The 57,671-nt window shown below is 39.6% G+C and carries 54 protein-coding genes and 1 pseudogene (1 of these 55 running past the window's edge); 5 read left to right on the forward strand and 50 right to left on the reverse strand.

Annotation, left to right across the window (positions count from 1 at the left end):
* A partial coding sequence (locus EO114_RS02905; protein WP_164723750.1) for a Fic family protein occupies positions 1 to 883 on the forward strand: 883 nt, incomplete at its 5' end.
* Between the two features lie 177 nt (positions 884 to 1,060).
* On the opposite strand, the gene EO114_RS02910 is transcribed toward EO114_RS02905, so the two are convergent.
* The 4 genes from EO114_RS02910 to EO114_RS02930 form a co-directional block, all read right to left on the reverse strand.
* The gene (locus EO114_RS02910; protein ID WP_127061433.1) at positions 1,061 to 2,272 is read right to left on the reverse strand and encodes an ISL3 family transposase; all 1,212 of its coding nucleotides are present in this window, start codon (positions 2,270 to 2,272) and stop codon (positions 1,061 to 1,063) included.
* A gap of 206 nt (positions 2,273 to 2,478) precedes the next feature.
* Complete coding sequence (gene cooS / locus EO114_RS02915; RefSeq protein WP_127061436.1) at positions 2,479 to 4,623, reverse strand: anaerobic carbon-monoxide dehydrogenase catalytic subunit; 2,145 nt, start codon at positions 4,621 to 4,623, stop codon at positions 2,479 to 2,481.
* 1,094 nt (positions 4,624 to 5,717) lie between these two features.
* A complete protein-coding gene (locus EO114_RS02925) occupies positions 5,718 to 6,434 on the reverse strand; it encodes a DUF4198 domain-containing protein (protein ID WP_127061438.1) in 717 nt (238 codons plus the stop codon).
* A 150-nt stretch (positions 6,435 to 6,584) separates the two neighbouring features.
* On the reverse strand, positions 6,585 to 7,202 hold the full coding sequence (locus EO114_RS02930) for a site-2 protease family protein (RefSeq protein ID WP_127061440.1): 618 nt from the start codon (positions 7,200 to 7,202) through the stop codon (positions 6,585 to 6,587).
* A gap of 174 nt (positions 7,203 to 7,376) precedes the next feature.
* On the opposite strand from EO114_RS02930, the gene EO114_RS02935 reads away from it, so the two are divergent.
* Together EO114_RS02935 and EO114_RS02940 are read left to right on the forward strand one after the other, a co-directional pair.
* Positions 7,377 to 8,273 (forward strand): helix-turn-helix domain-containing protein, encoded by an 897-nt coding sequence (locus EO114_RS02935; RefSeq protein WP_164723751.1) that lies wholly within the window; start codon positions 7,377 to 7,379, stop codon positions 8,271 to 8,273.
* A gap of 71 nt (positions 8,274 to 8,344) precedes the next feature.
* On the forward strand, positions 8,345 to 9,280 hold the full coding sequence (locus EO114_RS02940) for a hypothetical protein (RefSeq protein WP_062401631.1): 936 nt from the start codon (positions 8,345 to 8,347) through the stop codon (positions 9,278 to 9,280).
* Positions 9,281 to 9,430: 150 nt separating this feature from the next.
* On the opposite strand, the gene EO114_RS02945 is transcribed toward EO114_RS02940, so the two are convergent.
* From EO114_RS02945 to yedE, 16 genes are all read right to left on the reverse strand, one after another.
* On the reverse strand, positions 9,431 to 9,772 hold the full coding sequence (locus EO114_RS02945; protein ID WP_126940393.1) for a hypothetical protein: 342 nt from the start codon (positions 9,770 to 9,772) through the stop codon (positions 9,431 to 9,433).
* Positions 9,772 to 11,118: a phosphoglucosamine mutase gene (gene glmM / locus EO114_RS02950; RefSeq protein WP_127061444.1), complete on the reverse strand. Its 1,347-nt coding sequence runs from the start codon at positions 11,116 to 11,118 to the stop codon at positions 9,772 to 9,774. The genes EO114_RS02945 and glmM overlap by 1 nt, the downstream gene beginning before the upstream one ends.
* Positions 11,111 to 12,724 (reverse strand): NAD(P)/FAD-dependent oxidoreductase, encoded by a 1,614-nt coding sequence (locus EO114_RS02955; protein ID WP_127061446.1) that lies wholly within the window; start codon positions 12,722 to 12,724, stop codon positions 11,111 to 11,113. The genes glmM and EO114_RS02955 overlap by 8 nt, the downstream gene beginning before the upstream one ends.
* A 9-nt stretch (positions 12,725 to 12,733) precedes the next feature.
* Positions 12,734 to 13,663, reverse strand: a complete 930-nt coding sequence (locus tag EO114_RS02960) for a YbbR-like domain-containing protein (protein ID WP_009353358.1) — start codon at positions 13,661 to 13,663, stop codon at positions 12,734 to 12,736.
* A complete protein-coding gene (cdaA, locus tag EO114_RS02965; RefSeq protein WP_009353264.1) occupies positions 13,660 to 14,487 on the reverse strand; it encodes a diadenylate cyclase CdaA in 828 nt (275 codons plus the stop codon). The genes EO114_RS02960 and cdaA overlap by 4 nt, the downstream gene beginning before the upstream one ends.
* Before the next feature lie 102 nt (positions 14,488 to 14,589).
* Positions 14,590 to 14,904, reverse strand: a complete 315-nt coding sequence (locus tag EO114_RS02970; protein ID WP_127061448.1) for an XdhC family protein — start codon at positions 14,902 to 14,904, stop codon at positions 14,590 to 14,592.
* A complete protein-coding gene (locus tag EO114_RS02975) occupies positions 14,894 to 15,619 on the reverse strand; it encodes an XdhC family protein (RefSeq protein ID WP_127061450.1) in 726 nt (241 codons plus the stop codon). The genes EO114_RS02970 and EO114_RS02975 overlap by 11 nt, the downstream gene beginning before the upstream one ends.
* Positions 15,620 to 15,623: 4 nt before the next feature.
* On the reverse strand, positions 15,624 to 16,427 hold the full coding sequence (yqeB, locus tag EO114_RS02980) for a selenium-dependent molybdenum cofactor biosynthesis protein YqeB (RefSeq protein ID WP_127061452.1): 804 nt from the start codon (positions 16,425 to 16,427) through the stop codon (positions 15,624 to 15,626).
* A complete protein-coding gene (locus EO114_RS02985; RefSeq protein ID WP_127061454.1) occupies positions 16,402 to 17,055 on the reverse strand; it encodes an NTP transferase domain-containing protein in 654 nt (217 codons plus the stop codon). The genes yqeB and EO114_RS02985 overlap by 26 nt, the downstream gene beginning before the upstream one ends.
* Positions 17,046 to 17,801, reverse strand: a complete 756-nt coding sequence (gene yqeC, locus EO114_RS02990; RefSeq protein WP_127061456.1) for a selenium cofactor biosynthesis protein YqeC — start codon at positions 17,799 to 17,801, stop codon at positions 17,046 to 17,048. Before yqeC ends, EO114_RS02985 begins: the two co-directional genes overlap by 10 nt.
* Before the next feature lie 26 nt (positions 17,802 to 17,827).
* Positions 17,828 to 20,110, reverse strand: a complete 2,283-nt coding sequence (locus tag EO114_RS02995) for a xanthine dehydrogenase family protein molybdopterin-binding subunit (protein WP_127061458.1) — start codon at positions 20,108 to 20,110, stop codon at positions 17,828 to 17,830.
* Positions 20,107 to 20,562: a (2Fe-2S)-binding protein gene (locus EO114_RS03000; RefSeq protein ID WP_009353384.1), complete on the reverse strand. Its 456-nt coding sequence runs from the start codon at positions 20,560 to 20,562 to the stop codon at positions 20,107 to 20,109. The genes EO114_RS02995 and EO114_RS03000 overlap by 4 nt, the downstream gene beginning before the upstream one ends.
* Positions 20,553 to 21,341, reverse strand: a complete 789-nt coding sequence (locus EO114_RS03005) for a xanthine dehydrogenase family protein subunit M (protein ID WP_009353291.1) — start codon at positions 21,339 to 21,341, stop codon at positions 20,553 to 20,555. Before EO114_RS03005 ends, EO114_RS03000 begins: the two co-directional genes overlap by 10 nt.
* A gap of 253 nt (positions 21,342 to 21,594) precedes the next feature.
* The gene (locus EO114_RS03010) at positions 21,595 to 21,843 is read right to left on the reverse strand and encodes a DUF3343 domain-containing protein (RefSeq protein ID WP_062401597.1); all 249 of its coding nucleotides are present in this window, start codon (positions 21,841 to 21,843) and stop codon (positions 21,595 to 21,597) included.
* A gap of 1 nt (position 21,844) precedes the next feature.
* Complete coding sequence (locus EO114_RS03015) at positions 21,845 to 22,048, reverse strand: sulfurtransferase TusA family protein (protein ID WP_062401594.1); 204 nt, start codon at positions 22,046 to 22,048, stop codon at positions 21,845 to 21,847.
* A gap of 18 nt (positions 22,049 to 22,066) precedes the next feature.
* The gene (gene yedE, locus EO114_RS03020) at positions 22,067 to 23,119 is read right to left on the reverse strand and encodes a YedE family putative selenium transporter (RefSeq protein WP_127061461.1); all 1,053 of its coding nucleotides are present in this window, start codon (positions 23,117 to 23,119) and stop codon (positions 22,067 to 22,069) included.
* 119 nt (positions 23,120 to 23,238) lie between these two features.
* Between yedE and EO114_RS03025 the strand changes: the two genes are divergently transcribed.
* A complete protein-coding gene (locus EO114_RS03025) occupies positions 23,239 to 24,399 on the forward strand; it encodes an aminotransferase class V-fold PLP-dependent enzyme (protein ID WP_127061463.1) in 1,161 nt (386 codons plus the stop codon).
* Positions 24,400 to 24,535: 136 nt separating this feature from the next.
* Here EO114_RS03025 and EO114_RS03030 read toward each other — a convergent pair whose 3' ends face one another.
* From EO114_RS03030 to modA, 25 genes and pseudogenes are all read right to left on the reverse strand, one after another.
* Complete coding sequence (locus tag EO114_RS03030; RefSeq protein WP_009353298.1) at positions 24,536 to 25,936, reverse strand: nucleobase:cation symporter-2 family protein; 1,401 nt, start codon at positions 25,934 to 25,936, stop codon at positions 24,536 to 24,538.
* Between the two features lie 151 nt (positions 25,937 to 26,087).
* Positions 26,088 to 28,637: a selenium-dependent xanthine dehydrogenase gene (xdh, locus tag EO114_RS03035; protein WP_127061465.1), complete on the reverse strand. Its 2,550-nt coding sequence runs from the start codon at positions 28,635 to 28,637 to the stop codon at positions 26,088 to 26,090.
* 18 nt (positions 28,638 to 28,655) lie between these two features.
* A complete protein-coding gene (hydA, locus tag EO114_RS03040; protein WP_240629054.1) occupies positions 28,656 to 29,957 on the reverse strand; it encodes a dihydropyrimidinase in 1,302 nt (433 codons plus the stop codon).
* Positions 29,958 to 29,988: 31 nt separating this feature from the next.
* Positions 29,989 to 31,689 carry a hypothetical protein gene (locus EO114_RS03045; RefSeq protein ID WP_062401580.1) on the reverse strand — a complete coding sequence of 567 codons (1,701 nt, stop codon included), beginning with the start codon at positions 31,687 to 31,689 and terminating at the stop codon, positions 29,989 to 29,991.
* 26 nt (positions 31,690 to 31,715) lie between these two features.
* The gene (ssnA, locus tag EO114_RS03050) at positions 31,716 to 33,044 is read right to left on the reverse strand and encodes a putative aminohydrolase SsnA (protein WP_127061471.1); all 1,329 of its coding nucleotides are present in this window, start codon (positions 33,042 to 33,044) and stop codon (positions 31,716 to 31,718) included.
* Between the two features lie 47 nt (positions 33,045 to 33,091).
* Positions 33,092 to 34,027 carry a carbamate kinase gene (gene arcC, locus EO114_RS03055; RefSeq protein ID WP_009353343.1) on the reverse strand — a complete coding sequence of 312 codons (936 nt, stop codon included), beginning with the start codon at positions 34,025 to 34,027 and terminating at the stop codon, positions 33,092 to 33,094.
* A gap of 86 nt (positions 34,028 to 34,113) precedes the next feature.
* Entirely contained in the window at positions 34,114 to 35,307 is a 1,194-nt protein-coding gene (gene ygeW, locus EO114_RS03060; RefSeq protein WP_062401575.1) for a knotted carbamoyltransferase YgeW, read from the reverse strand.
* Positions 35,308 to 35,353: 46 nt separating this feature from the next.
* Positions 35,354 to 36,661 (reverse strand): YgeY family selenium metabolism-linked hydrolase, encoded by a 1,308-nt coding sequence (locus EO114_RS03065; protein ID WP_062401573.1) that lies wholly within the window; start codon positions 36,659 to 36,661, stop codon positions 35,354 to 35,356.
* Between the two features lie 76 nt (positions 36,662 to 36,737).
* On the reverse strand, positions 36,738 to 37,946 hold the full coding sequence (dpaL, locus tag EO114_RS03070; protein WP_127061474.1) for a diaminopropionate ammonia-lyase: 1,209 nt from the start codon (positions 37,944 to 37,946) through the stop codon (positions 36,738 to 36,740).
* A complete protein-coding gene (locus EO114_RS03075; RefSeq protein WP_126940411.1) occupies positions 37,924 to 38,592 on the reverse strand; it encodes a helix-turn-helix transcriptional regulator in 669 nt (222 codons plus the stop codon). The genes dpaL and EO114_RS03075 overlap by 23 nt, the downstream gene beginning before the upstream one ends.
* Before the next feature lie 209 nt (positions 38,593 to 38,801).
* The gene (locus EO114_RS03080) at positions 38,802 to 39,989 is read right to left on the reverse strand and encodes an NADP-dependent malic enzyme (RefSeq protein WP_009353334.1); all 1,188 of its coding nucleotides are present in this window, start codon (positions 39,987 to 39,989) and stop codon (positions 38,802 to 38,804) included.
* Positions 39,990 to 40,000: 11 nt separating this feature from the next.
* Positions 40,001 to 40,789 (reverse strand): adenosylmethionine decarboxylase, encoded by a 789-nt coding sequence (gene speD / locus EO114_RS03085; RefSeq protein ID WP_009353328.1) that lies wholly within the window; start codon positions 40,787 to 40,789, stop codon positions 40,001 to 40,003.
* Between the two features lie 98 nt (positions 40,790 to 40,887).
* On the reverse strand, positions 40,888 to 41,508 hold the full coding sequence (locus tag EO114_RS07970; RefSeq protein WP_231723404.1) for an XTP/dITP diphosphatase: 621 nt from the start codon (positions 41,506 to 41,508) through the stop codon (positions 40,888 to 40,890).
* A pseudogene (rph, locus tag EO114_RS07975) lies at positions 41,500 to 42,225 on the reverse strand (ribonuclease PH); the annotation flags it as partial. The gene EO114_RS07970 and the pseudogene rph, both read right to left, overlap by 9 nt.
* Before the next feature lie 691 nt (positions 42,226 to 42,916).
* Positions 42,917 to 43,684, reverse strand: a complete 768-nt coding sequence (locus EO114_RS03095; protein WP_127061476.1) for an amino acid ABC transporter ATP-binding protein — start codon at positions 43,682 to 43,684, stop codon at positions 42,917 to 42,919.
* Positions 43,685 to 43,693: 9 nt separating this feature from the next.
* Positions 43,694 to 44,353, reverse strand: coding sequence for an amino acid ABC transporter permease (locus EO114_RS03100; protein ID WP_206168662.1), 660 nt, complete (start codon positions 44,351 to 44,353; stop codon positions 43,694 to 43,696).
* Positions 44,354 to 44,355: 2 nt separating this feature from the next.
* A complete protein-coding gene (locus EO114_RS03105) occupies positions 44,356 to 45,177 on the reverse strand; it encodes an amino acid ABC transporter substrate-binding protein (protein ID WP_127061479.1) in 822 nt (273 codons plus the stop codon).
* Between the two features lie 220 nt (positions 45,178 to 45,397).
* Positions 45,398 to 45,697 (reverse strand): hypothetical protein, encoded by a 300-nt coding sequence (locus EO114_RS03110; protein WP_127061481.1) that lies wholly within the window; start codon positions 45,695 to 45,697, stop codon positions 45,398 to 45,400.
* Positions 45,698 to 45,800: 103 nt separating this feature from the next.
* Positions 45,801 to 46,094: a hypothetical protein gene (locus EO114_RS03115; protein WP_127061483.1), complete on the reverse strand. Its 294-nt coding sequence runs from the start codon at positions 46,092 to 46,094 to the stop codon at positions 45,801 to 45,803.
* 91 nt (positions 46,095 to 46,185) lie between these two features.
* Positions 46,186 to 46,686: a hypothetical protein gene (locus tag EO114_RS03120; RefSeq protein ID WP_127061486.1), complete on the reverse strand. Its 501-nt coding sequence runs from the start codon at positions 46,684 to 46,686 to the stop codon at positions 46,186 to 46,188.
* Between the two features lie 175 nt (positions 46,687 to 46,861).
* Positions 46,862 to 47,848, reverse strand: coding sequence for a tryptophan--tRNA ligase (gene trpS / locus EO114_RS03125; RefSeq protein ID WP_127061488.1), 987 nt, complete (start codon positions 47,846 to 47,848; stop codon positions 46,862 to 46,864).
* Between the two features lie 8 nt (positions 47,849 to 47,856).
* Entirely contained in the window at positions 47,857 to 49,689 is a 1,833-nt protein-coding gene (gene glmS / locus EO114_RS03130; RefSeq protein WP_009353421.1) for a glutamine--fructose-6-phosphate transaminase (isomerizing), read from the reverse strand.
* Between the two features lie 444 nt (positions 49,690 to 50,133).
* Entirely contained in the window at positions 50,134 to 50,757 is a 624-nt protein-coding gene (locus EO114_RS03135; RefSeq protein ID WP_009353310.1) for an ATP-binding cassette domain-containing protein, read from the reverse strand.
* 9 nt (positions 50,758 to 50,766) lie between these two features.
* A complete protein-coding gene (modB, locus tag EO114_RS03140; RefSeq protein WP_009353382.1) occupies positions 50,767 to 51,426 on the reverse strand; it encodes a molybdate ABC transporter permease subunit in 660 nt (219 codons plus the stop codon).
* Entirely contained in the window at positions 51,423 to 52,211 is a 789-nt protein-coding gene (gene modA / locus EO114_RS03145; protein ID WP_009353266.1) for a molybdate ABC transporter substrate-binding protein, read from the reverse strand. The genes modB and modA overlap by 4 nt, the downstream gene beginning before the upstream one ends.
* 148 nt (positions 52,212 to 52,359) lie before the next feature.
* On the opposite strand from modA, the gene EO114_RS03150 reads away from it, so the two are divergent.
* Positions 52,360 to 53,340 (forward strand): AEC family transporter, encoded by a 981-nt coding sequence (locus EO114_RS03150; protein WP_009353309.1) that lies wholly within the window; start codon positions 52,360 to 52,362, stop codon positions 53,338 to 53,340.
* A 254-nt stretch (positions 53,341 to 53,594) separates the two neighbouring features.
* On the opposite strand, the gene EO114_RS03155 is transcribed toward EO114_RS03150, so the two are convergent.
* The 5 genes from EO114_RS03155 to EO114_RS03175 form a co-directional block, all read right to left on the reverse strand.
* Positions 53,595 to 53,891, reverse strand: a complete 297-nt coding sequence (locus EO114_RS03155) for a metalloregulator ArsR/SmtB family transcription factor (RefSeq protein WP_009353411.1) — start codon at positions 53,889 to 53,891, stop codon at positions 53,595 to 53,597.
* Positions 53,892 to 53,925: 34 nt separating this feature from the next.
* The gene (locus EO114_RS03160; RefSeq protein WP_127061491.1) at positions 53,926 to 54,552 is read right to left on the reverse strand and encodes a hypothetical protein; all 627 of its coding nucleotides are present in this window, start codon (positions 54,550 to 54,552) and stop codon (positions 53,926 to 53,928) included.
* A complete protein-coding gene (locus EO114_RS03165; RefSeq protein WP_164723753.1) occupies positions 54,549 to 55,976 on the reverse strand; it encodes a DUF2157 domain-containing protein in 1,428 nt (475 codons plus the stop codon). Before EO114_RS03165 ends, EO114_RS03160 begins: the two co-directional genes overlap by 4 nt.
* Before the next feature lie 52 nt (positions 55,977 to 56,028).
* Positions 56,029 to 56,475: a universal stress protein gene (locus EO114_RS03170; protein WP_009353425.1), complete on the reverse strand. Its 447-nt coding sequence runs from the start codon at positions 56,473 to 56,475 to the stop codon at positions 56,029 to 56,031.
* Between the two features lie 708 nt (positions 56,476 to 57,183).
* Positions 57,184 to 57,671 carry the final stretch of an MFS transporter gene (locus EO114_RS03175; protein ID WP_062401530.1) on the reverse strand. Its footprint extends 721 nt past the window's final position, so 488 of the gene's 1,209 nt are visible here — the last part of the coding sequence; its start codon lies beyond the right edge, outside the window — the gene reads right to left on this strand; its stop codon occupies positions 57,184 to 57,186.

The raw sequence follows: 57,671 nt of genomic DNA on the forward strand, positions 1-57,671 counted from the left end.
AAACCACCATGATTTAAATAACACCCCATCTACTGAAATCATTAAAAAAGATATAAAAGAAATAGAAAAATACATTACTGCCATACGATATGCTTTTGCAGAATTTAAAGAAAAAGATATTTCTATTACCAAAAATATGATTTGTGCACTCCATAAAGTATTATTATCTGATAATGTACGAGGTGCATCTAAAGCTCCTGGCCAATTTAAAACAGAACAAAATTATATAGCAAATAATACTCTTGGTAATTTCACACCTTTGCCACCTTACCTAACTAATGAATATATTGAGAATTTAGTTAATTACATTAATACTGCTGATGAAATTACAAATTTAATAGCAATCGCAATTATACATGCACAATTTGAAATGATTCATCCATTTAAAGATGGTAATGGTCGTGTTGGACGTCTATTAATCCCTTTATACCTATTTATTAAAGGTTCTATTCCGTATCCTGTTTTTTACATAAGTCGTTATTTTGCTGCCAATGACAACAAATATAAAGAATGTCTTCATAATATCTCTCAATCTGATATTGACTCATCTAACTATTATCAAGCATGGGGAGAATGGATTACATTCTTTCTTTATGGTGTCGAAGTAGAAAGCAAACTTCATATTCAGTCTGCCCAAAATATTATTTCTCTCTATAAAGAAATGATAGAACATGTAAAAAAAACAGAACACATACAAATTATAGATTTTATTTTTTATAAATTGCGTGTTACTCCTAATGATATTATTAATCAAATACAATTAAATAAAACCGCTGTTTATAGTACCTTAAATTTATTAACTGAATTAGGTTATCTATCTAAATTGGGATCGCCAAGAAAAAGTGTTTTCATCTTTACCAAATTAGTAGAAATCCTAGAATAAGTATATAAAATTACTATTTTAAAAACTTAGTCTTACTTAAGTTTCTAAAAATGCTATTTTAAAAACTTAATCTGATATATCTCTCATTATATTGGACTATATTTTTTAATAGTCCACTACACATAAAAATAGGCTCTTTGCCAAATGTGGGGCTGCTCATATGAAATGTTCTTAGCACTAGCTATTTAAATAGCTAGTGCTATTCTTTTTGCTTAATAGAAGTATACGAACTCTGAAGCGTTCAAAATGACGTAACCCATAACTTATTCTCTTTAACACTTTAATATTATTATTACATCCTTCTGTAAACCCATTGGAATAGGGTAATACAAAGGCATTAAGAATTTGAGGGAACAAGTTGGTAAAGGAAGTTTTAAAATTGCTAAACTCTGGTAGATGACTATTATCTACTGCATTCAACCATAACTGTATATATCTTTCTATGTTAGGTATGCTGTATGTCTTAAATATCTTTCTAAAGGCTAATCTGAGCCCATATGCCCGTCGTAGATCATTGGATATACGCAATATTTCTAGCAGCTTTACTCGCTCGCTTTCAGTTAATTTGTTAGGATTCTTCATAAGAACCCTTCGGTTATATTTGAGAGTTCTAGAGTGTGCCACTAGTCTCTTTTGCTCACGCTTACGTACACGCTCAAGAGCCCAGTCCACCAAGCGACATACATGATAACGATCTGCTACAATATGTGCATGAGGGAACATAGTTTGCATCACTAACCTAAATAATGGAGACATATCCATAACGATGTATTTAACCTGTTCTCTAGCTTCTTTAGAAAAGATTTTGAAATATTGGATAAGAGCACGTGTATCTCGCTTAGGTAAAATATCCACTACAGAATGATTCTTCAAATCGGTTATGATGACTTGGTACACGTGCCCCTCAGCATTCCCTTTATATTCATCAATACCTAGTACAGTAGGTAATTGCGCAGGCTTTGGAATAGCTATTTTAGAGCAATACCGAATGACTGTTGAGACAGAAACATTACTACGTTTAGCCATCTCAGTGAAAGATCCTTTTTCACCGAGTTGTCTAAATAGATATTCCATATTAGTTTTACTAAGTCGCAAATAACGGCAAACAAAAGGGTTCTTTCCTATGAAAGTGTGATTACACTTCTGACATTTGTAACGTCTTTGCAAGTAGGTTGCAGTCACTGTATGATGCTGTGTAGCGCCAAATTTGATGTCTCTAGGGCGTTTACCTTTAGACTTTCTAGTACATGCTCTACAATGTGGACATACTTGCTCAACTACTGGCATCTCTAGTGTAAAATGAATAGAACCGTCCTCATTTACTCTTGTATGTTTGATATATTCCTCTTTAATTTTAAAGATAATTTCTGTATAATTAACTGTAGACATATATGACTCATCCTTCCTTAATTGTGTGGTTACTTTTATGATACGGTATGAGTTTGTATATGTCTATTTTATTGCAACAAAAAATGTTGGTGGCTACTCTTATATGAGTAGCCCCAACATTTGGTATAGAGCCGTTATAATAACTACAAGATCTATAGAGAGTGTTTTTATACTTAACTACAAATTATAATTTATCAAAAGATAAACTATTTTACTTCAGCCCAACCTAAAGCAGCGCGTTTTTCATCCATATCTGCCAAGATTTTCTCAGCTACTTTAGCAGGATCAGTATTTACATACATAACAGAGCCTAATGTGTGTTTAGTGTCTTCTTTCAACCATTTTGTTACAGCATCAGAGCCTTGTGTAGGTGGCTCAACACAGTGGTAAGAATTAATCCCCATCAAGCGGAAGCCAAGGGATGCATCGATACCTTTTTCGTTAGACCATTCAGGGCTAGACATAGCAAATGGCAATTGAGGTAAGTTAAGGCCTAATTCAGCCGCAATACCACCAAAGATACCAGAAGAACGAGCATTATCTACACATTCACCAACATGCCATACTGGTGGTTGATCATCACCCAAGAACTCTTGTAATGCAGGACTACATTTTTTAATAGCATCTGTATTACAGTAACCAAGTTTCATCAATGGGAAGGATGCACAACCATTTGTTAAGATGATACAACCATTTTTAATAAGTGTATCAACGATATCTACAGTAGCTTTTTCGTAGATAACGCGAGGGTTAGAACAACCTACTACGTTAACGATACCACGAACTTTGCCAGATTTTAAAGCCTCTGCCAATGGTTTGAATGAACCATAATGTTTAACAGTAGATTCTGGAGAGAAGCCAACTTCTGCAGTGATTTCGTATGGTGGAATGAATACAGGCATACCTTTACGCAATTCATGCGCTTCAAGAGCACGATCCAAAATTTTGCGCGCCAATTCTTTTGTCTCAGATAAGTTAGTATGGTGATGATCGTAACCAATATGCTCAGCACCTGGCAAACGAGCTGCATCAGATGTAGTAATAACTTTTGTGTTAAAGCAACGTGCTACGTCCATGATAGCAGGATATACGTCTTGAACGTCAGCTACCCAGCAATCAAGAGCGCCAGTACCAAGTACAAGTTCAGCACCGATAGCATTACACAATGGAATTACATTTTCATAACGGTACATACTGGATAAGCCAGAGCAGCAAATACCGTAGAATTGGATGCCTTTAGCACCGATAGCTTTTGCTTTTTCTAAATACTCTTCGGACGCACCAATTGTACAAATTTGAGAAACCAATGTTGGTAAGTGACCATGAACAGCTATATTAACATAACCTTTTTTCAAAGCACCAATATTAACTTTGGATGTACGGCGACCGCCTTGACCGAATAATGCATCAGTAGCGATATCTGCAGCTACTACACCAGTAAATGTGAAAGCAAGACCACAACGCAAGAATTGTTTCATATTACTTTCCCAATCGCCATCTGTACCTACGGTTGTACGATGATATGCATCAAAGGCTTCATTGTATGCGGAAACAGGCAAGATATCCAAGTTTTTCCAAACTTCGCGACGCTCTGCAGGAGCCAACGCTGTAATTGTTTTATATTCACCTGGCAATGCACGGCTCAAATCTTCGAGCAATACATCCGCTAAATCATTAGCTACTTCTTTTAAAGAACGACCTTCTTCAGGGATGTTGAAAGCCTTACATACAGTACGGATTTTTTCTTCCCCTAAAATCGGAATATCCAATTGGTCATTAGCAGCAGCTTTCAAAGAAATCAAAATTTCACGAGCATGCGCACCATGTTGAGTCAAACCACCTGCAGCAGCACGTGTCATATTACGAGCTACGATGAGGTCAGCATCGGCACCACAAACACCACGAGGGCTCTTAGGTGTAATTTTACATGGGCCCATGAAACAGATACGACAACATATACCAGCAATACCAAATGTACATTGTGGTTGTTGTTTATCAAAACGATCAAATACTGTATCGCAACCAATTTGCTCCATGCGGAGAATCATTTCGCGCACAGCAGGATCTGGTGTTTGTTCGATAACATCTTGTTTGGTAGGCCATGTTTTTCGATATTCAGCAACGGCTTTCATGTAGTCATTTACACCATGTTCATGAGGCACGCCTGGTTCATGAGTGTGTGGCACCCATTTATCCGTTGGTAGTGCTTTGTCATGACTGTGATCATGGTCGTGATCGTGATGGTGACCGCCACAATGGCAATGGTCATGATGATTGTCATGATCATGATGGTGATGATGTTCGCCATGGCTATGGTCATGGGTATTTTTGTTTTCCACATCTTTACTCATAATGAACCTCCTAGGGGCCTACATAGGCCAACCATCAATAACATGAAAACATATTCTACTTTTATTTCGATTTTTAAAACACTATACTTGTAGGTTTTAAACCCTACTCCTAAATAGGTTTTAAATTACCTTAAGTATATTCTCTGACTAGACATCTGTCAATTACTTTTTGAGATTTTTTTGACTCATTTTTATCAAGAAAGGCTGCATTTACTATATTTATCAAATTCGATATTTTCAGTTTTCCTTCACAAAGCAAAAGAGTTTAATTCCCGTAAATTGCAGGAATTAAACTCTTTAATCTATAGAATAATATATTTAGATATTGTTTTATATGAATTATTATCCGCAAGCAGTACTAAACACGCTAACATTCCATATGTATAATTTATAAGAGAGTTCGCAACGGCAATGGCTTTTTTATTTTCTATGCTAATGGCTAGCAAGATTTGCTCATCAAGTACGGGATAGCTTTCAAGAGCTTGAGTCACGAACAGATGGATAAAGGCCTACTAAAATACCTTAAGATTCCACACTAAAGTACGTAGATACAGGTAGTATTTTTTCTAAAAGTATGCTAAAATATATATATATATATAAAGAAGAGCCATCAACGTGTGAACGGCGTTAGGCTCATCTCAAACAACTTTAAAAGTGATGATGCCTAACGTGTTGAGGTGTGAGAGACCTCTTTTACGTTAGGCGTTTTCATTGCTTACTTATATAAGGTAATGATGTTAACTACCAATGTCAAAATAGAAATGATTAAACTAATCTCTTCATACTTCGTCATAGTACCACCTCCCCCCATAATAGGAAGAGATGAGCCCAACTCACGTTGATGACTCTTCAAGTTTTATTATAGCGCAAAATTTAGCAAATCGTTTATATAATGATTTGCTTTTTCCCAAAGGAACGCAGTTACGCGTAGAAAACTTGTGGCCGATCATACTGACTAAATAAGACAAACAAAAAAGAGCACGGTGTGCCCCCGAACAAACATTATGAAATACCGTTTGAGAGGGGGTATACCGTGCTCTTTCCTTTATCTAATTAAGACCGCCACAAGTTTTTATAGCGTTACAAGAGACATCTTATTCTGGTTGAATTGTAAAGGACAAGCTAGAGAAGTATTTAGTTTGTTCTCCTTTTGTTTCAGTTGGGAATGCTACTTCTACGCCTACTACGTTCACGCCGTTAGCAGCTACTGTAACCATTGCTTTACCTTGCGCGTCAGCTTGGCTTTCATTAGTCAAGTCGTTGAGAACGTCTTTGATCAATGGAGCGTTAGCATAAGGCATGCCATCTTTGAACACTTGGATTTCATAAGTGTCGCCTTTACGCAATGTCAATGGGTTAACACTTGGAACGATTTCGATTGGCATATTCAAACGTTCAGGTTTTACTGCTGCATTCCAGTAGTTTACATTGTATTTTACTGCATGAGTGGATTTTACCGCATTTGGTACATCTTTCATCATAGCTCTATGCGTTTTACCGTCTTTATCTTTTGTAAAGTAACCATAGTCAAATGTAGTTGCTGTTGTGCCTAACATTTCATTTTTTTCGATAGTTACATTGTGCTCATGAGGAATTACTTTCACGTTTAGCGGATTATACGCTACATCATATGCTTCAAAACTTTTTACCATAGATGGCATATATCCGTTATCTACAGGACCTTCCCCTAATACTAATGTTGGTTGATCAATACGTTCTGCAAACCATACGCCATGTGCAGACGCATTTGCTCCTACAGAGACTGCACCTACTAAAGCTAATGCAAGAATTGCTAACTTACTTTTTTTCATGATGGATACCCTCCTATGAAATATAAAATTTATAATACTTTTATTATACACCTTCTGAGAATGACTAGCAAGATTTATTTTTAATTATGAATTATTTCTATAACCAAATACAATAACTATCTATATATACAAAAAACGCATACTATTCTGTTATAGAATCAACTGAACTATACTTTCAAAAACACCTAAAATCACTGCAAATACTGGACGGATGATGGCTCCTAAGAATCCAAATTGTCCCAATACCAAAATACCGATAAAGAACCATAACTGAGCGCCCAATAATTTTTCTTGCCATTCATAAGGCACATATTGCAATAGCACATAAAATCCTATAAAGCCAGGCACTGGTAACATGTTAAAGACACCAAATCCGATGCACAGTGTCACAATATAGGACATAACCATTTGTAAACCTGTGCTCACTGTGCTGACTTGCATAGCCACAGACATACCAGCATAGGCTAAGAATGCCACTAAAATATTAGCGCCTAGACCTGCTAAAGCAATTTGTATCATCCCTGTCCGTGGATTTTTAAAGTGATACGGTGAAAATGGAATTGGTTTACTCCACCCTACGCTAGCAATGAGCATCACCAAAATACCAAGTAAATCAATATGAGCAAAGGGATTGATTGTATCTCTCCCCCATTGTCTCGGTGTCGTATCCCCTAGGTGGATGGCCATCTTCGCCTGAGCATAGTTAAATATAGATATAGCAATAGCGATAGCTGGCAGCATCGCAATATAATGAATCATATCTTTCATAGTATCTCCTTCTATCATTAAAACTGTTCCTTTTATTATACACGATAGTCGTCTCCTTCCTCCATAGGTGATAGAAAATTTCCTACCAGTCATACACCCTCCTACCAGTGAGTAGACAACATGCTTCATTCTATGCATACTGAAAGTAATCTATCTTTCACAAGGAGGCATCTTATGAGGCAGCAAAAAAAGTTCATCATTCCCATTCCTTATGAATTACTATACCACCTATATGTGACGAAACACATGAGCACAAGCACTATTGCCAAGCAATTACACTGCAGTCAAAGCACTATTTGTCAACGCCTACGAGACTATGAGATTCCTTTTCACAATAGAACTCCCTGCATCCCCAAAGAGGAACTAATTGCACTCTATACAAGTGGTACATCCATCAACGCCATCGCCCAGCACTTTCATGTGTCCTCTCGAACCATCTATAGCCGTTTACATGAATGGCACCTAAAAGAACCTCGCCCTAGTTCTTCCCTAACAGCATTACCTATCTCCTATATCCTAGAATCCTACGATAAAGGATCTAGTGCCGCCATGATTGGTCGAGAATTACAGGTGGCACCTTCTACGATTATTCATATCTTACAACGTCATGGTATTCCTCTTCGAAATAGTATGAAACGCATTGACTTACCTATCGATGATATTTGTCATCTCTATACACAACACAAACTCTCTACCATTCATATTGGTAAACTATATGATGTCAAAGCCTCTACCATTGCCTCGAGATTACGAGAACAAGGGATTATATTACGTGGGAATAAAGATCAACTTCCTACATACTCCATTATTTCTGACTATGTACAAGGTACCTCCTTACAACAATTAGCGAGCACCTATCAGACTAAGTATCATACTATTCGTAATCTATTAATCCGTCATGGGGTCTATCAAAAAGCACGACGTATCCGCGACTTCGCCCATGCTATACAGACCTTCCACCAACGAGAAGGACTTTCCATAGCTGAAATTGCCACCCATTACGGATGCCATCCAGAAACGATTCGTCGCATTGTAAAAGATATATTACCTAAAGAAAAATCTATCCATTGATATCCTTGCTATGCGCTCTAAAGTAACGTATACTAAAAGTAAGTCTATCATTATTTGAAAAGGAGTTCATCATGGAGTATATCTTTGCCCTACTACCTTACTTTACGATAGGTATCGTAGCAGCGTTTATCTCCCGGTTTACGGGGATTACCATCTCATTCTTACTAGTACCGACCCTATTATATTGGGGTGCTACACCAGTAGAGGTTGTGTCATTTATGTTGACATTCACTTTGTATAATACATTCACCTTAGAAACACAGGATGTACGATTAGATTTTAAAGAGTTGACCTTCTTTCCAGGTTGGAAGCTAGCGATCCCTCTTGTTATCTCTTTTGGATTAAGTCTCGTATCTCCGCACTTATCTATCGGTTTATTTATTTTCTTCTTTATCTTGGAATTAGGTGCAGCCTTATACAAACGCATTCCACAAGCAGAGCGTCCTAGCCTAAGACAAATTGGAGTTTCCTCCTTACTTGCGGCTGGTTGGACTATTGTTGGTGTCTTATCATACCGTCATATTCCTGATACATGGTACTTCCTTTTGGTAGGTATTGCCATGTTGGGCTTAACTTGGTTTGCTTACTATGCAGGGGCTAATCGCTATGCTATGCGTCAATCCTGGACTGCTATTTGGCCATCCTTATCCTTACTATTAGGTCTATTCGGATTGGAAATCTCCTCCTATATTCATGGGGTAAAACGAAATTTCCTATCTCCATTTGATCGCATTGTGCCTATGGTCACAGTAATCGGTGCTTTTGCTGGTACCATGGTTCTGTTTGTACTGGAAAACCAATTCTCCTTGGCTTCCTTAATTGCTGCCGTTGGTTGTGCCTTCGGTATCCGCATGTTTGGATACTACGGATTCAGTAAGTCTGGCAAATTCTCTTGGTTAATCATCGGTTTAACCATCCTCATCGTGCTTTGCTTATATTTGGTAAGTCCTGCTCCAGTTGGCATGGATACAGGCAATCAATTATTACAAGCACCGATTGCAGAATAATCTATAACTAAACTATGCAAAAATATAACAAACTAGTTCCTAACAAAATAGGACTGTAACAAAATAGCCCGTAAATAAAATAGCCCGTAAATAAAATAGAGGAAAGTTGATTAAAAATTATCAACTTTCCTCTTTTGTATATGTAAAAGTCTATCCTTGTGGAAATGCTCCAACAAACTCCCAATCGGTTACATCTGGTATACGACTCTCTCTATCCATGGATTGTAAAGTCTCTATACACCACTTTGTAGTGACATATCGTTTTACATACATGTGATTATATCCGTCTATATCTAAAGCAATTTCCAGATTTAATTGATCTGGATGATCTTCATCCATAATAGCTTGGACAAAGTGGCAGTTTTCTTTTGGTGTGTCCCAAAACAAACTAAAGAACACGCGTTCATCTGCTACAATTTGATGTAATACCTTCTCTACATCGTGCCAAGTTCCCTGTTCATAGGTTTCTTCATCCGTCACTAACCGAAACATTAGGCTTCTCCTTGTTCAATGCGGATTACATGTCCAATACGATGGCATAATTCATCCAATTGTTCTTGCTCCGGACCTTCCGCCATAACGCGAATCAATGGCTCAGTACCAGATGGACGCACTAAGATACGACCATTAGCACCCAGTTCTTCTTCTGCTTCACGAATAACATCTTGGATGGCTGTATTCGTTTCCCAACCTGCTTTAGTTAAGACGCGTACATTCACCAACAATTGTGGGTATTTCGTCATCAAACCAGCTAGTTCAGATAGGGATTTTCCTTTTTCTTTCATTATGGACAAGGTTTGTACCGCTGTCAATAAACCATCACCAGTACTATTGTAATCTAAAAAGATGACATGTCCCGATTGTTCGCCACCAATAGAGTATCCATCAGCGAGCATTTTTTCCAACACATAACGGTCCCCTACAGCAGTGCTGCATGTTTGCATACCCAATTCTTTTGCCGCCTTGTGAAAGCCGATATTGCTCATCACTGTGCCTACGATCATATTGTCTTTTAGTTTACCTTGTTCTTTCAAATGTAAACCGCAAAGTAACATGATTTGGTCACCGTCTAAGACTTGACCTTTTTCATCCACCATCAAGCAGCGGTCTGCATCACCATCATTGGCAATCCCCACTTGTGCGCCTTCACGAAGCACCGCCTCTTGCAAGCCTTCTAAATGAGTAGATCCTGCATTATCGTTGATATTCGTACCAGTTGGCTCTACATTGATAGCTACTACCTCTGCCCCTAATTGGCGAAGAATCTTAGGGCCCACATAAGAAGCTGCCCCATGAGCTCCGTCATAGACAACTTTCAACCCCGTTAAGGTATCGCTAGTAGATACTACGAAGTTCACATATTCTTCCACCCAGTCTTGATGATATGTAATCCGTCCAATATCTCCATCTGTTGGACGTGGCAAGCAATCATCTGCGCTAGCTGTACATAGCTTTTCAATTTCATCTTCTACGGCATCTGGCAATTTAAATCCATTACCATCAAAGAATTTGATACCATTATCTGGATACGGATTATGGGATGCAGAAATCACAACCCCTGCAGTACAACCTTTTTGACGGACTAGGTACGCAATAGCAGGGGTCGGTGCTTCTCCTAAAATAATCACATCACCGCCTACTGCGCAAATACCAGAGGCTAAGGCATTTTCTAGCATACCTCCAGAAATACGTGTATCACGTCCAATTAAGAAGGTTGGACGTTCTACGGATTGACCAAAATAAGACGCCGCTGCTCGACCTAAATGATAGGCCAACTCAGGCGTTAAAAATTCATTGACTAAACCTCGTACCCCATCTGTACCGAATAATCTACTCATGATGATCTCCTTTCAAAGGGCCATATGTATTCATAATTAGTATGGCAGTTTCTGCCCCATCTAAAGCGGCACTCATGATGCCTCCTGCATAGCCTGCACCTTCCCCGATAGGATATAATCCCTTCGTGGACTGTGAAAGTCTATGTTCATCTCGTACGATGCGAAGCGGTGCTGATGTTCGTGTTTCCACCCCAGTCATACACACATGGTCCGCATCAAACCCTTGAATGCGTCGTCCAAAATATGGCAACGCCTCTGCTAATGTATTCGTCACATAGTCTGGCAAACATTGACGAATATCTGCTGGTGTCACACCAGGCTCATAACTGTAAGCTTTACGCTGTACATCATTTGCCTCTGTACGACCTAAGAAGTGACCTACCGTCTGAATTGGTGCATGGTAATTGCGCCCTCCCACGATAAAAGCTTGTTCTTCCCATTTTCGTTGAAAGTCCACCCCAGCTAATGGATGGTCTCCAAAATCACGAGGGCCTACAGTAACCACCAACGCACTATTCGCAATCCCACTGTCACGAGCGTATAAACTCATACCATTGGTCACAACGCCTCCCTCTTCGGACGCGCTGGCAACCACTTGTCCTCCTGGGCACATACAGAAACTATAGCAAGAACGATCTTGTTCTTTATCGTGATACACCAAGGAATATTCTGCAGCTCCTAATCCAATATCTGCTGGATGCACTCCATATTGTGACGTATCGATCACATCTTGATCATGCTCGATACGAACACCGATAGCAAAGGATTTCCCTTCTAAATGAACACCTCTGTCATAGAGCATACGATAGGTATCGCGCGCACTATGACCAACTCCTAACATCACAATATCTGCAGGGATTCGTTCTGTTCCATTAATGACAACACTAGTGACAGCTTGGTCTTGTAATTCAATATCTGTGACTTGCGCACCAAAACGAACTTCTCCACCCCATGCAATAATCTGCTGTCGCATAGCTTTTACCATATGGCGCAAAATATCTGTTCCTACATGAGGTTTATGTTTATATAAAATTTCTTCAGGAGCTCCAAATTCTACAAAGTACGTAGCAATCTCATGAAGTCTTGGATGGGTTACACGAGTGGTTAATTTACCGTCTGAAAAGGTACCTGCTCCACCTTCACCAAACTGTACATTCGATTCGGGTTTGAAAATACCTTTTTCCCAAAACTGTTCTACATCTAAAGTACGTTGGTCTACATCTTGACCTCGTTCTAACACAATAGGACGATACCCTTCTCGCGCTAAGTAAAAGGCAGCTAGCATTCCTGCCGGTCCAAAACCTACCACCACTGGTCGATGTTGCATAGGCATAGTACCACGCACAATAGGTTCCGGCATTTCAGGTTCCATCAAAGTAATATCTTTATACCGACTTAATTTTTTTATCAATTGTTGTTCTTGGTCTACTTCTAAGAACATAGTGTACACAAAAGTAATATGCGGTTTCTTTCTCGCATCCACAGCCCGTCGTACCACATGAATCGCTGTAATACGTCCTTGTAAAGGGCTATATTTTTTAATCAATAATTCTTCTAACCGTTCAGCATCTTGTACGGGTATCCGAAAATTTATGATACGTAACATGACTATCTCCTACATATGAGGTTCTATTTCTACTTTTACTACAACTCGGTCTGTCGACGTAGCCACACCTTCTGGTAATACAAAGCTATAGTTCCCCGTAAAACTACCTGTAGCGCCATTGACTGGAATATCAATGGTTTTCACTCCATCAATACCATTTAAAATGGATTCTTTTCCTACAATCGTCAATTCTTTTGGTTCCACTACCACTCGTTTCACTGTATATCCAACTGGTACATTACCTACTACATTGGCTTGAACAGGTACTTTTTTCTCCATACGAATACGCTCTAAATCATATTGAATTTGAGCTCCCTTTGGTGTAACAGTAAGGCCTTCTACCACATTTCCAGATGTATCTACTGGCAGAATTTCCCCTACTTCAGTAAAGCTTTCACGATGTTTGTCTAAATTAATCCGAATCACCGCATAGGTAGCCTTGCTCACAAGGTGAGCTGGCCCCGCAATAGTTACCGTCGTAGGCATAATTTTAGACTCTTTAATGGCAATGTCATTAGGCACTGTCCCCAATGGTTGTGCCTGCACTTGCAATTCTTTTACCATATATTCATCCACCGTAACGGTCACATTTTCAGGGGTCATACTGTCAATGAAAGTCCCTGTAGGTGCCGTAAAGTTAATAGCTATATTTTCCTGTCCTACATGAGCATTCTTTAAATTTACATAGGCTTTCAGTACAGACGGATTAATATCAAAGATAGCATTGCGAGGTCCTCGTAAATGGACACGCACTTCCGTAGGTACACCTTCTACTAAATAGTTGGGATCCAAGTTTTGCACTTGTACTGGTACGGTATAGGTCATTTCAATGATAGGGTTTTGATCCTTCATGACATACACCCACATACCAATAGCGCAAAATAAGCAAAATAATTTCATTCCCCAATTATGTTTTAATCCTACTATCCAATGCATCATTTCGATTCACCTCGTTTTATCTTAAGTAAAGAACTGACTGCACTTGGTGTTGGCTCCAATAAGGACAACATAACTGTGCGCAACGTATCTTCTGTGACACCACGGTGAATCTGCCCTCCTAAGGCATAAGAAATTTGCCCCGTCTCTTCGCTAACCACTACCACTAAGGCATCGCTTTCTTCACTTTGCCCCAAGGCTGAACGGTGTCGTGTACCCAATTCTTTACTCACATCACGATTTTGACTTACTGGAAGTAAGCTTGCGGCAGTCTCAATACGACCATTACGAATAATCACTGCTCCATCATGGAGAGGAGATTTAGGATAAAATAAATTCATCAACAATTCACTAGTCACGAGCCCGTCAATACGAGTCCCTTGCATAGATAATACGTCTAATTTCATATTTCTTTCAAAAACCATGAGAGCCCCTATCTTGCGACGAGACATACTACGGCAAGCAATGACTACTTCTTTCACAATGGATGTGAGTTCTTCTTTAGAAATTTTAGTACGGGATGAGAAAAATCCAGTACCACTACCCAATTGTTCCAAGAGGCGTCGTAATTCTGGCTGAAACACAATGGGTAACGCAATCATAAGTACTGCCACACTTTGTTGCATAATCCAGCTTATAGTATGCAAACCCATGAAGTGTGCCACAATATTAAGAACAACTAACACGCCCAAGCCTTTTAATAAACCTAAGGCTCTTGTATTTTTAACTAGACGATATAACCAATAAAATAGCGTCGCTACAAATATAATATCTACGATATCTAAGAACCGTAATGTGGCTAATGTAGTTTGTAATTGAAACAGCATAGAATATCTCCTATCCTTTCTAATACAAATAAGGGTACATGCTCATGCATGTACCCTTTTATTGTATCCTATATTGGTATTTTTTTCTAGTAAACCTATTGGTTATACATGGTAAGTTTCGATGAGTACATCCATGTTACCGCCACAGACCATACCTTCTTTAATCGCCACATCATCGTTCAAATCCACATAAATACGACGAAAACGTTCTTTCTTTTTTAATGCATCTACCGCACTCAAACGAATTTCATTTTCCGCACGGCCACCACCAATGGTGCCAAAAATAGATCCATCAGGATGCACTATCATAGTAGTACCCGCTTTACGTGGTGTGGAGCCATGAGTTTTTAAAATCGTTGTCACTGCCACTGTATCTTGCTTATGTTGTTGTAGATATTCTATAAACTCATACTTCATGTGCATACCTCTTTTTCGATAAAAAACCGCCTTGTTTACGATAGGACACCGCCATGTATTCTGCTACGATGGATAGTGCTATCTCTTCTGGAGTTTGGGCTCCTAAATCTAATCCAATAGGACCATATAACATATCTAGCTCTTGCTGTATCCAACCTTCTTCTTTCAACACTTCAAAAGCATGGAAAATGCGTTTTTGACTGCCCATCACACCCACATAAGTTGGCAACACATGACGCACTTGGTGCAAGCATATACTATCGAACTCATGAGCTCTAGTGACTACCACTATGCCTGTATAGGCATGAAGATTCAAATTATCCTTTAATGTTTTAAAGTCTAAATGCACTCGTTTCACACGAGAATCAAAAAAGTGTTCTTGTAAGTATTCCGCTCGGTCATCCACTACGGTAACGCCACAACCAATGAATAAAAATTGGTCAGCCACACAACGGCTTACGTGACCAGCCCCTAGTATGAGGACTTCTGGATCTTTTTCTACTGGTTGTAGGAAACATTCCATATCTTCAATAGAAAATAATTGTGGCTCTATTCTTTGAGGTACTGTAAAGCCTTCAATAGCATTGCCATACACCACGTCACCAGTATGGCTATACATCACTTTATCGCCTTGTCGCTCTCCAGATAAAATCGTTACAATCAACGATGATTCATCCTTTGCCATACGTTCTTGCGCAATATCAATCAGATTCATGGTACTACTCCTTTATCTGCTCATATTCCCAAGCAGTGATGGCCTCCATCACACCACCGCCGACAGCTAATGCTTTATCTGATATAGTAAAGCAATGGCTCTCTTCACATCGTGCGTCCACATCCGCCAGTTTAAAGCCTTTCGTTACTAATATATTAGAGGCTAAGATACCTCGTAAAGTACCTTTAATTTTTGCATGCACTGGTACATCCTCTACATAGCCTATGATAGAACCTGCCTCTACTTGATCTCCAATATGGCTTTTCGCTACAAATAGACCTTCCGTTGGGGACTTTATCACTCGTTCATGAGTATAGCCTCCCACATTGCCAGGAATCCCCGTATTGGCTAAAGCTGGACCCTCATAAATACATCGTCCTAAGGTATGTCCACGCATAGTTTCAACTACAACATGCACATCCTTGCCAGCATTGAATCCGGGACCGCATCCAATGACTAAAGGAGCATCACTTTTTTTGGTACCTACATTTCGCTTCGCCAAAATAGCATCCACCACGATGGTTGGTTTCATCGTAGTGAGTACGTTTTCATAAGGCTCAGTGAGCACAGGAATTGCCTCCCGGCTAGCTAACAATTTCGCTACATCTTGTAAAGGTACATGACGTGAGCGCAATCGCTCTAAGATCATTTCTCCTCGATGCACTGCATTCCCATAGGACACTTCTCTACGAATCATGGTAGGAATCGCAATTTCATTAATCACCACAGGATACCCTGCTCGCCACAATCGATAAATAGCGCCAGATGCCACATCTCCACCGCTACGGATGAGAATCATTGGTTTCATAACGTCCTCCTTCGCTCACAATACGGTCATAGTCTTCTTTCGTATCAACATCTATACCACTATGCATAGTACATTGCCTTTCAAGCCATACATATGTAACATGAGGAGCTCCTTCACCTCTCAAAATGACACGCCCTCCCATATCTCCAGGAATTAAGCGTAATGCATCCGCCCAATATCTTCCAAATACTACGGGATTACCTCGTTCTTGGTTCGGTCCATACTGTGGCTGTACAATGGCTTTCTCGTCGCCAATATCTCTGAAAGTGTTACACAAGTCGTCAATGACTTGCACATTCAATAGAGGTTGGTCAATCACACCACATACGATTGCCTCTAAACGTTCTTTCTGTGTATGTTCCCATTGCAATAAGGCCTCTACTCCTAATCGGATAGATGTACCTTGCCCCCATTGTGGATGCTCATTAGGCACAGGAATCCCCTGCACCTTATGCACCATATCCTCCACACCCATACATGGGTCAATAACCACCGCTAGAGGTCGTATCCTGCTATACTTCGAGAGGGCACTCTCTAGTAAAGTATGTCCTTGATAGGTCAACAATTGCTTAGCACATCCCATACGTTTCGATTGTCCAGCCCCTAATAATACACATCCTATTGCCATGTTAGTATCCTTTGTATGCAACAATTTTCACGATATCCATTAGCCAACACCACTTTGTGCAATGAAAGGGATTGCAAAGCTTGTAAAAATGCATCCACCACTGTTGAATCCACCGTATCACAACCTGTACAGAATACGATTCGTTTCCCCCGAGCATATTGAAAGACACCTTGTTCGTGTCGTAGCAGTCTTACAACTCCTTCTGGAGTTATCCTATCCCCTAGTGGAATATCCATGATATCCTGCACTTCTTCTATGCGATGCACATAGTCCTCTGTGAGCGGTTTGCCTAAGACCTGCATATTGACTACTGCAATGGTAGTCACCGTGTTAGTCGGTATCACTGGTTCGTGAGGCTTCGGGGCTTTCAACCATTTAGTTTTCGCCCCATCTGCCTCAACGACAATGGACCAATCTGGATGATGATCATGTAATGTGTCCAGTAATTCCGGTTCTAGACCTACTACTTTGTGACCTGCTACCGCTTGGAACCAAGACCCCATCTGACCATATTTCACTTGTTCTACAATATGAGACTCTCCTAGTGCTAGATCATCTCCATAATAAGGATTCCAAGGAGCCACTTGTTCCGATCCCATCTTTGTTGTAGTCGTTACCACTACGGGTCGCTTTAGACTAACTGCCACAGCACCTAATTTAGATACCACTGTTGTTTTACCACCAGCCCCTACGACAGCAAGTATTCCAGGTTCTAGTAAGGACTCCCAATACTGCCTATCACTCATCTCAAATCTCCTATTGTTAGCTCTACTTATTTATTTTGTAATGCCTTATACACACGTTCTGGAATCATTGGCAATGTAGTTACCTCAGCACCTGTAGCATTCAAGATCGCCCCTTGAATCGCTGGACAAGATGTATTGATAACCACTTCTCCAATAGATTTAATGCCGTAGGCACCTGTTGGTTCATAGGATTCCACAAAATCTACATGAATATTACCAGTATCTAATCGTGTTGGTAATTTATAATGCATGAAATTATTCGTTTCTAACACACCACGAGACGAATAGCGAATTTCTTCATACAATGCCATGCCAATACCTTGTACAACACCACCTTCTGTTTGCACAGTGGCTAAATTTCGATTCACAATAGTACCGCAGTCGACCACAGCATAATAGTTTTCAGGCGTTACTTTACCTGTTTCAATGTCTACTTTCACCTCTGCAATACCCACCATGAAAGGAGGTGGAGATGTTTGACTACCCCAAGTAGCCATACCGCTTAAGTAATGTCCTTTCGGGCCTGATACAAGTTTCGGTGCTAACTCTTTAGTAGTCATCGTTTTAGAACCATCTTCAGTCCACACTTTTTCCCCATCAAACGAAAGTGTACTTGGATTCACTTCTAAGATACGACCAAATTCTTGCAAGATTTTTTCTTTCAACTCATCACAAGCCAGTTTCGTAGCAGTCCCTGTCACATAAGTCGTACTCGATGCATAAGATCCCGGATCGAATGGTACTACGTCAGTATCTGCTTCATAGACAACCATCATATCCATGGGACAGCCCAAAGTTTCACAAGCAATTTGTGCTAACGCCGTATTGGAGCCTTGCCCCATATCTGTCGACCCTGTAAATAACATATACGTACCGTCATCAAGCATGCGCACTTCTACAGAGGCAGAGTCAATATTGGCAATACCCGACCCTTGGAAGGCTAAGGCAACCCCTAAACCGCCCCTATGGCGATCATCGATTTTCCATGATTTTGGACGATTGTCCCAGTTAGACATTTCTTTCGCTTTTTGGATGGCTTCTTTCAATAGACCAGATGCCAACACTTCTCCTGGATGAAAGGATTGTGCAGTTTCTCCTACACCAATTAAATTTTTCAAGCGTAAATCGATTTCATCTACACCCATTGTATGAGCCAATTTTGTAATAGCACACTCCAACGGCCACAAGGCTTCTGTAGCGCCATAACCACGGAACGCGCCGCCTGGCATATGGTTTGTGTACACTACCTTAGATTCATAACGAATCGCTTTCGTTTTATTATATAGAGGCAAGGATTTATGTTCTCCTGCTGTGAAAGTTGTCAATGCATGGCTACCGTGTGCTCCTGCATCGGATACAGCCACCATATCGATAACTTGGATAATACCATCTTTTGTGGCACCTACACGAACTTTCCAATCCCTTGCATGTCGGCTAGTGGAACAGTTATTCGCTTCGTGACGATCGTACACGATATAGGATGGCTTTTTTAACTTCCAGGTCACAAAAGCAGGGAACATTTCTGTACAACCCGTTTGTTTAGAGCCAAAACCACCGCCAATACGAGGCTTGATAACACGAATTTGAGCCGCAGAAAGCCCCAAAGCATGCGCCACATGTCTACGAATATGGAATGGTACCTGTGTCGAACTTGTAATCACAAGACGATTAAATTGATCTATGGTAGCAAAGGTCCTAAAAGTTTCCATCGCCGATTGTAAAGTAGCTTGGTCAAAGTAAGACTCTTCTACCACATAATCACATTTTGCCAGTTCCGCTTCTAAATCACCCACTACATGACTATAGGAACAAGCAAGATTTCGCTTAGGATCTCCCCCTACTGGGAAGTTATAGTGAAAGTCATCTTCAGCGTGAATGATGCTAGGATGATCGATAGCTGTATGCATATCCAAGACTGGTTCATAGACCTCATATTTTACTTTGATGAGAGGCATAGCTTTCAATGCTGTCCGTTCATCCACAGCCACGACTATTGCTACTTCATCCCCCACATAGCGAACCACTTGATCTAAAATCAACATATCATACGCAGATGGCTCTGGATAGCTTTGACCAGCTAAGGTAAATCGAGTTTGTGGCACATCTTTATAGGTATATATTGCTTCCACACCAGGTACTTTTAAAGCGGCGTCAATATTAATATCTACAATTTTAGCAAAGGCATGAGGACTGCGAAGTATCTTAATACATAAGGCATTGGATGGAATAAAATCTTCTGTATAGGCGGCTTTACCACTTAAAATCGTTGTGGAGTCTGTTTTTTTATAACTTTGTCCTAAATGTTTCATAGTGTTTTGCCTCCTAAAAATTTACGAATCCCTCGCATATGCGATTCATAACCAGTACAACGGCATAAATTGTTGTTTAGGTAAGCTTTAATTTCCTCATCAGTAGCATTTGGGTATTTACGGCTTAATGCAATGGCACTCATCATCATACCAGTTGTACAGTAGCCACATTGATCAGCCCCTTCTTCAGCCAAACAATCCGCTAATTCTGCAGCTTCCTCCGCTACACCTTCTAAGGTAGTGATTTCATGACCCACAGCTCTGAATGTAGGGTATGCACAAGATAATATAGGATCACCATCTACCCATACAGTGCATAAACCGCAGTTTGTTGTATCACAGCCGCAACGTACACTGTAAAAGCCTAAGTTACGCAATGTTTCTAATAACATTTCATCCGTTTCGATGAGAATATTTCGTTTCACTCCGTTCACTTGTAACATTATTTCCATTGTGCCACCTCTTTTACCAATCGTTTAAACATGTTTTTTGCCATCTCTAAGCGATACTCTGCACTTGCATGTGAGTTACTTTGAAAGGATAATTCCTCTTGAATCAAGATTACCGCTTCATCCAAAGCATCCAATCCTTTTTCATTAATAATCTGGCAGGATTTCGCAGCTAATGCTGGTTTACCTGGTCGACAACCAATATATACCGAGTAGCCTTGATCATCTAATCGTGCAGATCCCGTTAAATAAGGAAAATCTGAAGTAGATTTCCGTAATGCTTCAATCGCTACAGGTACTTCTTGTTTTGGCACAATAATTTCAAGTAATAAATCTCTTGTTCCATACGTTAAATATTGTTCTATCGGCATACGGCCCGCTTCAAACAAACGTACTTCTGCTCGTAATGCTAATAAGGCAGGAATAATATCAGAGAAACCGAATTTTGCTGCTACCGATCCCCCCATGGTAGCCATACTGCGGAATTGAACACCTAAAATATCTTTCACAGCTTTTGGGAGCACTCCTCTACAGAATGTTTTAAATGGTTCGTACACCTCTACATCTCGCTGTGTAGCCATGGCACCAATGCGGTATTCCGTTTCGTCCTCCTCAATATAGCGGAGACCTAATTCAGACAAGTCAATCACCATAGGCCATTTACGATTTCCCAATCGCGTCCAGCAACCACCAGCTAAGATAGGTGCCATCTTTTGCTTCACCATGAGTGCATGTGCCTCTTCTACTGTTTTAGGCTGTTGCACTTGCATAAACATAAGCATACTTATACCTCCTGACTCCAACATCTCTATATCCTTATTGTACCATGTATATGAAGATTTTGGCATATGAATTATCTCAGATACTAAGCATCCATATATGCATAATCCATATACATCATATGTTACTCGCAATCATTACTATAAAAATAGGCATACACAAACTACTTCGAACTACAATGAATCTATCATTATTCGAGACTAAGTTTATGTATGCCTAATATCAACTTTATATGAGATATACTTTGCAAGATGTTCAATTACTTTTATAGATCTCTCTATATCCTTCTGTTTGTTTCTCTACAACCTGCTCTATATCTTCTAAAATATCTTCAGGAATGTCTTCAACAATGCATCGATCCACTTGGAAAATTGCACATGTACCACATGATGAGCTAAGCCAACGTGGAACAGGCTGTAAGTGTACCGCAATCGATGCTTGCTTACAAAATTGTTCAAATTGGATAGCCCCAAAGTGAGAATAAAACGTTGCTACATATTCCATATTATTGTTTTGTAATAGTGATGATATACTCACCATTCTCTTCTTTAGACACGATTGTATAACCTTGAGCCAATACAAATCGAGTAATATTTTCTACCGCTGTTTTAGAGTCAGATTGCACAGTATATTCACTGTCACCTAATGCCATTGCTTTTTGTACCATAATAACTGGTTCTGGACAAGATAGTCCTCTCACATCAATCATAGTTACCTCCTAAATTTCCTATTTACGCATATTTTTAACAGCAATAACTAAGGCAATCACAAAGCCTACACCTACTGCAATTTGGCCCGCCACTGGAACTCCAGTACCAGATGCAGCTAAACCAAAGTTATGTGCGAATGCTGCGCCTGCTGCTAGGCCCACTACTGTAATTGTGGAATCGGAGTTACCTTCACCAGATAAGATTAATTGACGCAATGGACAACCACCCATTAATGTACAGCATAAACCTGCCAAGGCCATACCTAAGAAGTTCCATAATCCATCTGTGTGCGCAATTGGTTGTTTCACAAAACCAGGATGGAAGTTACCTACAGAAATGTTCACTAGGAACGCTGCTACAAGAATCGCAATAAAACCAAGAATTAATTTTGTTTCTTTAAATAGAATGATATCCCGGATACCACCTACCATACAAAGGCGGCTATATTGTGCCAAGCCACCTACTACTAAACCAGCTGCTAAAGAAATCCATAACGGAGCATGAATGGCACCTGGTCCTTTTTCAGTAAAGAAAATGAACGCTGGCGCTGCCACTACAAGACCTAATAAAATCACCTGTGCTGCTGGCATTATATAGGAATCCATTTTAGATACAATGTATGTTCTACCCAAGGAATATCCACGTTTTAAGAATACTGTACCCACTGCAATACCACCTGTGAATCCTAATAGACCCATGATTGCATTCCAGTCACCACCTGCTAAGCGCAAAATCATACGGAATGGACATCCTAAGAAAATAAGACAGCCAATCATAGTAAAGAACCCTAAGGTAAATCGTGTTGCTGGAGCGGAACCACCTTTAGCAGATCGCTCTCCACGGAACCAAGATAATAAAAAGGCTCCTAACACTAATCCAATAATCTCTGGACGAATGTATTGTACTGGTGCTGCTCTATGCAGACCCAAGCCTCCTACAGAATCACGAATGAAACAAGCAATACAAAAACCCATATTTTGTGGGTTTCCCGCTAGCACTAACAAACTAGCAATCACACCAATAATTAATCCAGCAATAATAATTCTTTGCTTTTCACTTATTACACTCATAGTACCTCTCCTACTAAACATTACCTCTTCGACTAGTTTACTTCAGTCCCTACAAATTGATATTTTGCACGCATTACTTTATACTAAATATAATATACATATTAAAAGGAGTTATAATTATGAAGTCTATCTATGCAGATAATAGCAGTACCTCTTTCCCGAAAGCGCCAACTGTAGCGCAAGCTATGTATGATTACATTTCCTATAATGGAGCTTCTGTTCATCGCTCCTCTAACGAAGATGCGTACCAAGTGGAACGTTTGATCCTAGAAACACGCCAACAGTTACAACAACTATTAGGTGGACCTAGTCCAAAATACATCATCTTTACTCCCAATGTGACAACTAGTCTAAATATGGTCTTACAAGGTCTTTTTTCCGCTGGTGATCACCTCCTAATCTCCAGCATAGAGCATAACGCAGTCATGCGTCCGCTCCATCAATTATCTATGAAAGGTGTTTCTTACTCCACTATTCCAAGCACACCTCAAGGTGAAATGATTACCTCTACCTTAGAATCACTTCTCTTGCCTACTACAAAGGCCATTCTAGTGACTCATGTCTCTAATGTATGTGGTACCATTCAACCCATTGCCGAAATTGGTGCATTTTGTAAAGAACATAATCTATTGTGTATCGTAGATGCTGCCCAATCAGCTGGTATCTTACCAATACATATGAAAGATATGAATATCGACATTCTATGCTTTACTGGTCATAAAGGGTTACTTGGACCTCAAGGTATCGGCGGCTTTCTCCTTACTAAAGATGTAGCTCATCAAATACAGCCCATACTAAGTGGTGGCACAGGCAGTTTTTCTCATACCTTAGAGATTCCCACTACCTTTCCCGATCGCTTTGAACCAGGTACGCCTAATATTCCTGGAATCCTCGGCCTCCATGCTAGTCTATCCTATCTCAATACAGTAGGTATCGAGAGTATTTACCAACATGAATTGTCTTTGACCAAGCAATTCATATGTGGCTTGCAAGAATTATCGAAATATACTATTCACGGAATTCCCGACATTCAAAATCGGACAGCCGTGATTTCTATTTCTCCTACTCATTGTGATCCAGCAGAACTGGCTCACAAACTGGAACAAGATTATCATATTATCACTAGAGTTGGGTTGCACTGCGCTCCTACTGCTCATCAAATACTAGGTACCTATCCTAGAGGAACAGTTCGCTTTTCCTTTGGCTACCACAACACAGCTGATGAAGTAGATACTATATTAAATAGCTTGGATCTATTACAAACCAAACAACTCTTATAGCTAGAATATTACATATTAAAAATAAAGTAAGCACCAATTATACATATAATTGGTGCTTACCTATTTTTGTGCTACTTTCTGTATAAAGAAAGCACTTATATATGTAACCTAAGTCTAACCATATACAGTATTTTGATTAAATAGATTGATTTCTACGAACTTTACGTTCTGCTTTCCATTTATCTAAACGAGCAATCGCTTTTTCGCGACGAGTTTTTTGGACCACATGTGTTTCATTGCCATAGCCATTTAACAATACATTAAGAATGACTGCCATTAAGCTACCGAATGTAATACCACTATGAAGAACAATTTTCAACCATTCAGGGAAATGATTATAGAAACTTGGTACTGCTAACGGAATCATACTCACACCAATACTGATAGCTACAATCATAAGATTATAAGTACCATCAAATTGTACTTTAGATAAAGAGCGAATACCACTAGCAATAATCATACCAAACATAGCAATACCAGCACCACCTAATACAGGGTTAGGAATACTTGCTACAACCGCTGCCATTTTAGGGAATAATCCTAATGCTACTAAAATAACACCAGAAGCAGCTACTACGAAACGGCTTTTTACGTTTGTTACAGCTACAAGACCTACGTTTTGCGCAAATGCTGTATGTGGGAAACTATTTAAAAATCCACCAATCATAGTTGCAAAACCATCTGCACGTAAGCAATCAGCTAATTCTTTTTTACCAATTGGTTTCTCAACGATTTCACCAATTGCGATACAGTCACCAGTCGTTTCTGTCATAACAACAAGCATAACAATGACCATAGAAATAATAGAGGAAAATTCAAATGTTGGCCAACCGAACGCTAATGGTGTTACGACTGCAAACCATTCTGCTTGACCAACGGCCCCTAAGTTAGCTACACCCAGTGCCATTGACGCTAATGTTCCAACTACTAAACCTACTAAAACTGCTACATTACTCCAGAATCCTTTACCAAATCGATACACTGCTACTACGATTGCCAATGTTAAGGTAGCCAGTAGCAAGTTAATTGGACTCGCAAATTCAGGTGAACTAGGGTTACCTCCCCCTACCCAACGAACGGATACAGGCATTAATGTAATACCGATAATTGTAATAATAGTACCTGTAACTACAGGTGGAAAAAAGCGGATTAAACGACTAAATAGATGAGAAATCAAGAATGTGACTATCCCGGCTACGATAACGGCCCCGTAAATACTTGTCATACCATGCTCTTGACCAATTAAAATCATTGGAGATACCGCAGCAAATGTAATCCCTTGAATCAAAGGAATTTTTGCGCCGATTTTCCAAAATCCTAACGTTTGGATCAAAGTGGCAATACCACAAGTAAATAAATCTGCGTTAATTAATTGAATCAACTGCGCCTCTGATAACCCCATAGCTTGTGCTATGATAATTGGAACCGCTACTGCTCCTGCATACATTGCCAATACGTGTTGTAAACCGTAAGCAAACAATTTAGGAATTGGTAACATTCCGTCTACATGATTAACTCCCTGAATTTGATGTGCCATATGAATCACCTCATATTACTTAATAGAATATACTAGTCTTATGCTTATATCATGTTTTGAATTTTAGACATCATCTGATGAAGTAGCAAGCACTCCCATACTTGCTACAACATCGAACTTCATAGACTGAGCACACTCTCTCCCTTACTGATTATTTTCGATATCCAGTTTTCTCAAGTGGTAAAGAACGACGTTCCATACCGTCCAAACGATTATATGCATTGGCAATAGCTGGAGCAATTGGGATACTACTGATTTCCCCAATACCTTTAGCACCATATGCATATTGGTCTGGTGTACCTTTTTCTATGAATGTACATTTAATTTCTGGACGTTGTGTAGCTCTTAACAAGCCTAATGTGCCATATTTTGTAACTACCTTACCTTCATTGTACTTGAAGTCTTCTGTTACACCATAGCCCATACCCATGATAGCTCCACCCTCTACTTGCCCTTCACAAGATTGTGGGTTTACAACTCGTCCTACATCATAGGCCACATGAAGTTCACTTACTTTGTTATCATCTCCAATCGTAGCTACGCAAGCTCCATATCCATAAGCCACATGGCTCTTAGGATGATCTTTGTCCGAATCAAATGGATCCGTAACGCCAAGGAACTCTTCATAAACTTCTATTCCTTCAAGTTCAGCTAACGTTTTAGTGGCTAACAATTCTGCTAATTTTATAGCCGCTCTACGTGTTGCTTCCCCTGTAAATACCGTTTGTCGTGATGCTGTTGTAGTTCCAGAGTTTGGTGTACGTTCCGTATCTGGTGCTTCTACTATAATTTGATCTGGTGACAATTTTGTAGCTTCACATACAATCTGAGATGCTACTGTACCTACACCTTGACCAATACATGCAGCAGATGTACGGATGCGCACTTTACCATCACGAACTTCTAAAATAACTCGACCAGTGTCTGGCAATCCTACACCAACCCCACTATTTTTCAAGCAAATCGCAAGGCCTGTCCGATCACTCGCATAATATGCATCTTTGACTGCTTCTAAGCATTCAGCTATACCAGTATCCGGTGTACATAATTGTCCATTCGGCAAGTAATCACCAGGGCGAACCGCATTTTTATAACGGAATTCCCAAGGGTCCATGCCTACCTCTTTAGCTAGTAAGTCGATATTGATCTCTTGTCCAAATATAGTTTGTGTTACACCAAAACCACGGAATGCACCACCTGGTACAGTATTCGTATACACACAAATACCATCCATAGAGAAATGTTCAAAGTTATATGGTCCACTAGAGTGTGTACCTGCCCGTTGTAATACTGGGCCACCTAAAGATGCATAAGCACCACAGTCGGATACAATTTTAACTTTTGTAGCTAACAATTTACCGTTTTCATCACATGCAGTAGTAATATCCATTTCCATTGCATGACGTTTTGGATGTACATCTAAACTTTCTTGACGAGTTAATTGTACTTTTGTAGGGAATCCAGTTTTCCAAGCTACAAGCGCTGCATGATGTTGCACACTCATATCTTCTTTACCACCGAATCCGCCACCTACTAGCATACTATGAACCTTAACTTGAGATTCTTCCAAACCTAACATACGAGCTACTTCATGTTGCTCATCATAGATACTTTGGCCACCTGTGTATAATTGTATGCCATCTTCTGTTTTCACAGCAATTGCACACTCAGGTTCCATAAATGCATGATCTGTTTGCGGTGTAGAGTAATGTCTTGTTACCACATGAGCCGCATTAGCAATGACTTCATCAGCATTCCCACGATTTAACGCTTGATGAGATAGGATATTTCCATTTGGATGTAATAATGGTGCATCTTCTGCCAAAGCTTCTTCTGGAGTTAATACAGGTTTTAATTCTGTATAATCTACCGTTACCAAATTACATACTTCTTGTAAATATTTTTTCTCTTTTACTGCTACTACAGCAATAGCATCACCTACATAGCGAGTAATATCACCTTCTGCAATCATAACATCCCAGTCAGGAACAATATGACCTGTTTTATTGAAAGGTACATCTTTCGTCGTTAATACAGTTACACATTGAGGATGTGCCAAAGCTTCTTCAATATGGATTGCATCAACACGAGCACGTGGATATTTAGAACGGATCGCTTTGGCATAAATCATGCCATCTACCACCATGTCATCTGCATATAATCCTGTACCCAATGCTTTTTCAGCTGCATCTATACGATGTAAGCGAGATCCTACAGTACCATCTACATCATTTTTAGGAACTGGTGCGTTCTCTTTAAATAAACGAGCAGCTAATAAAATAGCATCTTCAATTTTTACATATCCTGTACAACGACAAATATTTCCCAATAAAGCTTTTTGAACATCTGCCCTTGTAGGTTCTAATGTAGTATCCAATAATGCTTTAGCACTGATAATCATGCCTGGAATACAGAAACCACATTGTACAGCTCCACACTCTGCAAAAGCATATACATACACTTCTTTTTCACGTTCTGTAAGGCCTTCAATGGTAATAATTGATTTGCCTTCCATTTGCGAAACTTTACCTATACAAGCTTTTACCTTTTTCCCATCAATGAGAATTGTACAAGCTCCACAAGCACCTGCACTACAACCGTCCTTTGTTCCGGTTAAGCGTAGGTCATCACGAAGATAATCCATTAGTCGTTTATCTTCTTCTACCTCACGCCAAATACCGTTAACTTGAAATCGGTACATACAGAGACCTCCCTCCAATTATTGTTGGAATTCCCCTTTATAGGCTTCCACTAATTTTCTATCTTGCACCACATGGTGCCCACGTAAAAATACATCATCTATTCGACCATGTACAGTCATTCCTTCATAAGGTGTATAATCTGACCGACTATGAGTTTTATCCGAAGTCATACATTCTGTTACATCTGGTGAAAGTATCACAATATCCGCATCACTTCCTACCTGTAACGTTCCTTTTTTTGGATATAATCCATATAACTTAGCTGGTGTTTCGCTAGTTAATTTCATATATTCTACAGGGTCGATTCGTCCACTATGAACAAACATATCCCACATTAGAATCATCCGCTCTTCTACACCTGGCAAACCACCTGGTGTTTTCGTAAAGTCACCAAGACCCTGCGCTTTTTGCGCTAATGTATAATTGCAGTGATCCGTACATAAAGTTTGGAAAACTCCACGTTCTACCGCTGCTTGCAAAATCTCCACATCTCTTTGTTTTCTAAGAGGTGGACTTAAGATATATCTCAATCCTTTTCCATCCGGCTGATTATACAATTCATCTGTCAGTAATAAGTATTGAGGACAGGTTTCACAGGTCACTTTTGCCCCATTCTTTCTGCGTTCCTCAATCACATCTAATCCTGCTGCAGAGCTCACATGTACAATATGTACTGGATAATCTGCTAATTCCCCTAGTCGAATGAAACGATGCATTGCTTCTGCTTCTATAGTATCTGGCTTTGAAAGTGGATGATACTTTGCTTCTGTATCTCCTTCCGCTCTCATTTCCTGTACCTTAGCTGCAATCATCGCTCCATTCTCACAGTGGGCTGCTACCAACGCACCGGTTGGGGCGATTGCTTTAATTGCTTCATAAATTGACCGATCGTCAATACTAAAGCTGTAGGCCATATATACTTTGAAGGATGCGACGCCTTCTTCAACGACCTTAGGAATTTCCGCTGCTACTTGCTCATTCATATCTAATAATTCCATATGAAATTTATAGTCACAAGAGCAACGTCCTTCCGCCCGTTTCTTATCGCGTCGCAAACCTTCTAACAAAGATTCTTCAAAAGGCGATGCAAAATTAATAATCGTCGTGGTCCCCCCCATAATGGCTGCTTTTGTACCACTTTCAAAATCGTCTGCCGTGGTGGCAAAAGCGTTGGTCATTTCAAAATGGGTATGTGTATCGATTCCTCCAGGCAACACATAGCGCCCTTTTGCATCGATTCGTACATCTCCTGGTTTTGCCTCAATATGAGGAGCTAACTCTACAATTGTATCGTTTTCAATTGCTATCGTCCCTTGCATGACTCCCGTTGGGAGTACAAGATATCCTTGTTCAATGAGTATCATAGATATAATATGGAAGTTCTTTAATGAACGCTTCCACAACTCCTTTCAACACCTCTGGTAAGGCATCAATCGCTGTACGACCTGTAGCGCCTTGGAAGCGATATCCGCATTCCTTACCTTGAATATAAAAGCCGTCATTATCGCTTGCTAATAAGCGTTCTTCATCAATAAAATATGTCAATTTATCTTTATATGGGAAGCATGGTTGTACACAATGACAAGCACAGTTACCACATTCATTACAAGACTCATCAATATGAATGATTAATTTTTTACCATCTACAGTAATGCATTCATTCGTTCTATTTGGACATACACGTACGCAAGTACCACATACAACACGGCATTCATGATTTTTGTCATGAGCTGTTGGGAAACCTGGTTGCTCTTCGCGTTTTTTCTTAGCAGCTGCAGATTTTTTGTATGTTGGAGCTGTTCCCATTGCCTCCGCAAAAGATTTGATTTCTGTTGGTTTAATTACCTTAGCAGTATCGTAATCTTCTGCTTCTACTAATTTAGCTAAGTTATCCAATTGGTTATAACCTAAACCTTGTAATAAGGTTGTACATACTGTGATTGGCCAAATACCTGTGCGGAATAAAGCTGCAATATTTTTCGCATCTGCACCACCGCTATAAGACATTGGTAAGCGTTCGCCAAATGTTTCACTCAATAATTGAGCCACCCCGATGGATAATGGTAATAAGGATTTACCAGACATATACATTTGCTCCCCTGGTAATTCTTTTTCATGAATTGAAACAGGGAATGTATTTGTCAACTTCACACCAAACACTAAGCCTTCTTCTTCTGCAATCGTCAACAATCGTTCAATCATTGGCACTGCTTCTTTAAAAGATAAGTCTACTTCAAATTGATGTGCATCAAAATCAATATATCCAAATTCTGCTTGATCTAATAATTCTCTTACACGATCATAGCCTAATAATGTTGGATTACATTTTAGATATAAATTTAGATGTTTTTCTTTCATTAGGTATGTACAAATCGATTCAATTTCGCCTGCAGGACAGCCGTGCATTGTGGATAATGTAATACCTTGGCAAATGTTGTCATCAATATTGCGAATGTACTCTTCTGTTACATTTTTAAATTGATGTACATTAGCTAATGCCCATTCTTCGCATTCTTTCCAAACTGGTTTAGTACGTGCTGCACGTAAACATTCCATATAGGAATCTACATCTTCACTTTTAATGCCCGCTAAGTTGTAGCCAACACTCATAATAAAGATGAATCCATCTGGATCGCCGATGCCCCATTCTTTACTAATTAATTTAATAGCAAACCATGCTTTAATGTATTCATCAGCAGCCGCATGGCAATGGTACTCAGAGGACCATTCCACATTGTATGCTTCATCTTTTGAATAAATACATGGTCTTGGGATGCCCAATTCTTCACCGAACATAATTTGTACTGTTTTTAATTCTAAGAATCGGGAACCGCCAACATAGGCTGCTACTAAGTTTTGAGCTAATTGAGTATGTGGACCTGCTGCAGGGCCTAATGGATTTTCTAGGTTACGACCAAATAAGGATAACCGTTGATCCGTACCTGTTGTGTGCATGCGCTCCACATTATATACTCGATTGTGGGTAGCATATTCTGTTAGAATATGGTTCATTAAATGTCCGAAACTTACCGGATACATGATATCGCTCATAGTATTCACTCCTTACTGAAAGTGTATTATGGGACTAATCGTTTCCATAAACGATGGGAAATTTGTCGTACTTCTCGTAGCAATTCTTCTTTATTCATGCCACATAATTGACGATCTAGCATACGTACCTTACCACCAGAAATAGTTGTAATTACATTAAGACCATTTAGGCCAAATAGTAAATGACCATTAATATTATCAGCATGTAAATCTGTTCTAGGAATATAATCTAAAACAATTACATCTGCTTCTGCCCCCGGTGTCAAGGTACCAACTTTTACAGGGAAGAATTTTTCAATCATTGCTGGGTTAGTATTGAATAACATATGTGGAATTTCAGTCCAACCAACATTTGGATGTTGCATGTTATGTTTCACTAAGCAATTTGCTACTTTGTAGGATTCTAACATATCGCTAGTATATCCATCTGTACCAAGACCCACTGGAATACCTGCTTCCATAAGTTTTAATACATTAGGTGCTCCTACAGCATTACCCATATTACTTTCTGGATTATGAGCCACCATGGTGCCAGTTTCAGCTAATACCTTTACTTCACTATCATCTACATGGATACAATGTCCAGCAATCGTTTTTGGTCCTAGGATGCCATCTTCATGCAAGCGATGCACTGCGCGCATACCATATTTCTCTTGGCTATCTTCTTGATCTGTAGTACCTTCTGCTACATGGATGTGATATCCCAAATTGTCTACGTTTTGTTCACGAACATAAGCCAATGTATCTTTACTCAATGTGAAAGATGCATGTAAACCCATCATAGCTGCGATTGTTTCAGGATTTTCTTTTGCTTCTTTACCAAAGCGTACGTTTTCTGCTACAGCTTTCTCCATTTCCTCTTGGCCATTCCGATCACTTACTTCATAGCACAAGCAAGAACGAACGCCGAAGTCTTGAGCAACTTCGCTAATAACAGATAGGCTGCCTTCTGTTTCCCCATAACTTGCATGATGGTCAAATATGGAAGTCACACCATTTTCGATACATGCCATATAGGTCACAATAGCACTTGCCCAGACGTCTTCTTTAGCAAGACGTTTATCTAGGTAGAACCACAATCCATCTAAAATTTCTTTAAAATTTGTTGGGTTATTACCAGGGATATATAATCCGCGGGCTAAGGCAGAATAAATATGGTGATGAGCATTGACAAAACCAGGCATAATCAAGCGCCCATGAGCGTTTACTAGATATGCTTTTGGATATTGTTTGCGCAATGTTTCGTATGAGTCTACTGCCACAATTTTAGTGCCATCCATTAATACGCCACCGTCTTCAATAATCGGTTGTAATGGATTGCGTGTAACGACAGTTCCTTTTCCTAATAAAATCATAGATAGGCTCCTTTCTATGAAAAACAGTATTCAATGAAATACTACTATTATAATTCGATGTGAGTGCCTGTTTTTCCTTCAATACCTTCTCTAGATTTTTCTAGTTGTGTGATAATTGCTTTTCTACCTGCTTTAGATTTAGCAAAAGCTACAGCTGCTTCCATTTTTGGTTTCATAGAGCCTGCTGCAAATTCACCATTGTCGATATGTTTTTGCGCTTCTTCTACTGTAATATGTTCTAACCATTGTTGGTTTTCTTTACCATAATTAATCGCTGCTTTTTCAATAGCTGTTAAGATAATCAATACATCTGCGTCAACTTCTTGTGCTAGTAAGCTACTAGTCCAGTCTTTATCAATAACTGCAGATGCACCTGTTAAATGATTGCCTTCACGAACTACAGGGATACCGCCACCACCGCAAGCGATTACTAATTCATGACCGATTAAGCCTTTGATAGCTTGTAATTCAATGATTTCTTTTGGCGCTGGAGATGCTACTACACGGCGATAGCCACGACCTGCATCTTCTTTTACCACATAATCATATTGGTTCACTGCATGTACAGCTTCTTCTTTTGTCATAAAGTGACCAATTGGTTTTGTTGGATCTAAGAATGCTGGATCATCTGCATCTACACGAACTTGTGTAACCATTGTTGTCACAGGTAGATCTGTAATACCTCTGTTCAACAACTCTTCACGCAATGCGTTTTGTAAATCATATCCGATATACGCTTGGCTCATGGCTACGCATACAGACAACGGAGTATTAGGTTGACCTTCTACTTCTCTAGTTAATGCAGCCATAGCATTATTGATCATACCGATTTGAGGGCCATTACCATGAGTAACGATAACATCACAATCTGCTTCAATTAAATCTACGATTGCTTTCGATGTTTCTTTCACCGCAATCATTTGTTCTGGTAATGTATTGCCTAGGGCATTGCCCCCTAAAGCGATAACAACACGTTTTTTCATAGGGTACCTCTCTATGGTGTATATATTCCTAACTACTTTGTAGGGATTAAAATAAGGGACTGTCTGAACAGACAGCCCCTTTGCTCTTAGCGGAGAACTCTTTCTGTTCCCTTTTCTTCTAGCTCTTTTAATAATTCTACTGGATTTTCAAATTTGCTTAATAAAATCATAGCAGCAATTACATATGGTTTATAGCTTGCTTCTTTGTAAAGAGGTACACGATAACGATCAAATACGGATGCGTCAACTTCACCTTCTTCACAGCTTAAGCCAGTGATATCAGCTGGTAAGCAATGTAAGTATAATGCTTTACCGTCTTTTGTAAGACTCATCATATCTTCTGTGCAAGCCCAATCTTTATGTTGTGCATTTTGTTCTAATAAACGACCTTCTAATTCTTTAATGCCTGCTGTATCGCCTTTGCCATATAAGTCAGTTCTTTCTTCCATTGCTGCGAAAGGTGCCCAGGATTTAGGATATACAATATCAGCATCTTTGAAAGCTTCTTTCATGTCGTTTGTACGTTTGAAAGATCCGCCACTAGCTTGTGCTTGTTTTTTAGCAACTTCTTCAACTTCTGGCATTACTTCGTATCCTTCTGGATGCGCTAATACAACTTCCATACCTAAACGAGTGAATAAACCGATAGCACCTTGTGGTACGGAAAGAGGTTTACCATAGGATGGGGAGTATGCCCAAGTCATAGCTACTTTTTTACCTTTTAAGTTTTCAAGTCCACCAAATTCATTGATAAGGTGAGCCGTATCAGCCATCAATTGTGTTGGATGGTCAATATCACATTGTAAGTTTACCAATGTAGGACGTTGTTCTAATACGCCGTCTTTATGGCCTTCTTCTACTGCATCAGCTACTGCATGCATGTATGCATTACCTTTACCGATATACATATCATCACGGATACCGATGATGTCAGCCATGAAGGAGATCATGTTAGCTGTTTCACGTACAGTTTCGCCATGAGCGATTTGAGATTTTCCTTCATCTAAGTCTTGTACTTCTAAACCTAATAAGTTACAAGCAGATGCGAAGGAGAAACGAGTACGAGTGGAGTTATCACGGAATAAGGAGATACCTAAACCACTGTCGAATACTTTTGTAGAGATATTGCGTTCACGCAATGCACGTAATGCATCAGCTACAGCCCAAACAGCTTGTAATTCGTCATCTGTTTTTTCCCAAGTCAAGAAGAAATCGTTGTTGTACATGTTTTTTGTGTCTAACTTAGCTAATGCGTCTACACATTTTTTGAAATCTGCCATTTTTTGCACCTCATTAATAATTTATAGCTTTATAAAATGTAAACTATTATTTGCAATAGTTTGTAGGTAAGATTGCATATACTGCTGCACATGTTACAAGGTCTTGTTTCCATGTGATTTCGTTAGGAGCATGTGCTTGTGCTTCTGCGCCAGGACCGAAACCGATACAAGGAATACCATTACGTCCCATGATAGATACGCCATTTGTAGAGAATGTCCATTTATCAGTTAATGGGCGAGCTTTACGTTCTGCCAATGTAACTTCTGCACCAATACGTTCTGTACCGTATAAGGAGATGTAAGATTCTTCCAATGCTTTTGTTACTTTATGATCTTTAGGAATTACCCATGTTGGGAAGTAGCATTCGATTGGATATGTTAAACCAGTCCAGGATGGACGAGCATATTCGTACATAGATACTTTTGCACCGTATTTTTGTACAGCTGGTAAATCTTCGATTTCTTTTAAGCAACTTTGCCATGTTTCACCTGCTGTCATACGACGGTCAAGAGATACTGCGCAAGAGTCTGCTACTGCACAACGGCTTGGGGATGTGTAGAAAATTTGGGAAGTTGTTACTGTGCCACGGCCCAAGAAACGAGCTTCTTCATAATGGTCAGGGTTGAATTTTGGATCCAACATTTTTTCTAAGCCACGAACACGAGTAGTTTCTGTAGAATTGTTTGCATTTAATGCACGAACATCTTGTAAAATGTCAGCCATTTTGTAGATTGCATTGTCACCGCGATCTGGTGCAGAACCATGGCAAGATACGCCTTCTACATCGATACGGATTTCCATACGACCACGTTGACCGCGATAGATACCACCATCAGTTGGTTCTGTGGATACTACAAATTCTGGACGAATGCCACGTTCTTTAATAATGTATTCCCAGCACAATCCGTCGCAATCTTCTTCTTGTACTGTACCAACTACTAATACACGGTATTTATCATTCAATAAACCTAAGTCTTTCATGATTTTTGCACCGTATACTGCGGATACGATACCACCTAATTGATCAGATACACCACGGCCACCGATTTCAGTGTCGCTTTCAAACCCCTCATATGGATCAAAGTTCCAGTTGTCACGGTTACCAATACCTACAGTATCAATATGTCCGTCAAAAGCAATCAATGTTTTACCAGTGCCCATATAGCCAAGAATGTTACCCATAGGATCCACTTCTACTTCATCGAATCCTAAGTCTTTCATTTCTTTTTCAATGCGGCGAACGTGTTGTTCTTCTTCCGCACTTTCACCAGGGAATGCGACGATTTCTCTTAAAAATTTTGTCATCGCTGGTCCATAAGCTTCTGCTGCTTTTTTTACTGCTTGTAAATCCATTACCATTTCCTCCTTAAACACACATATACGTATACGTTAAAGTTAAAATTAACTGTATATGACTTAAATAGTTAGATTAAAATTTTCCTTGCCACACAATTTCTTGATAACGTGTTGGGTCAGTGTCCCCTTCTGTGGAGAAGCAAAGTACTTTAGAATCTTTAGTAAGTCCTAATTCTTCTTTCAAATCTTTATATTCTTCCATAGTCATAGCGGCTGCTACTAAACCAAATGGAACAGCTCCAGATTCTCCAGAGATAATGCTTGTATCGCCTTTAATTGGTGCTGCAGACATTCTCATACCTAAGGATGCTACCCAATCTGGTGCAGATACAAATACATCCACATGGTTTTTCAAAATATCCCAAGAAATCGTATTTGGTTCACCACAAGCGAGTCCTGCCATGATTGTTTGTAAGTCGCCGCCTACGATACGTAAATCGCCATCGCCTGCTTTAGCACCTTTGTATAAGCAATCCGCTGCAGATGCTTCTACTACTACAATTTTAGGTTTCACAGGTGCATCTTTATAACGATTTACCACATAACCAGTAACAGCACCAGCTAAGGAACCAACCCCTGCTTGTACAATGACGTGTGTAGGTACATCTACGCCAGCTTTTTCTAATTGTTCAGTAGCTTCTAGAGCCATTGTGCCGTAGCCTTGCATGATCCATGTAGGAATTTCTTCATAACCATCCCAAGCTGTATCTTGGATAACAACACCATGATCTACTTTTTTGGATTCTGCAGTAGCTAAACGTACACAGTCATCATAGTTCATTTCTTCAATAGTTACTGTAGCACCTTCTGCTGCAATATTTTGTTTACGAGTTTCTGTGGAACCTTTTGGCATAAATACCACTGATTTTTGACCTAGTTTGTTTGCTGCCCAAGCAACACCACGACCATGGTTTCCATCAGTAGCTGTGAAGAATGTAGCTTGTCCAAATTCATCACGCAATTCTTTTGATGTCAAGATGTCATATGGCAAATCAGATACTTGTTTACCTGTTTCTTTAGCAATGAATTTCGCAATTGCATAAGAACCGCCTAACACTTTGAATGCATTTAAACCGAAACGATAGGATTCATCTTTAATGAATAAACGGCCTAATCCTAAGTGTTCTGCCATGCGTGGTAATTCAGTAAGTGGTGTTTCTTGATATTGCGGGAAACTCTTATGAAACTCGCGCACCCCTTCACTTTCTTTTACATTCATTGCACAGGTGTTCAAATCCTCTGAAGCGGGCATAGTGTTCTTAACCCATTGAATTCGTTCCATGTAACTCTTCCTCCTCTTTTACTTGGTTCAAATCATTATATAAAGTAAATTTAGAAACGTTGAAATATTCCGATATTTTATCAGATGCCTTTGAAATCAAAAAAGCGCCCTGGCAATATAAATATCGTATTGCTTCCAAGCGCTCATTCTTATTCATTAAATGTGCTGGTCGCCCTACTACTTTTTCAGCTTGAGATAACATATCGCTCAACAAATCGCTAACAGATGTAACAATTCGTTCACCTTTTGTTTCCCACGCATGATTACTGGATGTAATAATCCGATCTAAAGAGTTTTGCAATGTAATAAAATCAGTAATATCATAATTGATACACAATAAATACTGTAATTTATCATTATCATCACGTATATACATCGTCGTCGATCGAAGAACTCTTCCATCTTTGGTCCGTGTGAGATAAGCTTGTTTACCCTGACACTGACCATCGTCATTTCGTATCGCATCTAGTACTGCATGCGAGGCGCCATCACCTACATCTCGGTTAGAAATATCTCCATGCTCAATATACACAATAGAACTCTCTAATGTCTCTATTTGCACGTCGTGAATCAACACTTCACATGAAGCTCCAAATTGTGTCGCAATACCATGCGCAATTACCTTTAATTGTTCTAATTTCATAATTGTCTCCTAACTATTTTTTAGGCTATCTAACAATTTATTAGGTATGCCCTTATTATAGCACCATCATATTCATAATTCAATACTTTTTCTAAATATTTTTTAGGTTTTCTAATTTTTTGTTAGATGTCATCTATAAACAAAATAAAAAAGATAGAGGTAGATTGAGTCTACACTCAACCTACCTCTATACTATATATCAATTCCTATTCTTAGTAAGGAACTTCTGTTTTACGAGCTACACCCGTTTTGATTGCTGTTTCAGCTACTGCTTTTGCTACTGCTAATGGAACACGTTTGTCGAATGCATTCGCTACTACATAGTCTTCTGCTAATTCTTCATCTGTTACAAGAGCTGCTAGCGCCTCAGCGGCTGCCAATTTCATTTCATCATTAATTTCACGTGCTTGTACATCGATGGCTCCACGGAAGATACCAGGGAATACATTCACATTATTGATTTGGTTAGGCGCATCGCTACGACCTGTACCCATCACACGTACGCCAGCTGCTTTCGCTTCTTCGTACATAACTTCTGGAACTGGGTTAGCCATAGCAAATACGATAGCATCATCCGCTAAGCTTTCCAAAATTTCTTTCGTGAAAGCACCTGCTGCAGATACACCTAACAATACGTCAGCGCCTTTTGCAATCTCCGCCAAGTTACCAGTTTTTGTTTCTTGACCCAATGTTTTAATCAACTCAGCTTGTAAAGAATCAAGACGTTTGTAGTCTTTGTTCAATACACCGGAGCTTACCATTAATGTAATGTTACGAGCGCCTGCTAAGTATAATAGACGAGCAATATTAGCACCCGCTGCACCAGCACCATTTACAACGATTTTAACTTTGGATAAATCTTTTTTCACAAAGCGAAGAGCTGCTTTTACACCTGCCAAACAAGCGATAGCTGTACCATGTTGATCATCATGGAATACAGGGATTTCTAGCTCTTTTTTCAAGCGATTTTCGATTTCGTAGCATTTAGGAGAAGAAATATCTTCTAAGTTAATGCCAGCAAAGTTTTTTTGCACTAATTTTACAGTGTTGATCAACACGTCTGGATCTTTTGTATCAATCACCAAAGGAATGCAATCTACATTGCCGAAACGTTTGAACAATAAGGATTTACCTTCCATAACTGGAATCGCAGCAGCTGCTCCGATATCACCTAAACCCAATACACGAGTACCGTCAGATACAACGGCTACCATATTAGAACGACATGTTAAGTCGAAGGATTTATCTTCATCTTCTTTGATGTGAAGGCATGGTTCTGCTACACCTGGAGTGTATGCTACCGTCAAGTCATGAGCATCTTTTAATTCGTATTTTGTTCCTGTTTGCAAGAAACCTTTTAGTTCCAAGCGTTTTTCAATTGCCTCTTGTTTTACGTCCATGGGAAAACCTCCTAGATTTTCAATGATGGTAAGTTTCTACCGTAGAATATTTCCGCCATCTCTTGTTTGAGTTGTTGGTTAATTTGTTTGCGCTCTTTTAGCGTCAAATCTTCTTCGGTAATACCAAACAAATAATTATTAATGTCGTACTCTTTCAGCATCATTTTGGTATGGAAAATATTTTCTTGATACACATTCACATCGATCATATTGTAGAGATTACGTGTTTTAGAGTTAATGTAATTTTGAATGGAGTTCATGCGATGATCCATGAATAATTTTTTACCATGAATATCACGAGTGAATCCACGTACTCTATAATCTAAGCTGATGATATCGGAATCAAAGCTATCAATAAGATAGTTTAATGCGTTGAGCGGAGAGATTTGACCACATGTGGACACGTCGATATCTGCACGGAATGTACTGACTCCATTATCTGGATGACTTTCAGGGTAGGTATGAACCGTCAAATGAGATTTATCAAGATGCATTACCACATCATCTTTATCTACTTTATCAACAGGTTCTTCCGAAATCAGGATGGTTACGCTTGCCCCTTGTGGATCATAGTCTTGCTTTGCCACATTCAACACATTGGCTCCGATAATATGTGAAACCTCTGTTAAAATATCAGTCAGGCGCTGTGCATTGTAAACTTCGTCAATGTATTCAATATATTGGCGTTTTTCTTCTTCTGTACGCGTATAACAAATATCATAAATATTAAAACTCAAGGTTTTCGTTAAATTGTTAAACCCATAGAGTTTCATTTTATTTGATTTTACAGATGTATCCATAACTTAATATCTGCCTTCCTTATAATACCTACCATTATTATATCGAATTAAATAAATATATTCAAGACTTTCGATATAAAATTTTCATTTTTTATTAATTACTTAATTATAGTGTGTCGCAATTGCTCCACCAATGCCCGTAGCGCCTTACCTCGATGGCTAATAGCTTGCTTTTGTTCCATAGAAATATTGGCCATCGTCGTTTTTAATTTTGGAATGTAAAAGTATGGATCGTAACCGAATCCACCTTTTCCCATTGGGCTTAACTGAATAAGTCCTTCACAAGTGCCTGTAGCTCGAACACATTGTCCATCCGGTGTAGCCCATACAAGAGCACATTGATAACGTGCTGTTCTATCACTTGGAGTAACATCCACCAATTCCGCTACTAATCGTCGATTATTATCTTCATCACTGCGATGCAGTCCTGCATAGCGCGCAGAATATACACCTGGTGCACCGCCTAAGGCATCTACTTCTAAGCCAGAATCATCTGCCACACAAGGCAAACCACAAGCCTCTGCATAGTATAAAGCCTTCAATTCTGCATTTTCCATAAAGGTAGTGCCAATTTCTTCTGGTTCATCAATATCTACAACGTCATCTATCGTACGCACTTCAAAGCCTAATTCTTCAAAGGCTGCGGTAAACTCTCGAATTTTTCCTTTATTCCGTGTGGCTAATACCACTGCTTTCGGTGCATTTTCATGACCCACCATGTTACCAATTTCACCTAATGCTTCACGTTGTACCGCCATTAGTTGTTGTGTACCAGCTTCACCTAAATCTAATAGGCTATTCAACTCATCTCTTGTGAAAGTCCCATGTTCACCTGTTCCTTGCACTTCTACTAATTGGCCTTTACCGGTACAAACCACATTCATATCCACAATGGCTGCACTATCTTCTTCATAGCACAAGTCTAGCATAGGACCATCTTCACCGATTCCCATAGAAATAGCTGCTAAATAGTCCGTTACAGGAAACTTACCATATCCATCGTACATAGAATAGATAGCATCTACTAAAGCCACAAAAGCCCCTGTAATCGAGGCAGTACGAGTGCCACCATCAGCTTGTAGTACATCACAGTCTACCGTAATTGATACTTCGCCTAAAGCTTCTAAGTCTACAACAGCTCGCAAGGCACGACCAATCAAACGTTGGATTTCCACGGTGCGACCTGTCTGTTTACCTTTTGCTGCCTCTCTAGGTACACGAGTATGTGTAGCTCGTGGTAACAAGGAATATTCTGCTGTCACCCAGCCTGTGCCAGTTCCTTTCAAAAAGCGGGGAACGCGATCCTCAACGCTAGCCGTACAAAGGACTTTTGTATTGCCACATTCAATTAGTACAGATCCCTCTGCATAGGCAGTGTAATGCCTAGTAATTTTCACAGGGCGTATTTCTTTTAAACTACGACCATCAATTCGCATCGTCATTCCTCATTTCCCATTACAATCGGATTATACATACCTCTTATTATACACAATCTTAGTACTGATTGGCAATTTGTGTATGCCTTTGACTGAGGGTTCTTTGAGTCGTTCATGAGTAGGCATTTTTGGTGTGAATCTCCTAAATGGCAGAATGCGGTGCACTCCCTCAGAAACGACACTACGTAATGTTTCTTCGGAAGTACACCGCATTCTGCTTAGCGTTAATATGAATTTTTCAAAAGCGCCTACTCACATTGCCGTATCATGATATCTATATATCAGTCAAAGGCAAACATATATGTTGAATCTGTCTATAAGATTGTGTATCCTCATCGTTATGTGAGAGGGATCCTCAAGGGGAGGGGAACAAGAGCTTTATCTATCCTTTTGCCGATAGATTATACGCCAAGCTATATGATGGATGTACAGTCTGTTGATAGTTTCTTTATCTCCTACGGAGTATATGTATGATTCTAGCTAGAAGTATACACAAAATAACATTGTGCATTTAGTTGCCTGTATTCTATGAGGAAGTAAATATAAGACAAGGATATCTGAACACAAAATGCGACATACCTAGTACAAACTATATAATACGGTTTGTGCCTCGTTATGTCGCATTTACTTTACATGATTTGATACCAAAACTCGTAGCATGGAGTTTAGGTACGTTTATAATGTTTGAACCTTACACTCTCAGCATAGAGTTTAGGAACGCTTGTGTTCTTGGGTTTTGTGGATTCCCGAAGACCTGTTCCGGGGTTCCTTCTTCTTGTATTTTACCGTCTGCCATGAAGATGACTCTGTCTGCTACTTCACGAGCGAATGCCATTTCATGGGTGACGATGATCATGGTCATATCTTCTTCGGCTAGTTCCTTGATGGTCCGCAATACTTCACTAGTATACTCTGGGTCCAAAGCGGAGGTAGGTTCATCGAAGAGCATGATTTCTGGTTTCATTGCCAATGCTCTAGCAATAGCGACCCTTTGTTTTTGTCCCCCTGACAAGGTGCTAGGGTATACGTCTCGTTTATCCCAGAGGCCTACTTTTTCTAATAAGGACTGTGCGATGGGCAAAATCTCTGCGTCTTTCATGCCTTTCACCATGCGAGGTGCCACCATGATATTTTCTAGGACTGTCATGTGCGGGAATAGGTTGAACGATTGGAATACCATCCCCATTTTGAGCAAGATTTGTTGCTGTTCTTCTTTCCCTACGTAAACCGCCGTCCCTGCGTTTTCCGGTGTGTCCACCAAGGTCGCCCCATCGACGGTAATGCTCCCTTTTTGGATTGTTTCTAATTGTCCTAAGCAACGAAGAAAGGTGGATTTCCCCGACCCAGAGGGACCGATGATGGACACCACTTCGCCACGTTCCATGGATAGTGACACATCTTGCAAAACCGCCACCGAGCCAAAGCTTTTTTCAATATGTAACATGTCTATGAAAGCCATGGTTTCCTCCTAATCTTCGTAAATCGCCATGCGGCGTTCTAAATATTGATACAGTTTCGTCAACACAAATGTCATAGCCAAGTAGAATACACCAGCTACGATGAAAGCTGTAATGTCGAAGTCTCGTTGTACAATGCTACGAGTGATTCGTAAAATATCATTCATAGCTAAGACATACACCAAGGATGTATCTTTCAGCAGTGTAATCGTTTCATTCGCTAATGGTGGCAATACTCGTTTGATGACCTGTGGCAAAATGATTTTGTACATCGTCTGCATATAAGTAAAGCCTAAGACCTTCGCCCCTTCATATTGTCCTTTTGGAATCGATTGGATACCACTGCGGAAAATTTCACACAAGTAGGCGATGTAATTCAACACGAAGGACAGTACCGCAGCCGTCATATCTGTGAGTTCAAAGCCATCAATCATAAATGGCAAACCATAATAGATGAGCAAAATTTGTAGCATTAACGGGGTGCCACGCATCACGTATACATAAGCATCCACGATGGTGGTCAACACTCGGTTTGTGCTCAATCGGAGCAGTGCCAAGAGCAATCCTCCTGGCACTGACAAGATGATGACGATGAAGAACAAGGACAAGGTCACCTGGAATCCGCCAGCAATAGCCGGAACTATTTGTAACATATACTCCAATACGTCCATGTTTATTTATACTCCTCTTTCGTCAAGATAGATGTGTCGCCAAACCATTTTTGCGCCAATTTGTCAGCCGTACCATCATTCATCACTTCTTGTAATGCAGCGTCAACTTTTGCTTTCAACGCTTCCTCTTCCTTGCGCATACCTACACCTACTTTTTCACTGGCGAAGGAGCCTGTAGCTACGGTGAACACATTGTTACCTTTTTTGCCGATTAAATAACGGCCTACCATTTCATCCACCACGACCGCATCAATACGGCCTAATTCTAGGTCCATGAAAGCGTTTACATAATCGCCATATTCTTTGACTTCTTTAAAGTTTTTAGATTGTGGATCATTTTTTACCGCTTCCAAACCAGTAGAACCTGATTGAACACCTACTCGTTTGCCATCGAGTTGGGCCTTGTCAGCAATACCAGCATCTGATTTCACAGCAATGATTTGGTCCCCACGAAGATATGGTTTAGAGAACAAAATATTGCGCTCCCGTTCCTTCGTAATGGTTAAACCATTCCACAACACATCAATGCGTTTAGATTTTAGTTCTGCTTCTTTACTATCCCAATCGATGGATTTAAATTCCACTTCAGAACCAATACGTTTTGCCACTTCTTTCGCAAGATCGATATCAAAACCTACGAGTTCACCTTTTTCATCTTTAAATCCCATAGGAGGAAAGTTATCATCTAAGCCGATAACAATTTTTTTCGGCACCTCTGTGTTCGCCTGCTTCGTAGACGCCCCACAACCTGCCACTAACCCCACAATTACCAGTGCACTAGCTGCTGCTAATACTGTTTTAGAACATTTTTGTAGCCAATTCATAATACTTTCTCCTCTCTACAGTTATGTAATCTCTATTTCATGATTACATTATACTTTAGTTAATTAAAGTTGTAAAGAGATAAATTGCAAAAATTTTATCATGTATTATGAAAGTAATTTATACTGACAACGCCCCTCCAATAACTAACTATCAAAACAAAAAGCGATATAGTAAGTTATGTACTCACTATATCGCTGATTTGCTCTTTACCTATATGTTTTATATCAATGCATGCTCTTTCGCAATAGCCTTTACTTCTTCTACAGTAAAGTTAGTGACTTCTGCAATCATTTCTAAGGACAAATGCTTACGCAACATCTGAATGACAACCTCAGCTTTACCTTCTGCCCGACCCTCAGCCACGCCTTCTTTCCAATATGTATAATGATCCATTGATAGCATTGAATATTCCTCCCTCCAAGCCTCACAATGTTTTGCTTCATCTACGGCACTTTCAATATCTGTTAGTAACTCATCCGATGCAGCATGACCGTCCACATAATCTAAGAACCGTTGCAACGGCTTCGAAATATCATTATAAAGAAACTATGTCAGAACAAAAAGTTAGAATCTATAGATTACACCTTAAGCTGATCTTTAAATTATATCTATATATGATAGGTTAGTAGAGGAACTCAAAGATAACATAGGATAGTCCAGAACAAAAGCATACCCAAAACCAAATGAGTTCATTACCTGTACCATCATCCCAAGTGGCTTCATCAGAAGTAGCCAATAGGATAGCAAAAAATGAGTATACAAACGATAGAATAGGCGCAACGATAAGTCCTTTTTCAACAATCATATAAATACCCATAAGTGCTACTGCAATAGCATGAGGAACTACCATGATTCTAAAACTAAAGGCATACATTAAGACTGCATAAGCAGCGTGAATTAGCAATACAGCAAACATATAGATTTTCCCCTTGTGCGAAAATAGACTCTGCCGTATAACAAACAGATATTACTCCTTGATAAGAGAGTAACATGTTTTCTAGTCCTATTCAAGTATTTTTATATCGATTCAGTGCCTCTAAGACTTTCATTTTATCTTGATGACTCAGAAACTGTAAGCTAATAGGCACGATATATATACCGCCCGTTTCTGTTTGCACATACAAAGTTTTCCAGTCCTCTCCGAATCCCATGACACCTTGATAATGCACAAAGGTTAAATATAAGTCCGGTGCAAAAAAACGTTCAATTCTTTCTTTTACCAATATAGGTGTCCGTTTTAGAATGAGCCCTTCTGTAGCAATATAAATCTCCACATCGTCTTGCTGGTACATGCGCAATAATGCGTAGACAGATACCACCATAAGAAGAAGCATCCACATATTGAAGCTATGACCCAGTTCTCGATATAGAAGCACTCCACGATACAGTCCCCAAGCGGCGATAGCTGCATACACTAGTTGAAATCCCCATATCATAACAGAGGAATTATGTAATTCTTCTTGAATCGCTCCACAAGGAAACAGTTCTTCTACTTCTTTACGTTTCATAGTTTCTCTCCCAAACAGCACTCCAACCTCTATGTATTTCTACTCAACACCTCTATAGACAGCATCTACTTGTCTGCTTCATACATATCCCACTATACTTCCTCACAACGTCTTAGTATAGATGATTAAAAAGATGTAATGAAATGCTACATACGCATCTCATTACATCTTACTATTACTTACGTCGTAGGCCCATAGCTTCTTCTACACGAGCCAATGTTACGTTCGCCACAGCGGCTGCTTTTTCAGCACCTTCTGTCAAAATCGTATCTAGCTCAGGGCTGTCGATTAATTCTGCATACCGCTCATGGATCGGTGTCATTGCTCCTACTAATAGGTCTGCAATATCACCTTTGAAAGTTCCATAATTTTTGCCAGCATACATGCTTTCAATAGCCTCAAAGGAATCTCCTGTTAAAGCATTGTAAATGCCCATCAAATTGGAGATACCTGGCTGTTTTTCTTTATCGTAGCGCACAACGCCCTCAGAATCAGTGGCTGCCTTTTTAATCTTCTTCACCACTACATCTGGTGTATCCAACAAGCGGATGGTCGCCCAATTATTATCATCGGACTTACTCATTTTTTTCGTTGGATCTTGTAAGGACATCACACGAGCACCACCTACGGTAGTTTTAATGTCTGGCATAGCGAATACTTCACCATATTTGAAATTGAAACGTTGCGCCAAGTCACGAGTTAACTCGATGTGTTGACGTTGGTCATCTCCTACAGGCACATAGTTGGTTTGATATAACAAAATATCCGCCGCCATCAATGGTGGGTATGTCAACAAACCAGCTGGGATGGTTTCCCCTTGTTTCGCCGATTTATCTTTGTATTGCGTCATACGCTCTAATTCACCGATGGAACTTAAGGTTGTTAAAATCCAACCCAACTGCGCATGAGCAGGTACTTCGGATTGCACAAACAAAGTCACTTTATTAGGGTCCAAACCTACTGCTAAATATAAGGCAGCAAGGCTTCGCGTATTGTGGATTAAATCTTTTGGATCTTGTGGTACTGTGATAGCATGTTGGTTCACAATACAGTAAAAACAATCATGGTCATCTTGGAACGTTAAGAAGTTGCGAAGAGCTCCAAGGTAATTGCCAATGGTTAACTCACCGCTAGGTTGTATTCCCGAAAATATAACAGACATAGTATCTCCTATTCTACGGTTACAGATTTTGCCAAGTTTCTTGGTTTATCTACATCAGCACCGCGAGTGATAGCTGCATAATAGGACAACAATTGCAATGGTACAACGGCTAAGATAGGCACTGTGAAAGCATCAGTTTTTGGCACGAAGATAGTATGGTCAACATATTTCGCCAACTCTTCGTCACCTTTCATACCCACACCGATTACGATAGCATCACGAGCTTTTACTTCTTTGATGTTGCTCATCATTTTTTCACGTACCGATTCTTGTGTTGCCAAGGCGATCACAGGAATGCCTTCTTCGATCAATGCCAAAGTACCATGTTTCAACTCACCACCTGCATAAGCCTCTGCATGGATGTAGGAAATTTCTTTCAATTTCAAAGACCCTTCCATAGCCACTGCATAGTCGATTAAACGGCCTAAGAAGAACGCATCTTCTTTGTAACCGTAATGGTTGGCAAAGGCTTTGATTTCATCTACGTTTTCAAAGATTTCATGAGTCAATGTAGGTAACTCTTGTAAGTTTGTCAAAATTTCGTGTTTTACTGCTTCATCGATGCGACCATTTAATTGACCTAAGTACACTGCTAATAACAATAAAGCTACTAATTGTGTGGTGTACGCTTTTGTGGATGCTACGGCGATTTCAGGACCTGCCCAAGTGTAGATTACTTGATCCGCTTCACGAGATACGGCGGAACCCACTACGTTAGTAATACCTAAAGATTTAGCACCTAAGCGTTTTGCTTCTTTCAAGGCAGACAATGTATCGCTAGTTTCACCAGATTGGCTGATGACGATGCATAAGGTATCTTCATCCGTTAATGGTGTACGGTAACGGTATTCAGAAGCGATATCTACTTCTACTGGAATACGAGCTAATTGCTCAATGTAGTATTTCGCTACTAACCCTGCATGGTACGCCGTACCACACGCTGTAATCAAGATGCGCTTGATGCCTTTCACTGTGTCTGGTGTCCAGTTTAATTCATCATACACTACTTCTGTAGCATCTTTATTAATACGACCGCTCAACGTATCACGAATCGCTTTTGGTTGTTCGTAAATTTCTTTTAACATGAAGTGCTCATAGCCACCTTTTTCAGCCGCTTCTGCATTCCATGTGACATGATAAATGTCTTTTTGTACTGGTTGACCAGCTCGGTCAGTGATTGTAACGCTATCTGGTGTCACAATAACAACTTCGTTGTCGTTGATGATATATGTTTCACGAGTGCGTTGAATAATAGCTGGGATATCGGAAGCAATGAAGTTTTCACCGTTTCCTAAGCCCACTACCAATGGATTATCTTTTTTTGTAGCAATGATTTTATTTGGTTCATCAGCGCAAACCATTACTAAAGAATAAGACCCTTCGATGCGATCTAGCATACGGCGAACGGTACTTTCAAAGTTGCCATCATACATATCGCTCAATAAGTGAGCTACTACTTCTGTATCTGTTTCAGATGTAAATTCAACACCTTTGGCCAATAACTCTTCTTTCAATGGCATGTAGTTTTCAATGATACCATTGTGCACTACGGCAAATTTTCCATCTGTACTTGTATGCGGGTGCGCATTCATATCGCTTGGACGACCATGAGTAGCCCAACGAGTATGACCGATACCAATATGACCTTGATTAGGATCTGCTTTTACCACAGCTTCCAAATTCGCCAAACGGCCCATTTTCTTTTGTACTTTAATTACATTATTTTCGCCTACTACGGCAATCCCTGCAGAATCATATCCGCGGTATTCTAATTTCTCCAAACCTTCCAGCATAAAATCTGCTGCATTTTCAAATCCAATATATCCTACGATACCACACATGGTATATTCCTCCTTGATTAATTCATTCATGTTGCTTCTGAAAGTAGCCTTTGTGCACCCAGTTACCTTGGTGTTTTGCTCTACTTCTACGACTGAAGCTAGCCGAGAGGCATCCGCTGAATTTCGATACTCCTCTACCTCGTCCACTGTGAAAGCTGTCTCTTCCCAGCGCTTGCGCTATTCGCCTTTACGAATTTGGTCCCTCCTTTGCATGTGTTTCGACAGTTCTGTTGACTATGCCTAAGTCTTTAAAAATAGTCATAATCAGTAGTATTATACTTCATATGAGCCGTTACTGTAAAGAAATAAACAAATTTGTTATTAGGCATATATAATGTTGTCATAGTATATAGATAAATAAATGTGCCCAAAAGGTGGTAAAAATATAATAGAGGAACGCTGATCTAAGTGTATCAACATTCCTCTATTATGCTATCATGCTATTTACGTCTCTTCTGCAATGACTCCATCACGACATAATAGTCGATGATTCCCTACCGCAGCAGCCTCTTCTTCACTATGAGTAACCCACAAGCAGGGGATAGCCCATTCAGAAATAATAGCAACTAAATCTTGTTGCAACTGAGCACGTAAGTTCACATCTAACGCCGTAAGCGGTTCGTCTAGGATAAGTAATACTGGTTTTGAGTACAGTGCTCGTCCTAAGGCCACCCGTTGTTGCTCCCCACCAGATAAGCCTTTGGCTTTCTTCTTAAGATGTGGTGTCAATCGCAAACGCTCCACAATATGATCGAATAGCTCTGGAGAACCTTGTTTACTATACCGAATATTCTCCTCTACAGTCATATGAGGAAATACAATATTGCCTTGCGGCATATAGCCAATGTGTCGTTCTTGGGTAGGTACGCCTGTTCCCTTTTCGAACCATACCTCATTATTGGCTGTAATCCTACCTTCTTTTGGCGTCAACAATCCACACAAAGCTTTCAAAAATGTAGATTTTCCACTTCCAGAAGGGCCCATCAATGTAGTAATGCCTTCTTGTAATGTGCCTTGGGCTTTCACAACAAAAGTCCCTCGTTCTATGACGATATCAAAGGAAATCATAGTACCTCCTTACCGATTTGAGAAGAGGGAACCTTTGGTTAGACCTTGAATGGCCCACACAAGCCCCAATGTTAAAATACAAATATAAATCACTAATTCAAATGCACCGTTATAATCGCCAAATTCTACGAGAGAATAAATGGCTAATGGCATAGTTCTCGTCACACCTGGAATATTTCCAGCGATCAAAATAGTAGCCCCGAATTCACCAAGTCCACGCGCAAAACACAGAATGGAACCGCTGAGGATTCCTTTCCACGCCAATGGCAAGGAAATCGACCAGAACACGCGAAACTCGGAGGCTCCCAAGGTGCGAGCTACATCTTCCATATCGCTATCAATGGCAGCTAAGGCTGTTCGCACTGATTGATAAAATAACGGAAAGCTCACCACTGCAGATGCTATAATAGCTCCTATCTTAGAGAAAACTACACGAATTCCGTGTGCCTCTAACCAGGCACCAAAAGCATTACCTGGGGAGAATATGATAAGTAACACAAAACCCAATACCACCGGTGGTAATACCAAAGGCAGTGTAAAAAAAGAATCAATTAAAGATTTCCCTGGAAAGGCATAGTGTTTCATCACATAGTTCAAACTTAGCCCGAAAATAGCGTTAATTATAAGTGCTATGAACGCCACTTCTACGGATAACTGTAAAGCTATCATTGTTTCACTGGTTCAGCAAAGCCCCATTTAGCCAATACTTCGCTAGCCTCTTTACTTGTTAAGAACGCATAGAAATCTTCTGTTAATTTATTTTGATTCTTTTTCACTACGCCGATAGGGTACTCGATCGGTGCATGTAATTTAGCATCTACTGTAGCAGAAATGTCTACTTTATCCTTCAATGCCAATGCATCAGTTTTGTACACAAATCCTACATCAGCTGCCCCTTCCGCAATATACGCACCAACTGCTTTTACGTCTTTCGCAAATACAATGTTAGGTTCTACTGCATCCCACAAATTCGCTTTTGTTAAGGATTCTTTCGCATATTTGCCTGCTGGTACTGTTTCTACAGTGCCGATAGCTACTCGTTTTGCATTCGTAATATTGTCCAATGTAACAGCCTCTTTACCTTTTGGTACGATCATTACCAATGTGTTTGCTACGAATGGGCGAATATTATCCATTAAACCTTTTTCATTTAATTGATCCATATTCTTTTTGTTCGCAGAAATAAAGATACTAGATGGCGCGCCTTCTTCAATCTGTTGACGTAATGTGCCAGATCCTGCATACACAACATTGATTTGTTCCGGTTTTAAATTATGTTTTTTCACATAGTCTGCTTTCAGCTCTTCCAATGCCCCTTGCATACTAGCTGCTGCAGATACAGTGATGGTTTCATTTGTAGATGGTGTTGTAGACGATGTAGTACCTTGTCCACCGCAGCCAGCTAATGCCAACACTCCTATCATAAGTAAACCCATAAACCAATTACGCTTCATAATGATATCCTCCCTAATTAAAATATATACACTTAGAAGCTTACTACATATTCTCATTATACTAGAAAAGCAACAGTAAGCAAAATGAATTTAGTTACATGTGGTACAATAAAGATGACAACTATACAACCTAAGGAGGTTATCTATTATGGATTTATTTTTTCACATCATTCTCACCAGTATCGTCCCCATTTTATTACTTACCCTCATGGGGGTCTTATTAGATCGATGGTTTCACCTCGATTTACGAACACTAAGCAAACTGAACTTTTACTTATTTTTGCCCGCTTATATTTTGAAATCCTTTTATGTCACCGATTTAACCCATGAAAGCTTTGAAATTTTTGGCTGTGCCCTCATTATTTTATTTGCTAACTCAGCCTTAGCAGGCATCGTCGCTAAGTGGCAAGGTTATAATTTAGGAAAAACAGAAATCGTCCGCAACGCAGTGATGTTTTCCAACATTGGTAACCTAGGAGTAGCCTTAGGGACTTTCGTCTTTGCCAATGATCCATACATCATCGATGGATCTACCCCCTATTTACATGATGGGGTTATCGCCATTATCGCTACTTTTATTATCCAAACTGTGTTCTGTAACTCTTTAGGATTCTATCAAGCTGGCAAAGGGAAATTAACCACCGCAGAATCTTTGCGTACCATCTTACATATTCCTATTATGTATTGTGTGCCTATATCCATCATTGCTCATTACTACATTCCTATCGATTTCACGCAAACCATTATATGGGGACCTTTAGATATATTCGGCCGTTGCTTTGTAGGCGCAGCTATGCTCACCCTAGGAGTACAGTTGAACCGTACACCTTGGAACTTCATCAAGAAAGATGTGATGATTACTTCTTTTCTACGGTTAATTGCAGGTCCTCTGTTGGCCCTCATCGTAGTACTTCCTGTAACTATGTACTACACACCATTAAGTGCTATCGCAGCGCAAAGTATTATCATCGCTTACGCAGTCCCATCAGCCGTAAATACCGCTCTTATGGCTGTGGAAATGAACAACAATCCAGAACTAGCTACACAAATTGTACTAGCCACTACAGTTCTTTCCTCTTTTACTATGCCCCTAGCTATATTATTGGCATACTATGTATTCCCCTTATAGCTAACACTTTGGTGCGTCAATTCACTTGATATAGTAAACAAATTAACGTATACAGGTACATTCATGTCTGCTATGTAACTGTATAGCAGTCAATAGTCTAGATCAATAACACGATATAAAAACTATGCGATACCCTACTCTGCCATAAAAGCATAAAACTCTAAGAAACTATCTAACAATGTAACAATACATTGCTAGATAGTTTTTTACATGCAAAAAGGGCTGCTTTCGCAACCCTCCTACATGCTCTGTACTTATTGATGCCCTACGTGCTCTAATCCTTGACGAATTAACACGATAACATGGTCATCATTCAATCGATACCAAGCTGTTTTTCCTTCTTTTCTAAATGTTACAAGTCTTGCTTGACGCAACACACGTAACTGATGAGATATAGCTGACTGGCCCATATCCATAGAATCTGCAATTTCAGTTACACACATTTCTTTCTGAAGCAGATGTCTAACAATACGCAACCGCGTTGGATCCCCTAGGACCTTGAATAGTTCAGCTAACAATTGTGTTTCCAACTCTTGTTGATTTGTTTCCATCTTAACCTCGCTATCATATAGTAATCCATTCTCTCTAATTAGAGTTTGGTATTACTATTATATCATTTTTTTCCTGTTCTGTATCACCAATTTTTTCCAAAAGAACACGAGAATCTTTTTCTTGATCCACTACACTCTCTGGCGTGGCTAATTCTAAGGGTACACCTTTGGCATAGACACCAGTAACTACCCCATATCCATCACGTAATTTCATAGTACCAATCAATGTCCCACGATAATTCGTATAGAATTTTTTATCCACTTTACTAAGGTCTACTTTGACACGATTGAAAGGAATGGAAAACTCCACCACTCCATGGTCAAATCGCTTTACATTAGCCCGAATATATTCTTGATCTTTCGGTGTTTCATCTGTGGCTGATACCACTTGTAATACACCAGACTGTTTAGGTGTGACAATGACATATACCTCATGACCTACTTCTGGGGTCTCTTTACCTTCCCAATTGGCATACGATCCTAAAAATTCCACTTCTAAATAGTCCGAAGGTACCCAACCAATGTGACGACTTACTTTCACAGGCCATTGATATTCTGTACCACCTTGTAGCAAAGTTGTATAACGTTGTTGAATGTAGAACTGGCTCAGCAAGGCAACGATGGCAGCCAGAGCAAAGACAATCCATTTTTGATATCTCATCGTTCTTCCTCCTTCACTACACCCTCAGAGTCTACTACTTTCACGTCCTTTGATACAGCTTGCTCTCCCAATGGAAATTCCTCCATTGTTGGATCTGTTGACTGACGACGAGCTTGTCGAACACGCTGATTTACCTTAACCCTTTGTAGTCGTTTACGCCATAAATATAAGGCATTGATACCTAATACAATGACCCCTAGCACTAAGAACGATACACCTCGCTCCACAAAAGTAAAGCTAGGATCAAAGAATCGAGCTCCAAACATAGCAATTAGCGTCAAAATACTACTATTCAATAAGCTCACCTTTTTCACCAAGGTGCCACAAATAAAAGTCCCTAAAGCTGCTACTAAAATATATGCATTAAATAGGATGGACGTCAAAATAGGTGTCGCCCCAGAGACAGTGACCACATAGCATCCAAAGATTACAAAAGGAATCAATCCGATAGTGCTTTCAATACGCTTAGCTAATACTAAACGACGCAATACAAGAACTGCTATGCCTAAGCTCAATACCATGCAAAACCATAGCCACCATGCCATGGTGCTTTCACCAATGCGAATCCATGTACTAATGTAAGTACCTTCCACAATGGTGTACAACAGAGCAATGGCACCTATACCTTTACAAGGAAGTGCTAAGAGGGCAATTTTCTTTTCTAATGTGCCTAAGCCGTAGGTAACGGCGCCCAATACACTAATAAAAAATAAATTCATTTGTGGCTCATAGGTGGATAAGATGAAGAATACTTCCCCAAAAATGGCACCAATAAAGGCCCAAGATACAGATACTAACAAGGAATCTTTCGACCCCTGATACTTACCAAATCTACGAATATAGTATGGTACTGCTACTAATAAAAGTCCTCCCACTGCTACAGGCCCTACCCAAGTATTTAAAGGATGGCTAGAAAAACTCCACCCCAATACACCAATAAGATATAAAATCATACCTAGAGCCGAATCCAAGACATAAATAATCGGCAAGGCACAGCAAAGAATGATAAGCACATATAGCCCCATATGCTCACCTGTATAGAAAGTATCTGCTACCAACAAAGTAGTGGCTGTCAACAGTCCCATATAAATAACAGTAATGCTTTCTGCTACCATACTAGCTGGCTTTGCTTTCCATACACCACCACCGACCACAGCAATAGCTAATAACAAGATTGCCAAGGACCAATCAAATCGTCCATTAGGTGAAAACCCATACCAATATCCCGCAAAAAGCAAAATAATTCCCAGCAAAATAAGTATAGCTCCACCTAACACTGTAATTAATCGTGTCCAAGATGGGCCCTCTTTAGGGATAAAACCGTACTTTGCTTGTAGCTGATGGCTCTGTTCTTCTGAAATAATTCCCTCTTCTTTCCATTGGTCAAGCTCTTTGTGCAACCAATGTATATGTTTTACATTCATATGCCTCTCCATAAAAAAAGGCTTTGCTCAGAGAACAAAGCCTTATATCCTATTATTTAACAATCAATACTGGACATGTGGAATGACTAGTTACATAACTACTTACACTACCCATAAATAAACCTTTTAAAGGTCCCAATCCACGGCTCCCCATAACAATTAAGTCTGCATCATATTTTTTAGCTACTGCTAATACAGCAGGTCCAGGAGACCCTACTTCAAAAACGCATTTGACTTTCATATCAGCTGGTACCTCTTCTGCTACTTCGCTCAAGATTTTTTTACCTGTTTCTTCCATATCTTCAGCAATTTGTTCAGATACATAACCACCACTAATTGGAGTTTGGTCAAAATTAGAAATTGCGGATACAATGTTTGCTACGTGCACTAAAATCAATTCCGCATCATTACGTTTAACAATTGCCAATGCATGTTCTAACGCTCTTTTACCATTTTCCGATCCATCTGCAGGAACAATTATTTTTTTATATTCCACCATAGTAAGACCTCCTCCATATTGTCACTGTGCTACTATGTAACTTGCCTATATCACTATAATTCGACATAGACTTGAAAATTCCTTTTCTTTACTCTTATTGTCTCACAAAATCTGAATCTTCGCAAATGAAACTTGCGTCACGATGATATCTTTATGGTGTTCTTTGGCAATATTAACTCACACTGAAAGCACAGCGTAGGTTCTAAATCGAAGAGCAGGGCACAAAGCCATTTCTCTATTTCTGAGTTACTCGATAAATGGAAGACCGTGGCACACCTCTCCACAAACTGATACTCCGTTAGGTTTGCTCCGAGGTATGCCACGTTCTTCTAGGATTAACATTAATTAGTAAATGCATCGTATTCTTCTTTTATTTACCAATTTTGAGTAGTTAATACGTACACGCGTATGCTGTGCTATGTCTACTTCGTCCTATCATTGCAAAAGAACACCTACAAGAGTATATCCTGCCACTGCGTTTCTACGGAGAGGTATGCTATGTTTGCTTTGGACATGCCACGTTCTTTTTGTAATAAATAATTATAGAGCTCAAGAGCTGTAATTAGCATTATCTCAAAATCTTTTTAAATACATTTTCTTTCATGTACATAAGATACGTAAAATTTTTATTCTATACTCAGTTTTATATATGCTATTTTTGTTAGTCCCCTTGAAGTTATACAGAAAGGAGGGTAAAGCGATATATTCTTATTTTAGTCGAATTAATGACAATAAAATAGCTCCAATAATTGGGGAGATGGACAATGCCATTAAGGCTGTTTGGTAATTGCCTGTAGCTGTTAATACTGTGGACAAAATGATAGGTGCTGTGAGTGCGCCAATTTGGTTAAATAGATTTACGAACCCTGCTGTGGTACCTCTTAGTTCTGGTGGTGCTGCTTGGATAATGATAGCATTGGTTAATGGGCTATACATAAATGCTCCCATACCTAATAGAGGGGCTGTAATGTATAACATATCTGGATTGGTTGTGTTCGCAAAGATTAGCAAAGCTGGAGAGAACAAAAACATAACGATGGCCGCTAAATAGTTTCGTGGTAAAGAAATTCTATCTGAAATGAATCCGATAGTCGGTTTGGCAATCACTGCTGCAATACCGTAAATACTCATAATAGCGCCTGCAAAGATAGGTGTCACATGCAATTGTTTCACTAAATACAAGTTAGCCCAAGTGG

The sequence above is a fragment of the Veillonella sp. 3627 genome, assembly GCF_003992195.1.
Classification (GTDB): domain Bacteria; phylum Bacillota; class Negativicutes; order Veillonellales; family Veillonellaceae; genus F0422.

Bases quoted from the DNA above. Each gene is read 5' to 3' on its own strand.
- EO114_RS02910 (WP_127061433.1), bottom strand. From the start codon at position 2,272: ATGTCTACAGTTAATTATACAGAAATTATCTTTAAAATTAAAGAGGAA.
- cooS (WP_127061436.1), bottom strand. From the start codon at position 4,623: ATGAGTAAAGATGTGGAAAACAAAAATACCCATGACCATAGCCATGGC.
- EO114_RS02925 (WP_127061438.1), bottom strand. From the start codon at position 6,434: ATGAAAAAAAGTAAGTTAGCAATTCTTGCATTAGCTTTAGTAGGTGCA.
- EO114_RS02930 (WP_127061440.1), bottom strand. From the start codon at position 7,202: ATGAAAGATATGATTCATTATATTGCGATGCTGCCAGCTATCGCTATT.
- EO114_RS02935 (WP_164723751.1), top strand. From the start codon at position 7,377: ATGAGGCAGCAAAAAAAGTTCATCATTCCCATTCCTTATGAATTACTA.
- EO114_RS02940 (WP_062401631.1), top strand. From the start codon at position 8,345: ATGGAGTATATCTTTGCCCTACTACCTTACTTTACGATAGGTATCGTA.
- EO114_RS02945 (WP_126940393.1), bottom strand. From the start codon at position 9,772: ATGTTTCGGTTAGTGACGGATGAAGAAACCTATGAACAGGGAACTTGG.
- glmM (WP_127061444.1), bottom strand. From the start codon at position 11,118: ATGAGTAGATTATTCGGTACAGATGGGGTACGAGGTTTAGTCAATGAA.
- EO114_RS02955 (WP_127061446.1), bottom strand. From the start codon at position 12,724: ATGTTACGTATCATAAATTTTCGGATACCCGTACAAGATGCTGAACGG.
- EO114_RS02960 (WP_009353358.1), bottom strand. From the start codon at position 13,663: ATGATGCATTGGATAGTAGGATTAAAACATAATTGGGGAATGAAATTA.
- cdaA (WP_009353264.1), bottom strand. From the start codon at position 14,487: ATGCTGTTTCAATTACAAACTACATTAGCCACATTACGGTTCTTAGAT.
- EO114_RS02970 (WP_127061448.1), bottom strand. From the start codon at position 14,904: ATGAAGTATGAGTTTATAGAATATCTACAACAACATAAGCAAGATACA.
- EO114_RS02975 (WP_127061450.1), bottom strand. From the start codon at position 15,619: ATGAATCTGATTGATATTGCGCAAGAACGTATGGCAAAGGATGAATCA.
- yqeB (WP_127061452.1), bottom strand. From the start codon at position 16,427: ATGAAACCAATGATTCTCATCCGTAGCGGTGGAGATGTGGCATCTGGC.
- EO114_RS02985 (WP_127061454.1), bottom strand. From the start codon at position 17,055: ATGGCAATAGGATGTGTATTATTAGGGGCTGGACAATCGAAACGTATG.
- yqeC (WP_127061456.1), bottom strand. From the start codon at position 17,801: ATGAGTGATAGGCAGTATTGGGAGTCCTTACTAGAACCTGGAATACTT.
- EO114_RS02995 (WP_127061458.1), bottom strand. From the start codon at position 20,110: ATGAAACATTTAGGACAAAGTTATAAAAAAACAGACTCCACAACGATT.
- EO114_RS03000 (WP_009353384.1), bottom strand. From the start codon at position 20,562: ATGGAAATAATGTTACAAGTGAACGGAGTGAAACGAAATATTCTCATC.
- EO114_RS03005 (WP_009353291.1), bottom strand. From the start codon at position 21,341: ATGCTTATGTTTATGCAAGTGCAACAGCCTAAAACAGTAGAAGAGGCA.
- EO114_RS03010 (WP_062401597.1), bottom strand. From the start codon at position 21,843: ATGGAATATGTAGCAACGTTTTATTCTCACTTTGGGGCTATCCAATTT.
- EO114_RS03015 (WP_062401594.1), bottom strand. From the start codon at position 22,048: ATGATTGATGTGAGAGGACTATCTTGTCCAGAACCAGTTATTATGGTA.
- yedE (WP_127061461.1), bottom strand. From the start codon at position 23,119: ATGAGTGTAATAAGTGAAAAGCAAAGAATTATTATTGCTGGATTAATT.
- EO114_RS03025 (WP_127061463.1), top strand. From the start codon at position 23,239: ATGAAGTCTATCTATGCAGATAATAGCAGTACCTCTTTCCCGAAAGCG.
- EO114_RS03030 (WP_009353298.1), bottom strand. From the start codon at position 25,936: ATGGCACATCAAATTCAGGGAGTTAATCATGTAGACGGAATGTTACCA.
- xdh (WP_127061465.1), bottom strand. From the start codon at position 28,637: ATGTACCGATTTCAAGTTAACGGTATTTGGCGTGAGGTAGAAGAAGAT.
- hydA (WP_240629054.1), bottom strand. From the start codon at position 29,957: ATGCAAGGGACGATAGCAATTGAAAACGATACAATTGTAGAGTTAGCT.
- EO114_RS03045 (WP_062401580.1), bottom strand. From the start codon at position 31,689: ATGAGCGATATCATGTATCCGGTAAGTTTCGGACATTTAATGAACCAT.
- ssnA (WP_127061471.1), bottom strand. From the start codon at position 33,044: ATGATTTTATTAGGAAAAGGAACTGTCGTTACACGCAATCCATTACAA.
- arcC (WP_009353343.1), bottom strand. From the start codon at position 34,027: ATGAAAAAACGTGTTGTTATCGCTTTAGGGGGCAATGCCCTAGGCAAT.
- ygeW (WP_062401575.1), bottom strand. From the start codon at position 35,307: ATGGCAGATTTCAAAAAATGTGTAGACGCATTAGCTAAGTTAGACACA.
- EO114_RS03065 (WP_062401573.1), bottom strand. From the start codon at position 36,661: ATGGATTTACAAGCAGTAAAAAAAGCAGCAGAAGCTTATGGACCAGCG.
- dpaL (WP_127061474.1), bottom strand. From the start codon at position 37,946: ATGGAACGAATTCAATGGGTTAAGAACACTATGCCCGCTTCAGAGGAT.
- EO114_RS03080 (WP_009353334.1), bottom strand. From the start codon at position 39,989: ATGGACGTAAAACAAGAGGCAATTGAAAAACGCTTGGAACTAAAAGGT.
- speD (WP_009353328.1), bottom strand. From the start codon at position 40,789: ATGGATACATCTGTAAAATCAAATAAAATGAAACTCTATGGGTTTAAC.
- EO114_RS07970 (WP_231723404.1), bottom strand. From the start codon at position 41,508: ATGGTGGGTCATGAAAATGCACCGAAAGCAGTGGTATTAGCCACACGG.
- EO114_RS03095 (WP_127061476.1), bottom strand. From the start codon at position 43,684: ATGGCTTTCATAGACATGTTACATATTGAAAAAAGCTTTGGCTCGGTG.
- EO114_RS03100 (WP_206168662.1), bottom strand. From the start codon at position 44,353: ATGGACGTATTGGAGTATATGTTACAAATAGTTCCGGCTATTGCTGGC.
- EO114_RS03105 (WP_127061479.1), bottom strand. From the start codon at position 45,177: ATGAATTGGCTACAAAAATGTTCTAAAACAGTATTAGCAGCAGCTAGT.
- EO114_RS03115 (WP_127061483.1), bottom strand. From the start codon at position 46,094: ATGTTTGCTGTATTGCTAATTCACGCTGCTTATGCAGTCTTAATGTAT.
- EO114_RS03120 (WP_127061486.1), bottom strand. From the start codon at position 46,686: ATGAAACGTAAAGAAGTAGAAGAACTGTTTCCTTGTGGAGCGATTCAA.
- trpS (WP_127061488.1), bottom strand. From the start codon at position 47,848: ATGTCTGTTATATTTTCGGGAATACAACCTAGCGGTGAGTTAACCATT.
- glmS (WP_009353421.1), bottom strand. From the start codon at position 49,689: ATGTGTGGTATCGTAGGATATATTGGATTTGAAAATGCAGCAGATTTT.
- EO114_RS03135 (WP_009353310.1), bottom strand. From the start codon at position 50,757: ATGATTTCCTTTGATATCGTCATAGAACGAGGGACTTTTGTTGTGAAA.
- modB (WP_009353382.1), bottom strand. From the start codon at position 51,426: ATGATAGCTTTACAGTTATCCGTAGAAGTGGCGTTCATAGCACTTATA.
- modA (WP_009353266.1), bottom strand. From the start codon at position 52,211: ATGAAGCGTAATTGGTTTATGGGTTTACTTATGATAGGAGTGTTGGCA.
- EO114_RS03150 (WP_009353309.1), top strand. From the start codon at position 52,360: ATGGATTTATTTTTTCACATCATTCTCACCAGTATCGTCCCCATTTTA.
- EO114_RS03155 (WP_009353411.1), bottom strand. From the start codon at position 53,891: ATGGAAACAAATCAACAAGAGTTGGAAACACAATTGTTAGCTGAACTA.
- EO114_RS03160 (WP_127061491.1), bottom strand. From the start codon at position 54,552: ATGAGATATCAAAAATGGATTGTCTTTGCTCTGGCTGCCATCGTTGCC.
- EO114_RS03165 (WP_164723753.1), bottom strand. From the start codon at position 55,976: ATGAATGTAAAACATATACATTGGTTGCACAAAGAGCTTGACCAATGG.
- EO114_RS03170 (WP_009353425.1), bottom strand. From the start codon at position 56,475: ATGGTGGAATATAAAAAAATAATTGTTCCTGCAGATGGATCGGAAAAT.